Below are 57,671 nucleotides of genomic sequence, written 5' to 3' on the forward strand. Positions count from 1 at the left end.
CGTGCGGCATCGCCGTGGCGTCGGCCGGGGCCCCTTCGACAGGCTCAGGGAGCGCCGACCCGATCGCCGACGCCCATCGCCGTGCCCACGAGTGCGACCCGGTCTCGGCCTACGGCGGTGTGATCGCCGCCAACCGCATCGTCACGCTCGAGATGGCCGAGACGGTGTCGGGCATCTTCACCGAGGTGCTCATCGCCCCGGCATTCGAGGCCGAGGCGCTCGAGCTGCTCACGAAGAAGAAGAACATCCGACTGTTGACCCTGCCCGAGGGGTTCACGCCGACGGCCGTCGAGCTGCGGCAGGTCTCGGGCGGCATGCTCCTGCAGCAGGCCGACCGTCACTTCGCGCCGGCATCGGAGTGGACGCTCGCCGCGGGTGAGCCCGCCGATGCTGCGACGCTCGCCGACCTCGAGTTCGCGTGGAAGGCGTGCCGCGCCGTGAAGTCGAATGCGATCCTGCTCGCCTCCAACGGCGCTTCGGTCGGTGTCGGCATGGGCCAGGTGAACCGGGTCGACTCGTGCAAGCTCGCGGTCGAGCGTGCGGGGGAGCGGGCAGCGGGTTCGGTCGCGGCATCCGACGCCTTCTTCCCCTTCGCCGACGGGCTGCAGATCCTCCTCGACGCCGGGGTTCGTGCGGTCGTGCAGCCCGGCGGCTCGGTGCGCGACGAAGAGGTCGTCACCGCGGCCCGCGAGGCCGGCGTCACGATGTACTTCACGGGCGAGCGCCACTTCTTCCACTGACACGGGCAGCGCTCAGCACCCCTCTCCTTCATCGAGTCGCCCATTTCTCGCCAGAGTCGGGCAACTCGAGAGGTTCGGTCCAATCGAGTCGCCCATTTCTGTCCATATCCGGGTGACTCGGGCTCGCGCGGCGGCGGTACCCTTGAATCGAACCCGCGCTCATGAGGCGCGAGGCCAGGTTCCGCCCACGAAGCGGATGATTCAAGGAGAACGGTCGATGACGATCACCCACGCCCCGGCGAACCCCGCAGCCGGCGTCAACGCAGCACTGCCGACGGAGGCCCCCGAACACGAACGGGTGCTCATCACCCGCGGTTCCCGCTCGGGCCTCACCATCATCGTGGCCGTGCATTCCACCCGGCTCGGACAGGCACTCGGCGGCGCCCGCCTCTGGCACTACGGCCACTGGACCGACGCCCTCGCCGACGCGCTCCGCCTCTCGCAGGCGATGACCCTGAAGAACGCCGCAGCCGGTCTCGCGCGTGGCGGCGGCAAGTCCGTGATCGCGATCCCCGCCGGAACAACACTCGATGTGGCCGGGAAGCACGACGCGATGCTCGATCTCGGCGACGCCATCGAGTCCCTGGGCGGCGCGTACATGACCGCCGAAGACGTCGGCACGAGCGCCGAGCTGATGGCCGTCGTGCGCGAGCGCACTGAGCACGTCTGCGGCCTCCCGCCAGAGCAGGGCGGCGTCGGCGAGCCGGCGGATGCTACGGCAGCGGGCGTGCACGCCTCCATCCTCGCGACGCTCGACGAGGTGTTCGGTTCGGCCGATCCGGCCGGACGCCACTTCATGATCGCGGGCCTCGGGCAGGTCGGAGGTCGCTTGGCACGAAGCCTCGCCGCCGCCGGCGCTCGACTGACCGTGACGGATGTCGCGCAGGGCAAGCGCGCCCTCGCCGACGAGCTCGGCGCGACCTGGGTCGATCCGGCCGAGGCCCACCGCCTCGAGGCCGACGTCTTCGTGCCGTGCGGGCTCGGCGGGGTACTGACACCCGAGGTCGTGCACGGTCTGCGGGTGGGCGCCGTCGTCGGCGCCGCGAACAACCAGCTCGCCTCGCGCGACGTCGCGGAACTCCTGCAGGAGCGCGGCATCGTCTGGGCGCCCGATTTCGTGGTGAACGCGGGCGGGGTCATCTACCTCGACGTCGCGAGCGCCCCCGGCGCCGACCAGGTCGCCCTCGACGCCCGCATCGCGGGAATCGGCGACACCGTGGCATCCGTGCTGCGCAGTGCTCGCGATAGCGGGACGACGACGCTCGAGGCCGCCGAACAGCTCGCGCGCACGAGGCTCGACGCAGGCCGCTGAGGTGACCGCGCGGCATCGGCTGGAGGGGCGCGCCCGGCGTCCGCGCGGCCAGTAGGCTCGTGCCATGACGTCCCCCGCCATGCCTCCGACCGCCCCTGCCCGGTTCACCCCGGCGATCACCCCGGGACGCCGGGTGGCGGCGGTGCTCGCCTCGTCTGCGGCAGTCTCGTGCGCGGCGATGCTCGTCGCACTCCTGGCGTTCTTCATCGGCAGCGGCCAGTCGCCGCAGGTGCTCGGCCAGGTCTTCGGGCACTTCGCGCTCGCAGGGTTCGTCGCGTGGGTGCTGCTCTCGATCGCGAATGCGGTGGGGGCGACGCGGGCATGGTTCCTCACCCTCATCACCGGGTTCGCTTCAGGATGCCTCGCGGCCCTGCTCGCGACGACCGTGACGGCCAGTGCCGCCGGCAACCCGTTCTCGGGTGCGATCTTCATCTTCGTGGTCGGGTCGCTCGTGAGCCTCAACCTCATCTTCATCATCGCGGTCATCGTGGGCGAGATGGTGCTCGCTCCGCGGGTCTTCCGCGGCATCCTCGGCTATGCGCCCGCTGTCGCCGACCGGCGAATCGCGCTCGTGCGCATCCCCGCGTCGAACCTCGACGAAGCCGTGCTCACCCACCGTGACCGGCAGCCGATCGACCAGGCGCTCGCCGACCAGCAGTGGGACAACTACTGCGCCGCGCTCGTGGCCGAAGGCTGGGAGACGATCGAGGTCGACGCGGCGCCCGAGCTCGCCGATTCGGTGTTCGTCGAGGACATGGTCGTGATGTTCGGCGACCTCGCGGTGCTCGCGAGCCCCGGCGCCGAGTCGCGGCGCCCAGAGGTCGAAGCGGTCGAACGTGCCGTGCGCGCGGTGCCGGGTGTCACGGTGACCCGCATCGAACTGCCGGGCACGCTCGACGGCGGCGACGTGCTGAAGGTCGGCTCGACGGTCTACGTCGGTGCATCTGAGCGCACGAATGCCGAGGGCATCAGGCAGTTGCGCACCCTGCTCACCCCGCACCGCTACACGGTCGTCGCGGTGCCCATCACGAAGGCGCTGCACCTCAAGAGCGCCGCGACGGCGCTGCCCGACGGCACGATCATCGGCGAGCCGTCTCTGCTCGACGTCGCGACCCTCTTCCCGCGCTTCCTGCCGGTGTTCGAACCCGAGGGGGTCGCCGTCGTCGAACTGTCGCGCGAGTCGCTGCTCATGTCGTCGTCGGCGCCGCACACGGCGGCGATGATCGCCAGCCTCGGCTACCGGGTGGTGACCGTCGATATCGGCGAGTTCGAGAAGCTCGAGGGCTGCGTCACGTGCCTGTCGGTGCGGGTGCGCTGAGCGACACCGCCCGGCCGTCGTGGAGTTCGAGCACGTGGTCGGCGCGCCCGGCGAGTGCCGGATCGTGGGTGGTCACGACGGCGGCGACGCCGCGCGCATGCACGAGTTCGCCGATGAGATCCATGACGGTCGCCGCGGTGCCGCTGTCGAGTTGACCGGTCGGCTCGTCGGCGAGCAGCAGTTGCGGCCGTGCGGCGAGCGCCCTCGCGATGCCCACCCGCTGCTGCTGGCCGCCCGAGAGTTCGTAGGGCCGTTGCGCAGCGTGGCCGGTGAGGCCGACGAGTTCGAGCGACTCGGCGACGCGCGCGTCGCGCTCATCGGGCGCCATGCGCTGCAGGCGAAGCGGCACCTCGACGTTCTCAGCCGCTGAGAGCACGGGGATCAGGCCGAACGACTGGAAGATGTAGCCCAGTCGATCACGACGCACCGTCGCGAGTGCGTCCTCGCCGAGAGCCGAGAGTTCGTCGTCGCCGAGGAAGACCTGACCGGCCGTCGGCCGGTCGAGCCCGCCGAGCAGGTTCAGCAGCGTCGTCTTGCCTGCACCGGATGGCCCGGTGACCACGAGCAGCTCGCCCGGTTTCACCTCGAGCGAGACCTCGGCGACGGCGTGCACCGCGCCGGCCTTCGACTCGAAGACGCGACTGATCGATTCCGCGCGAAGCGTGGTCATGGCGATTCCTCCGGTTCGTCGGTGACGGCGTTGTCTGAGCCTGTCGAAGGGGCCTCGGCCGCCCGTTCAGCTGCGCGGCGTTCGCGCCGACTCGCCGGTGCTGCATCCGGTGCCGCGCCCGGCGCTGCATTCGGTGGCTCGGCCGGTCCGGATGCGCCGTCGCCGTCGCGGTCGGCATCCGTGGCCTTCGCGGGCGCGGCGTCGGTCGTCTCCGAGGAGGGCAGCGCCGAGGCATCCGCTCGCCCTTCATCGCCTGGCCACACGCCCACGTGGTCGGCTTCGAGTGCGAGACGCACGCGGTCGCGCAGCTCGAGGCTCTGCATGAAGTCGTGCGGCAACTGCAGGCGGCCGACCCGGTCGAGCACAGCGAACTCCTCGGCGATGTGCTCCTCCTCGCCGAATTCGTCGAGCCGCGTCGAACGCAGCACCTCGGTCGAGGTGCGCCCGTCGCGGATCTGCACGGTGCGCCGCACATGGTCGGAGACGGTCGGGTCGTGGGTGACGATGAGCGTGGTGACCCCGAGCTCTTCGTTGACGCCGCGCATCGCCTCGAGCACGGCGGCGGAGGTCGCCTCGTCGAGTTCGCCGGTCGGCTCGTCGGCGAGCAGCACGTGCGGTGAGTTCGCCAGCGCGACCGCGATCGCGACGCGCTGCTGCTGGCCGCCCGAGAGTTCGCCCGGACGCCGATCGCGCGCATCGCCGACGTCGAGCAACTCGAGGAGTTCGTCGACACGGCTCGCCCTGGCCGCACCGCGGAGGGTGCCGGCGACGTTCATCGCGAGGGCGACGTTCTCGGCGGCGGTGAGATAGGGCAGCAGGTTGCGGGAGGTCTGCTGCCAGACGAAGCCGACCGTGTGCCGCTGGTACGCGACGCGTTCGCGCCCGCCCATGGTGAGCAGGTCGTGTCCGGCCACGTGGGCGACACCCGCTGTGGCGGTGTCGAGGCCGGAGAGGATCGTCAGCAGCGTCGATTTGCCGGAGCCGGATGCGCCGACGACGGCGACCATCTCGCCGGGATCGACGCGGAGGTTCAGTCCCTGCAGCGCTTGCACCTCGACGCCGTCGGCGCTGAAGATGCGCACCAGGTCGGTGCACAGGATGTGCGGTTGCGCGCCCGGCGAGGCGTGCGGCCGCTGCGTCGTCTGCTGCCCCTGCGCTGGTTGCGCCTGCTGCGCCTGGATGTCGGTCGGGGTCACGGGGTCATCCTTCCTCTTCCTTGCGCATTGCGCGAGCGGCGTTGACACTGCCGTCGATGCGGGATGCCGCGGCAGCCGCGACGATGGTCACGAGCACGCTGCCCGCGAGCACCGCGGTGATGAGCCAGGGATCGAACGTCACGGCCGGTTGTACGTCGCCGTTGGTGAACGCGCGCAGGTCGATCGCCGAGAGCACCACGAACGGCAGCGCCGCGCCGAGGAACGCCCCGGCGACGAGGGCGACGATCGCGACCGGTCCGATCTCCCAGCCGACGAGCGAGCGCTCACCGCGGCGGCCGAGACCCAGGGTCGACAGGAGCGGCAGCAAGCGATCACGCGCCGGCCGGCCGACGACGAGCGTCAGCACGATCGCGAGCGCGGTGAGCAGGCTCGCGAGCACGATGGCGACGATGAGCGAGATCACGAGGCTCTGCGTGGTGGGCTTGGCGCGCAACTCCTCGAGGAGCGCGTCGGGAGTCGTCACCGTCGCCGACTCGCCGGCGATCTCCGCGAGTGCCGCGGTGATCTCGTCGGCGTCGGCGTCGACACCCGGCTCGAAACGAACGAGCACCGTGCGCGGCACGAGCGTGTCGGTGAAGGGCTTCGCGTTCGCGCGATCCATGAGCACCCAGTTCGAGCGAGGCGAGTACGCGGTTCTGCCGTCGACGACCCCGAGCGCGTCGAACTCGTGGCCGTCGAGCTCGGCCGCATCTGCGCCTGCGACGATGTCGGCGACGGTCTTCGAGAGCACGACGGGCACCGCGTCGTCGTCGCTCGACTCGAGTCCGGGGGGCAGGGGAGTCGACCCGTCGCGGCCGGCCTGCACGCGACGCATCTGCTCGGCGTCGATGACGATGAGCGTCGAGGTGCGGGAGCGTCCATCGGCGCTGACCCTGGTCGGACTCGTCGAGAACACCGGTGCGATCGCCTCGACACCCGGTACCGCTGCGAACTCGTCGAGCTGGGCGAGCGTGAACGGAGTGCCGCCCACCGAGGCGTCGGCGCCGACCTGCGCGGCGGCTGCGCGATCGACGCCGGCCTGCACGGTGCCGAGCAGCACCGAGGAGAACACCGCGACCGAGACGCCGACGACCACGGCCAGTACCGGGACCAGCCCTGCCGAGGGGTCGCGCAGTGCTCGCGCCGAGCCGAGGAACGGCACGAGATCTGCACGACGGGCCGTTCGGCGCACCAGGTCTGCAAGCGGGAGCGGGTAGAGCCGAAGCACGACGAGACACGCGAGCAGCGAGAGGAGCAGCGGGACCGCGGCGAGCAGTGGATCGACGCCGGTCGTCGCGGCGGAGGTGGAGAGGCCGCGGCGGAACAGCAGCACGACCGCGGTGATCGCGAGCACCGCGACGAGCACTTCAGCGATCCATCGGACGCGTCCGTCACTGGGGCGGCCGAGGTCCGACCTGGCGCGCCGCAGCGGGCTGAGTGCGGGCTCGGCGGCCACGAGCAGGGCGGCGGGAGTGAGGGCGAAGAGGGTTGCGATCGCCCACCCGCCGAATCCGGCGTCGGCTGCGACGAGCAGGATGCCGATGATCCCGCCGACGACGGCGGCCGGAACGCCGATGGCCAGGCCTTCGAGCGCGAGGATGCCACGGAGCTGGCCGGGCGATGCGCCTCGGGCGGCTGCCAGCTCGAGTCCGGTGCGCCGACGCTCGAACACCACTCGGGCACCGAGCACGAGCACCGCGACCATCACGCCGATCGGTCCGGACGCGATCGTTGCGAGCACCGCGTCGGTCGCGCTCGCCGCGATGGCCGCGTCACCGAGGGCGTCGGCCAGGCCGCTCGTGAAGGCGACGTCGCCGACCGTCGCGAACCAGAACTCCCATGAGCCGCCGCCGAGCACGAACGTCTGACTCGTGAATTCGCCGAGTTGCGTCATGAGCTCGGCCGAGTCGGCGGCGCGGATGCGCTCGGGCAGCGTCGGGAACCAGGCGTCCATCGCGGTCGGCAGCTGGGAATCCTGCAGCCCCGCCCACGAGACGGGGTCGGCGAAGCCGAGGCCCGTGATCTCGAGGTTTCCCCCTGGGGTGTAGGAGACCGCCGGTTCGAGTGCCACCGCCGGTCCGTGCGTCCAGAAGCCGTCGTCGGGATCGATCGCTGCGAAGGTGCCGACCAGTCGAACGTCTTGCGCTGTCGTGCCGAGCGGCATCGAGCGGTCTTCCCCCGTCGCCCACTCCATCTCTTCAGCGACGGCGTCGGCGAGCACGATCTCGAGCGGGGCGTCGCCCGGCACCGGGCCGGTCAGGGTCGCCGGCCACTCGCCCCCGGTGAGCGTGATGTGCTCGCGCAGTCTCGGGTCGAACCCCGTGAAGAGCTGGTACGACGTCGAGTCGGCCGAAGCTCCCGGCACGCTCGCCCTCGTGGGCCCGGCGTGGAGGACGGTCAATGGTTCGCCCACGACCCGTTTCAGCAACTCGGGCATGTCGGCACGGATGTCGAGCATGCGCTGCTCCTGTGCCCCCCAGACCGCGTCGACCTCGGGCGTCAGGGTCGTGTCGCCGTCGGAGGCGCCGAGCTCCGGCAGGTTGCGGCTGGAGGTGACGACGTCGAGTTCGCGGGCCGGGAACGTCTCGAGTTCTTCCTCGAGTGCCGCGGTGTGCATTGCCGAGATCGCACGCGGAACCCCCGTCGCGAGCAGCGCACCGGCGAGCACGAGCAGTCCGAGCATGATCGACGCCACGGGTCCCGCGAAGAACTGGCGCCGCAGCAGACCGGGAGTGGTGAGTCGTGAGTGATGCAGGCCGGTCATCCTTCCTCCTGCCTGAGCCCGGGGCGTGATGCGATTCGCCGAACGGATGCCGCGGCGCCGGCCGCGATCGCCGCAGCGAGCACGACGAACGCGGCGATTCCCACGACGAACGGCACCGGGTCGATGATGAATTCGACCGGGATCACCTCGGGCACTCCCGCCACTGCGGCCCGGGCGAGCTCGCGTGCCGTGAGCAACGCCGTGACGATACCGACGAGAACGCCGATCACGATCGCGGTGCCGAGCGTCACCGCCAACTCGGCGAATCGGGCGCGCGATTGCGTTCGCGCCGGCACACCGAGCACGCGGAGCACGACGATCTCGCCGAATCGGGTGCCCGAGAGTGTGGCGACGAGCGCGACGACCGCGATCAGTGCGAAGAGCAGGGCTCCGGCTGCTCCGGTCCACAGGGCTGCGATCGCGGGAGCGATGAACGGCGCGGAGGAGGCGGCCGACCGCGCGTCGGCGACGACGGCCGAGCCGCGGTCGCGACTCAACTCGCTCGCGACACGGTCGGGGTCGGATGCCGCGACCCACCGTTCTCCGAACGCGGGAATGCCCGCGCCCGTATCGAAGGCGTACCGTTCGAACGCACCGAGGTCGGCGAGCGCGCCGCCGCTGTCGGCGGTCGGCACCACGGGAAGGATGCCGGCCACGACCGCGTCGACCGCGACTCCGCCGGTGAGCACCCGCAACGCGAACTCGTCGCCGGTCTCGGCGGCGATGCGCTCGGCCAGTTCGGAGCCGAGCACGACGGGCAGCGGGTCGCTCCCTCCCGACGTGAGCGAGACTCGCCCGCTCGGCGTCTTCGATGAGAGTCGCAGCTCGCGTTCCGTGTCGAATTCGGCTGCGGCGACGCTTGCGCCGTCGAAGGAGATCGCGCCGAACGAGACGAGCACGTCGGCGCCGTCGGCGCCGTCGGCGCCGGCGAGCGACGCGCCGAGACCGATGAATCGGAGGCCTTCGGCATCCGGAAGCTCGAAGCTCACGTCGGCGCCGCCAGCGGCGATGTCGACGACCGTCGGAGTCGCGGGTGTCGCCGCGCCCGATTCCGTGAGGAGCCACGCCGTCACCGCGACCGTGCCGCTCGTGCCTCCGGGCGCATCGACGTCGACGGCGAGGTCGATCGTCGTGGCCCCGGGCGGCAGTGCCGCACCGGCTGCGGCAGCGGAGTCGGCGAGGGCGGCGGTCACGTCTGCCGAACCGGTGCCGGGGGCGACCGCATCGACCTCCGCACCGGGCAGCGCCACGAAGGTCGAGCGGTCGGAACCGACCCGCATCTCGCCGCGGAAGACCGGTGCCTCGGCGGTGACGCCCTCGGCGCCGGCGACCGTGTCGTCGAGGGCGAGCGCGTCGGGGCCCAGCACCACGTCGCGTCCGGCGAACGAGACACGCACCTCGCCGCCGGTGACGAGCGCCGAAGCGGTGCGGTCGATGTCGTGCCAGGCTCCCGAGAAGGCGGCCGTCAGGGTGAGCCCCGCGACGGCGAGCATCGTGACGAGCGACGCGGAGGCGTAGAGCGCCGCGCGCCGCGCGAGCTGGCGCATCGGCAGCGAGGGGACGAGGGTCGGCCGTGCTGCGGCGAGCCGCTCGAGCACGGCGCCGATCGGTCGGGAGAGCCCGAGCGCGACGAGTGCGAGCGCGACGAGCACGAGCACCGGCGCGAGCACGGCGATCGGGTCGACGTCGATCGTGCCCGACGCGCTCGCCACGAGCGGTGAGCCGTACAGACGGAACTGCCAGAGGGCGACGGCCGCGACCACGAGGAGCAGCACGACGCCGCCGGTGACGAGACCACGGGACATCCGGCCCACCTCATCGCCCGATCCGCGCACGACCGGGCGCCGTGCATCGAGCCACGCGCCCCCGGCGAGGATGAGCACGGCTCCGACGAGCGAGGCGGATGCCACGAGTGCTGCACTGCCCCAGTCGCGGGCCTCCCCGGGCCTGGTGATCGTGAGGAGCGACTCGGCGACGGCCGCACCCGCGAGCGCTGCCGGTACGCCGAGTGCGAGGACCTCGACCGCGGTGTCGCGCGTGAGCCGGCCGGTGGAGGCTCCTCGAGCGCGGAGCAGCATGGTCTCGCCGCGTCGGGCGGCGCCGAGGAGCGTTGCGAGCCGGGTGAGCGCTGCGAAGCCCGCGAAGCCGAGGAGGAGCAGGGGCAGTGGCGCGATCGCGCGCACCGCTCCGAGACCAGCGAGGAGCCTCGTCAGGGTCGCGTCGAGGCCGCCGAGCGAACTCAATCCGTCGGTGCCGATCCCCGGCTCCGCCCGGAGAGCGGGCTCGACGTCGGGCAGCTCCGCACGCAGGGCCTGCGCGGACTCGGGCGTGGCAGCGGCGGCGTCGGCGACGGCGGTCCAGCGCACGACGACCGCGGCGGGCACGTCGAGCGTCGCCTCCTCGGCGACGAGGAAGGGGCCTGCACCCTCGAGCGTGCCACCGGAGGCCACGACGGCCTCGCCGAACCATGCCGGATCGTTGGGATCGCTCGGCAGCCACGTGCCCACGACGAGGAGACGCGGGTTCGACGGGCCGTCGAGCTCGACGACGTCGCCCCGTGCGAGGCCCAGTGCCTCGGCCGCGGACGCATGGAGGGTAGCGGGCACGGCATCGTCGGCTGAGGCCGCGGCGAGCGACTCGGGGGCGTCGGGCCAGGCACCGTCGACGAGTTCGGAACGTGCCGCGGCGTCGGCGTCCGCGAGGAGCACGGCGCTGAAGGCCGTCTCGCCGCTCGTGGCATCCACCGGTGCGGTCTCGACGGTACGGCTCCACGATGCACCGCGCGGCGTGAGCGTGCGATCGAGCACGGATGCCGCGGCATCCGCTTGGGCCGCCGGGTCGTTCGCCACACGGATCTGCCAGCGCGCGGCTCCAGCCGTGCCCTGGGCGGCCTCGAGACCGCTGCGAAGGCCGCTCGAGGACGAACCCGCGAGCGAGTCGACGACACCCGTGCCGAGGGCGGACATCAGGAGGACGACGGCGGCGATCGACGTGAGCACACCGGCGCGGGCGTTCGCACGGGCGAACGCCATTCGTGCCGCACCCACGCGTTCTCCTCGTTGATCGGGTCGCGCGCGCAGCGGCGTACGGGGCAGGTCCGGGCGGCTCGCCCGGAGGAGACGACCGCCGTCGCCCGCGCGGCGACGAATTCGCACAGCCTAGCGTTGAGAGCGGTCTTGCGTGCCACCCCGAAAAACCCATAGTCTGTAGGGCTGGCCGCGGTGAGTGATCCGACCGGCCTCGAGATTCGCAGACGACTTGCAGGAGGACACCATGCAGACAGAAACCGACGCCCGCACGATTGCGGTCCACGGCTCTGTTCGGCCGGCGTACCTCGTCGTCGGGCTTGCCGGGTAGACCGCCCGTTCCTGCCGCGCAGGCCTCGCCTGCCCCGCGGATTCACGCGCTTTCGCGATCCGCGTCACTCTCTTCACCAAACCTTCGCCGTTCAGACTCGATCTGGAGTTCGGCGCCCCTTCTGATTGGAACCGGCTGTGTCCGAATCCCCCCAAACGCCTGAGCACGGCGCACCCGACTCGACGACAGGGCCTGAGCGGCTCGGTACTCTGCGCACGCTCTGGCGGCTGCGCGAGTACGCCGGGCCTGCCATGCCCGCGTTCGCCGGCAGCATGGCCGCTGCGATCGGGGCGCACCTCATCGCCCTGGCGATCCCGCAGGTACTCCAGCAGATCGTCGACGGGCCGCTCGCCCATGGCGAGGCCGATGCGGTCATCCCGCTCGCGGTGCTCGTGTTCGTCCTCGGCGCGGTCGAGGCGATCCTCTACGCGATCCGCCGTTGGCTCGTCGTCGGCCCCGGTACGCGGGTCGAGGCGCGCATGCGCAACGCGCTCTACGCGAAGCTGCAAGACCTGCCCGTGAGCTTCCACGACCGCTGGCCGAGCGGCCAGTTGCTCTCCCGCGCGGTGAGCGACCTCGGCCTCATCCGTCGCTGGCTCTCGTTCGGGCTCGTCCTGACCGGCGCGAACGTCGTGATCATCGTCGTGGGCGTCGGCATCCTGATGTCGATGAACTGGTTCCTCGGCCTCATCTTCCTCGTCTGCTCGCTGCCGCTCTGGTGGGCGGGCTGGCGCTTCGAGGGCCGGTACTCCGAGATGTCGCGGCTGAGCCAAGACCAGGCGGGCGACCTCGCGACCGCTGTCGAGGAGTCGGTGCACGGCATCCGGGTGCTGAAGGCGTTCGGCCGTGGCAAGCACGCCCTGTCCACGTTCCGCGCGCAGGCCGAGTCGTTGCGCAGCACCGAGATCGAGAAGGCGCGTCTCGACGCGAACATCTGGGTGTGGATCATGGTCGTTCCCGCCGTCGCGCTCTCGATCTGCCTCGTGGTCGGCGTGTGGCTGGCGTCGCAGGGCCAGCTCACGGTCGGCGAGCTCGTCGCGTTCTTCGCGACGGCCACGGTGCTCGCGTGGCCGATCGAGTCGATCGGCTTCATGCTCGCGTTCGCCCTCGACGCGCGCACCGCGACCGATCGGTACTTCGACATCCTCGACAGCGAGAACACGATCGTCGACCCGACCGAACCGCGCACGCTCGAACGCCCGCGCGGCGAGCTCGCCTTCACGGGCGTGCACTTCCGCTATCAGGATTCGCCCGAGCGGTTCGGCGACCTCCTCGACGGCGTCGACCTCGTGCTCGAGCCAGGGGAGTCCATGGCGCTCGTCGGCCTCACGGGGAGCGGCAAGACCACGATGACGGCGCTCACCACGCGCCTCTACGACGTCACTGCGGGTTCGGTGACGCTCGACGGCGTCGACGTGCGCGCGTTCAGCCGCGAAGAGCTGCGCACCCACATCGCCATGGCCTTCGAAGACGCAACGCTCTTCAGTGCCTCGGTGCGCGACAACGTACTGCTGGGGCGGCCCGAACTCGCCGCCGACGACCCCGGAACCCGGGCGGAGGCCGAGCGGGTGCTCGACGAGGCCCTTCGGATCGCGCAGGCCGGGTTCGTCTACGAGCTGCCCGAGGGCGTCGACACGAAGGTCGGCGAAGAGGGCATGAGCCTCTCCGGCGGACAACGGCAGCGACTCGCACTCGCACGCGCGGTCGCGGCAAAGCCCGCCGTGCTCGTGCTCGACGACCCGCTCTCGGCGCTCGACGTCGCGACCGAGGGCCGAGTGGAGGCGGAGCTGCGTTCGGTGCTCGCCTCGACGACGGCGCTCATCGTCGCGCACCGCCCGTCGACGGTCATGCTCGCCGATCGGGTCGCGCTGCTCGAACACGGGCGGATCACCGCGGTGGGCTCCCACTCCGAGCTCCTCCGGGAGAGCGAGCACTACCGATTCGTCATCTCGAGCCTCGAAGACGACGAGCGCAGGAACACCGGCGTCGATGCCGTCGACGTCGACACCACGATCCGAGAGGAGGCGGCATCATGAGCGTCACCGGTGTCCAGGGCGAGGAACGCCAGGACTACACGAAGGCGGAATCCACGCAGATCCGCGCTCGCTCGCGGCGACTCCTCGGTTCACTGCTCGCGCCGCAGAAGGCCAAGCTGTGGATCACGGCGGCGGCCATCGTCGTGTCGTCGGCCGCGCAGGTCGCCGGGCCCGCGCTCATCGCCTTCGGCATCGACCAGGGCATCCCCGCGCTGATCGAGCAGAACTGGTACCCCACCGCGTTCGCGGGCGTCGCGTACCTTCTGACCGGGCTCGTGGGCGCGTTCCTCATCTCGGTGTACATCCGCATGTCGGCTCGCATCAGCCAGGCCGTGCTCATCGACCTGCGCACGAGGGTGTTCCTGCACACGCAGAAGCTCTCGCTCGAGTTCCACGAGTCGTATACCTCCGGGCGCATCATCTCGCGGCAGACGAGCGACCTCGACGCCATCCGCGAACTCATGGACGAGGGCCTCACGCTTCTCGTGCGCGGGCTCATGTACATGGTGTTCACGGGCGTCATGCTCGTGATCGTCGACGCCCCGTCGGGGCTCGTGCTGCTCGTCTCGCTCATTCCGCTCGCCATCCTCACCCGGTGGTTCCAGGTGCGCTCGCAATCACTGTTCCGGCGTTCGCGCGTGGCATCGGCGAAGCTCATCGTGCAGTTCGTCGAGACCATGACCGGCATCCGAGCGGTGCAGGCGTTCCGCAAGCAGAAGCGCAACGAGGTGGACTTCGGCGAGCTCGTCGAGGACTACCGCGACGTCAATGCCAAGGTCTTGGGCCTCTTCGCGGTGTTCAACCCCGGGCTGGCCTTCATCGGCAACACCGCGGTGGCGGTCACCCTCGTGCTCGGCGGTTTCCGTGTGGTCGAGGGCGGCCTCGGCGTCGGTGTGCTGCTCGCGGCCGTGCTGTACACGAAGCGGTTCTTCGACCCGATGGAGGACATGGCGATGTTCTACAACGGCTACCAATCGGCCTCCTCGGCGCTCGAGAAGATCTCGGGCGTGCTCGAAGAGGAGCCGAGCGTGCCGGACCCGGTCAAGCCGACCGACCTGTGGAACGCAGAGGGGCACGTGCGCTTCGACGGCGTCGAGTTCGCCTACAGGAAGGATCGGGTGATCCTGCCGCGATTCGACCTCGACATTCCGGCCGGACAGACGATCGCGCTCGTCGGCTCCACCGGTGCCGGCAAGTCGACGCTCGCCAAGCTCATCGCGCGCTTCTACGACCCGAGCGACGGAGTCGTCTCGCTCGACGACATCTCACTCGCCGACCTGCACCCGAAAGATCTGCGGCGAGCGATCGTCATGGTCACGCAAGAGGCCTACCTCTTCTCGGGTTCGGTGGCCGACAACATCGCGCTCGGCAAGCCCGACGCGACGTTCGACGAGATCGTGCGGGCGGCCATGGCGGTCGGCGCGCACGAGTTCATCGAGGGCCTGCCGGGCGGCTACGACACCGACGTGAACAAGCGGGGCGGTCGGGTGAGCGCCGGACAGCGTCAGCTGATCTCGTTCGCGCGGGCGTTCCTCGCGAACCCCGCGGTGCTGATCCTCGACGAGGCGACCTCCTCACTCGACATCCCGAGCGAGCGACTCGTGCAAGACGGGCTGACCAAGCTCCTCGCCGACCGCACCGCGATCATCATCGCGCACCGCCTGTCGACGGTCTCGATCGCCGATCGGGTGCTCGTGATGGAGCATGGTCGCATCGTCGAAGACGGCACCCCGCCCGAGCTCATCGGCGGTTCCGGACGGTTCGCGGCGCTCCACGCGGCCTGGCGGGACTCCCTCGTCTAGGGCGACCACGCGAACACGCGAACACGCGAGCAGCGAGCGGATGCCCCGCGCCGAACATTCGGCGCAGGGCATCCGTGTCTCCGTGCCTCAGCCCGGAATGACGACGACCGGCGCCGCGGGATCGTTCGCGAACCCTGTTCCGGCCAGTGGGCTCACGAGCAGGTCGCCGTCGCCGAGCGGGGGGAGCAGGCAGCCGCGCACGACCCCGTCTCCGGGGTCGAGACCGGGACCCGTGAGGGTGACCTGTCGGCGCTCACGCAGCCGCCGCCGCCGGGCCGCGCGCTCCGTCGTGCCCCCGGTCACGGGCTCCGCGCCGAGTTCCGTCGCCGCGAACACCCGCTCCGCGGGGTCGCCGTCGGCTCCGCCCGGCTGCGCGCCGGACAACGACCCGTCGAGGTGGAGCCAGCGCCCGTCGGGGCGGTCGGCCGTGCCGATCACACGGGTCACGAGTGTCATCGCCGGTGCCGTCACGGAGCGGCCCGGGTCGAACGACACGCGGAGGTCTGCGGGAGCGTCCGCGAGCGCGTCGCGGATGGCACGCACGACGTCGGCCCCAGCCCCGGTGCGCTCGTCGTGGTCGACGGGAAGCTCCCCGGCCAGGTGCAGCACGCTCCGGCGCACGCCCTGCCTTCGCAGCCGGTGCTCGAGGCGGAGCGCGTCGTGGATCGTGCGTCTCCACGTCACGGCGGTCGCCCCGACCGCGAGGTCCACGGTGAACCCCGCGACGCGCAGCCCGGCGTGCCGACAGGCCTCGACGAGCTCCGGCGCCCGGTCGGCGGTGACGCCGAACTTCGCCGCCGGGCCGGCCGAGCCGGGCGGCGCGGCCGCCGCGAGGCGCACGAGCACCGAGACATCCTTCGGCAGGCCGGCGAACTTCGCGACCTCGGCCGCATTGTCGACGACGAAGGTGCGGATGCCTCGGAGGTAGGCGCTCGTGAGATCGGCGACCGTCTTCACGGGGTGGGTGTGCACGCTGCGATCCACCGAGATGGCATGGAGCTCGAGGAACGCGATCTGCGCTCGGGATGCGACGTCGATGCTCGCGCCGAACGCGTCGACGGCGCGTGCAGCCGCCGGGTGCGGCAGCGCTCCCGCCGCGACGTGGATGCCGACGGTCGGCAGCTGCCGGCGCAGCTCGAGGAGCCGCATGGTGAGCCGGTCGGTGTCGATCACGAGGAGCGGAGTGCCATGACGGCGCACGAGATCGTCCAGCCGGATGTGCTCGGCGTATTCGGCCAGATCGCGGCGCACGAGTTCGCGGTGCGCCACCCGCTCGGTCGCGGAACCGGTGCCCGACGATGCCGGTGCGCGCTCATCGAGCAGCCCATGCAAACGCTCGGTCCAGGACATGCCCCGAAGTCTGCCGTGCGCCGGCGGGCGCGGGATCAGGGCGACCACCGGCCGGCCGAGGGTGCAGGCACTGAGTGCGGCCGGCACGCGCTCGACGGACACGAACTCTCCAGCTTGGCAGCGATCCGGCGCGCCCGCACCGGTGTGCCCCCTGAAATGGGCCGCGCGGCCGAGTGCGTGTCGCGGTACCCTCACGGGAGACGGGGCCACCCGGTGGCGGTGACGCCTGCCCCGGAATGGAGGAGCGATGGAGACGACCGCACGTCCCCTGCGCGTGGCGATCGCCGATGACGCGCTCCTCCTGCGCGAGGGCATCGCAAAGGTGCTCGTCGACGGCGGCATCGAGGTCGTCGCCTCCGTCGGCACGGGTGCCGAACTGCTCGAAGTCGCTGCTCGCGGTGAGCTCGACGCGGCCGTGCTCGACATCCGCATGCCCCCGAGCCACCGCGACGAGGGCATCCTCGCCCTCGAAGAGATGCGCGCACAGGGTTCGACCATCGGCGTCCTGCTGCTCTCGATGTACGCGACGCCCGAGTACGCCCTGCGTGTCTTGGGCGCGGGCAGCGGCACGGGCTACCTGCTGAAGGAACGCGTCTCCGAGCCGCAGACGCTCGTGCGGGCGGTCGAGACGGTCGCCTCGGGCGGCTCCGTCGTGGACCCCGAGGTCGTCGAACAACTCGTGCAGCGCACCCGGGCCGACGACCCCCTCTCCCGACTCACCGAGCGCGAGCGATCCGTGCTCGAACTCATGGCGCAGGGGTACTCGAACGGCGGCATCGCGCAGTCGCTCTTCCTCGGCCTGAAGACCGTCGAGACGCACGTCCGCTCCATACTGCAGAAGCTCGATCTCGAGGAGTCGCCCGAGCACCACCGGCGGGTGCTCGCAGTGCTGACGCTCCTCGGCGCGAGGTGATGGCCCCCGGCCGTAAGGGCCGGATCATCAGACGCAGCATCGTCATCGCCGTGGTCGTGGCGGTGAGCCTCGCGATGGAGATCTCCGGATTCCTCGCCACCCCCGCGGCGGACCGTCGCGAGGCGTCATGGACGACCCTCCACGCGATCGTTCCGCTCGTGTTCGCGGCGTGCGCCGGCATCGCCTGGTCGATCGGCCCCTCGCGGGTGCCCGCGCGGCTGATGGTGGGCTTCTCCCTGGTGTGGATACCGCTGTCGTTCCTGCGCATCGTCGAGGGAATCGGATGGCTCTGGCCGCTGCTCTACGGCCTGCACCTCTGGTGGGCGGTGCTCACAGGCATCCTCGTCCTCGTGTATCCGCGCGGCTGGCTGGTCGACCGGGTCGATCGCTGGATCGCGGGAATCGCGCTTGTTGCATCGGTCGGCTACCTGCTCGGGGTGCTGCTGCTCGGTCAGCCATCGGCTGAGGTATGCGATTGTGTTCCCAATCCGTACCGCATCACGGATGCGCCCGCCCTGTTCGCGGTGATCGACATCGGCTACCGCATCGTGGGTGTGCTGCTCGCGCTCGTGATCGCCGGTCGGCTCCTCGTGCGTTGGGTCCGCGGCAGCGTTCCCGCCCGTACGGTGGCGTTCCTCATGCCGGTCGCCTTGTTCGCGTGGGTGATCACCCTCGCTGCCCAAGCCGTCAACTATGCGGCATCCGGCACCGCCGACCTCGTGCTCGACACCGTCTCACTCGTGGCGATCGCGTCGATCCCCGTCAGCTTCGTCGCCGGCATCGCCCACGCCCGGAACATGCGCGCCCGGGTCGCGGACCTGATGCGCATCACGCGCGAGGGCGCCGACCGCGGCTTGTGGGCGGAGTCGCTCGCGCGCACCCTGCGCGACGCTTCGGTGCGCGTCTACTGGTGGGACGAAGAGCGCGCCAGATATGCGGATGCCGCGGGGGAGCCGCTCGAGCACGGCCCCGACGACCGGCGTGCCGATCACGGCCTGCTGCCGGTCGCGTCGCCGACCGGGATCCCGATCGCGGTCATCCGCCACGACCGGGTGCTCACCGACAACATGCGCCTGCTCGACGGGGTCTCGAGCGCCCTGCGACTCTCGGTCGACAACGGCCGATTGCGTTCGGAGATCGAACGCACCCTCGAGCAGGTGCGGCAGTCGCGCAGTCGCATCGTCGAGGCCGGAGACGAGGCGAGGCGTCGCATCGAACGCGACCTGCACGACGGGGCGCAGCAGCAGCTCGTCTCGCTCGGCATGCGGTTGCGCCTCGTGGCGAACCAGGCGCGCGATCGCGGAGTCGAGCCGCTCGGAGTCGAGCTCGACGACACGATCGGCATGCTGAACCAGGGCCTCAGAGACCTGCGCGAGCTCGCGCACGGCATCCACCCGTCGCTGCTGTCGTCGGGCGGACTGGCGCTCGCGGTGCCGGAACTCGCCGGTCGCTGCCCGGTGCCGGTCGAGATCGACGTGCAGGCCGAGGGGCGTCTGCCCGAGGTCGTCGAGTCGACCGCGTACTTCGTCGTCTCCGAGGCGCTCGCGAACATCGCGAAGCACGCCCAGGCGACGCGGGCGTGGGTGCGTGCCGGCATCGACGGCGGCGAACTCGAGCTCGTCGTGCGCGACAACGGGGTGGGCGGGGCATCCGTCGACGCAGGCTCCGGCATGCTCGGCATCGCCGACCGGGTCGACGCCGTCGGCGGCCGGTTCGTCATCGTGAGCCCGGCGGGCGCAGGCACGACGATCACCGTGCGCATGCCGCTCGGGGTCAGCGTCGCGGGCTGACGAGTCGGCTCATGCCGCACCGCCGTTGATGTAGAGGACCTGCCCGTTGATCCACCGAGCCGGCCCCGCCAGGGTGGAGACGATCTCGGCGACGTCGTGCGGGGTGCCGAGCCGGCCCATCGGGTTGGATCCGGCGATCCGGTCGATGAGTTCCTTCGGCTTGCCTTCACGGAACAACGGGGTGTCGGTCGGACCGGGCGCGACCGCGTTGACGGTGATGTCTCGTCCGGCCAGCTCACGGGCGAGGATCAACGGCAGCGCCTCGACGGCGCCTTTGCTCATCGCATACACCCCGTAGGACGGCGCCTGCAGGCGCGTGATCGACGTGGAGAACAGCACGATGCTGCCACCGTCTCGCACGGTCCGTGCTGCCTCGCGTGCCACCAGGAACGTTCCGCGGATGTTCGCGTGCGACACCCGGTCGAATGTGTCGATGTCGGTGTCCACGAGGGGCGACAGCGGCATGATGCCTGCCGTGTGCACGACCGTGTCGACGCCGCCGAACGCGGACTCCGCCTCACCGAACAAGACGGCGACTGCCTGCTCATCGCCGACATCGGCATGCACCGCGAGCGCACTCGCGCCCGCTGCCGTGATCTCTCCTACCACCGCGTCGGCGCGATCCTGGTTGCCGTGGTACTGCACGACGACGTCGAAGCCGTCTGCAGCGAGCCGAAGTGCGGTGGCACGGCCGATACCGCCCGAACCGCCGGTGACGATCGCAACACGTGAACTCATGGGAACCTCTCGATGTCAGATGTGAACAATTCGTCCACAAATGAGATCGTAGGGCATAATGGACAATGTGTCCACTTCTGAATCGACCTCCGCAACCAAGGTGCGGCGCGGGCGCGGGCGACGCCCCGCCGCCGAAGTACGCGGTGATGTACTCACCGCCGCCGCCGATCTGCTCTTCGCCGGCGGAATGGCGGCAGTCACCTTCGACCGGGTCGCCGCCGTTGCGGGCTCGAGCAAGACGACCCTGTACAAGTGGTGGCCGACGCCGGGCGCCCTCGCCGCCGAGGCCTACTTCACCCGGGTCGAGCACGCGCTCGGCTTCCCCGACACCGGAGAGATCACGGGCGACCTCCGGGCGCAGCTTCGGGCCTTCGCCCGCCTCATGCAGCATGAAGACGCCGGGCGCGCGGTTCGCGAGCTCATCGGAGCCGCCCAGACCGACCCTGCGCTGCGGCAGGCCTTCGCGGCCACCTACTCCCGGCCACGACGCGCAGAAGCCGTCCGGGCGCTCGAGCGCGCGCAGGACCGCGGCCAGATCCGGTCGGACGCACCGCTCGACGTCCTCGTCGACCAGCTCTGGGGAGCCTGCTATCACCGCATCCTCGTGCTCGACGAGCACATCGACGACGCCCTCATCGACCGACTCATCGGCAACGCGCTCAACAGCGCGGTGACGACCGGAGGGTAGTCAGGCCCGCCACCGGCACGCGGCGAGGTCGATGCGGTAGCCGTCGTCGTCGGCGGTCGTGCGCAGCGGCGTGCCTTCGGCGTCGTAGTACGCGCGGGCCCGCTCGGCGTGACCCGCCGGCGGGCGGCCCCCGGCGCGCACGACCCGCCACCACGGGGCATCCGCACCGTACCTGGCCATCACCTGTCCGACGGCGCGAGCGCCGCGGGAGCCGAGCAGCGCGGCGATGTCGCCGTACGTCGCGACCTGCCCCGAGGGGATGTCGGCGACGACGATGAGCACGGCGGCGACGAACCCTTCGACGGGCTCACGGCCGCGCCCGGTCGGCTGTTGCGGCATCCGCTCGACCTGATCGGTGCTCGCGTCAGAGCGCGAGCGCACCGATGACGTCGCCATACGCGCTCTCGCCGACGTCGGTGAACCCGATGCGGTGGAAGAACGCCTCGGGGCCCTCTTCGCCGGGCTCCCACAGCACGGTGATGCGGTCGAAGCCGCGCCGCTTCGCCTCTTCGGCGAGCGCCGTCGCGAGGAAGCGCCCGACACCCTTGCCTTGCACTTCGGCGTCGACGTTGATGCGCCAGATGCACGCCCGGAACTCTTCGTGCTCGTTCTCGGGATCGAAGTTGCCGTGGATGAACCCGACGACTCGGTCGTCGAGGAGCGCGACGCGCTGCCAGGCGGTCGCGGGGTTCACGACCGAGGACTCGGCCGAGTAGGTGACCGGGGCGATGAACTGTTCCTGGCCGGGCTTCAGCGACAGCGAGTTCGCCGCAACGATGTTCGACGCCGACAGGTCTTCCAGTCTCAGCTCAGCCATGCAGCCAAGGCTAACCCGTGCGAGCTCCGCGTCGGTAGCCGAGACGACACAAAGACATCGGCCGATGCCGACGCCACCCGCGACACGGCCGGCATCTGAGCGGCCGAACCGGCATGGCGACGACGCGATCGAGCGGATGCCGCGGCATCCGTCGTCTCGATATCGAGCCGAAACTCTCTCGATGTGGAGATAATCCGGTGACGCGGTAGGCTGGCAGGCGGCGTGTCCGACCGCCCGAAAGCTTCCCGTTTCCCCCACCAGAATCAAGGAGACATCCACTTTGTCGAAGATCAAGGTTGCAGGCACCGTCGTCGAGCTCGACGGCGACGAGATGACGCGAATCATCTGGCAGGCCATCAAAGACACGCTGATCCATCCGTACCTCGATGTGAACCTCGAGTACTACGACCTCTCGATCCAGAAGCGTGACGAGACCGACGACCAGATCACGATCGATGCGGCGCACGCCATCCAGAAGCACGGCGTCGGCGTCAAGTGCGCGACGATCACGCCCGACGAGGCGCGCGTCGAGGAGTTCGGCCTGAAGAAGATGTGGAAGTCGCCGAACGGCACGATCCGCAACATCCTCGGCGGCGTCATCTTCCGCGAGCCGATCATCATCTCGAACATCCCGCGCCTCGTGCCCGGCTGGAACAAGCCGATCATCATCGGCCGTCACGCGTTCGGCGACCAGTACCGCGCCACCGACTTCCTCTTCAAGGGCGAGGGCACCCTCTCGGTCTCGTTCACCCCGAAAGACGGCGGCGAGCCGCAGCAGTTCGAGGTCTACCAGTCCCCGGGCGACGGCATCGCGCAGGTGCAGTACAACCTCGACGCCTCGATCCGCGACTTCGCCCGCGCCTCGCTGAACTACGGTCTGAACCGCAACTACCCCGTGTACCTCTCGACGAAGAACACGATCCTGAAGGCGTACGACGGCCGCTTCAAGGACATCTTCCAGGAGATCTTCGAGACCGAGTTCAAGGCGGCGTTCGACGCCGCCGGCCTCACCTACGAGCACCGCCTCATCGACGACATGGTCGCCTCGGCCATGAAGTGGGAGGGCGGCTACGTCTGGGCGTGCAAGAACTACGACGGCGACGTGCAGTCCGACACCGTCGCGCAGGGCTTCGGCTCGCTCGGTCTCATGACCTCGGTGCTCGCCACTCCCGACGGCAAGGTCGTCGAGGCCGAGGCCGCGCACGGCACCGTGACCCGGCACTACCGCCAGCACCAGGCCGGCAAGCCGACCTCGACGAACCCGATCGCCTCGATCTTCGCCTGGACGCGCGGCCTCGCGCACCGCGGCAAGCTCGACGACAACCAGGAGCTCATCGACTTCGCCGCGACCCTCGAAGACGTCGTCATCACGACCGTCGAGTCGGGCGCCATGACGAAAGACCTCGCGGCCCTCGTCGGCCCCGAGCAGGGCTACCAGACGACCGAGGAGTTCCTCGCGACACTGGCCGACAACCTGAAGGCGCGCATCGCCGCGTAGTCGAAACGCCTCGAGACGGGGGTCGGATGCCGCGGCATCCGACCCCCGTTCGCGTTTCCGCCTCGCCGTTCTCGCCCGTCTCTCGCAGCAATTCAGGTCGGCGAACGGCGTGTCGCGTGTTCGCGCCCGCAACACGCCGCGACACACCCGTGCGTTCCTGAATTCCGCACGTGCGACGGCCGCATTGTGCGCCACGACGGTCGCGCACGAGAGCTTTCTGGCCGGCGCATCCCGCGACGGGGGGAGGATGGGGGCATGGCACGCCTCCTGAAGCTCGCCCGCAGGTACTGGGTCGTCACCCTCACGCTCGGCGTGGGTCTGCTCGGCATCGTGCTCGCCCTCACCGGCGCGGGCGCAGCCGTGCAGTGGATCTTCAGCATCTACGCGCTCGGCGTCGCGGCCTGGCAAGCCGTCCGCATGGTGCGCGACATCCTGCGCGGGCACTGGGGCCTCGACATCCTCGCGGTGACCGCGATCGTCGCGACGGTGCTCGTCGGCGAGTACATCGCCGCCCTCGTGGTGGTGCTCATGCTCACCGGTGGCGCCGCCCTCGAGGACTACGCGAACCGTCGCGCCAAGCGCGAACTCGATGCGCTGCTGACCCGTTCGCCGCTGCACGCGCACCGCATCGAGGGGGAGTCGATCGTCGAGGTGCCTGCAGGCGACGTGCGCGTCGGGGATGTGCTGCTCGTGCGGCCGAGCGAGATCGTGCCGGTCGACGCGACCCTGGGCTCCCAAGAGGCGACGGTCGACGAGTCCTCCATCACGGGAGAGTCGGTGCCGGTCGAGAAGCACTCGGGCGACCTCGTGCTGAGTGGTTCGATCAACGGTCAGGCCGCGGTCGAAGTCGTCGCCGCGGCATCCGCAGCCGACAGCCAGTACCAGCAGATCGTGGCGCTGGTCACGGCGGCCGCCGAGTCGAAGGCGCCCGTCGTGCGCTTGGCCGACCGCTACGCGGTGCCGTTCACGGTGTTCTCGCTCGCGCTCGCCGCGGTTGCCTGGTGGTTGTCGGGCGACCCGGTGCGTTTCGCGGAGGTGCTCGTGCTCGCGACCCCGTGCCCGTTGCTCATCGCCGCGCCGGTCGCGTTCATCGGCGGCATGAGCCGCGCCGCGAAGAACGGCGTGATCGTGAAGGGCGGGGGAGTGCTCGAGCTGCTCGCTGCGGCGAAGACGGCCGTGTTCGACAAGACCGGCACGCTCACGTACGGCTCGCCGACGCTCGTCGCGATCCGGCCGGAGAACGGCTTCGGCGACGACGAGCTGCTCGGCGCGGTGGCTTCGGCCGAGCAGTATTCGTCGCACGTGCTCGCGACGTCGATGATCCAGGCGGCGAAGGATCGCGGACTCCCGCTCGTCGAGGCCGAGTGGGCGCGCGAGGCGGCGACGAACGGCGTGACGGCGAAGGTCGGCGGGCGCGAGGTCGTCGTCGGCAAATTTGCTTTCGTGCTCGAGCACGCGCCGGATGCGGAGCGTACCGAGATCGCGCCGGGAGAACTCGCGGTCTACGTCGCGATCGACGGTCGCTTCGCCGGGGCGCTGCTCGCGAGCGACCGGCTGCGCGAGAACGCGAAGGCCACGCTCGCACGCCTGGACGAACTCGGCGTGCACCGCGTCATGATGCTCACGGGGGACGCGAAGGCGACGGCCGATCACGTCGCCGCCGAACTGGGCATCACTCACGTGCGCGCGGAGTGCCTTCCGGCCGACAAGGTGCACGAGGTCGCGGCGGTCGCGGAGCGGCCGGTGATCATGGTCGGCGACGGCGTCAACGATGCGCCCGTACTCGCGGCCGCCGATGTCGGCATCGCGATGGGGGCGAAGGGCGCGACGGCGGCGAGCGAGTCCGCGTCTGCAGTGATCCTCGTCGACGATATCTCGCGCACGGCGAAGGCGGTCGAGATCGGCCGTGACACGGTGCGCATCGCACTGCAGAGCATCTGGCTCGGCATCCTCGTGAGCGTCGGGCTGATGTTCGTCGCCGCGTTCGGGGTGATCCCGGCCACCCTCGGTGCGGTGTTGCAGGAAGTGGTCGACCTCGTGACGATCCTCGCGGCGCTCCGCGCGATCGGCGGGCGGCTCGATGCGAGAGCGGATGCTTCCCGCAGCAGCCGCTCGCCGGTCACAACTCGATAACGTCGGGGAGAAGTGGCCGCAAGCTCTTGCGGCCAGGTTTGTTCGTAAGGTTTACTAACAAACGTGACTGCAATGGATGCGCAGCGAGGCCCGGTCACCACGGTGCCGACGCCCACCACCTCCCCGGTGGCGCCCGAGTCGCTCATCGCGCCGAACCCAGGCGTGCCGGTGCTCACCCGTTCGCGCGCACTCCGTCCCACAGGCAAGGTCCTGCCCGAGCACGCCCGCACCCACAATCGAGCACTCGTGCTGCAGACCCTCTACTCGGCCGGCGCGCAGAGCCGGGCGGATGTCGCGCGCGAGACCGGGCTCACCCGCGTCACGATCTCCGACCTCGTCGCCGCCCTCATCGCCGAGGGGCTCGTCGTCGAACTGGGCCAGCGTGAAGACGTACGACCGGGCAAACCGGCGACGCTCATCGACATCGACCGCGATGCGTTCCACATCATCGGCGTCGACCTCTCGGAGCACGAGTTGTTCCGCGGCGCCGTCGTCGGCCTCGACGGCCAGATCGTCGCCCGCGACGAGATCCCGCGTGGCGGTTCGACCGGCGAAGCGGCCGTGCTTCTCGTCGAGCGACTCGTCGCGAGCCTCGCCGAGCGCACTTCCACGCCGGTGCTCGGCGTCGGCGTCGGCTCACCCGGCGTCGTCGACCAGCACGGCGTGGTCAGGTCGGCGCCCAACCTCGGCTGGACCGACGTCGCGCTGCAAGATCGACTCACCGCCCTGTTCGCTCTGCCCGTGTACGTCGCCAACGACGCGAACGTCGGCGTCCTCGCCGAACACGGCTCCTCCCACCTCGACGACCTGCTGCTGATCAAGATCGGGCACGGCGTCGGCGCCGGCCTCATCATCGGCGGGCGGCCCGTCATCGGCGGCGGCTTCGCGGCCGGCGAGATCGGCCACGTCGTCGTCGGCACCGACGGCGGCCCGCACTGCGCATGCGGCAGAGACGGATGCCTCGAAGCCTGGCTCGCCGTGCCACGGCTGACCGCCCAGCTCGCCGAGCTCTCCGGCGACGAGGTCGCCGTGGCATCCGCACGCGATGGTATTCTTCGCGAGGCCGGCCGCCGACTCGGCATCGTGCTCGCACCGGTCGTCGGTGCGCTCAACCTGTCGGAGGTCGTGCTCAGCGGCCCCGCCCAACTGCTCGACGGCGCCTTCCACGAGGCGACCGTCGACACGCTCCGGAAGCGGACGATGGCGGAGTTCAACCGTGATCTGAGGCTCCGGATGTCCGAGCAGGCGGAGGACATCGTCCTTCGCGGCGCGGCCGTCATGGTCCTCTCCGGACAACTTGGAGTCTCGTGAGGGACTCCACGCACCAAGGGTGACAGCGAACCCCCGCTGCCTCCCCACCCCATGAAAGGAAACGACAAATGAGGAAACTCGGCATTGTGGCGCTCGGCGCTGCTGCTGCCCTGACCCTCGCCGGTTGTAGCGCCGGTGGCGGCAACGAGTCGGCCGACAGTGGCAAGATCACCGTCTGGGTCGTCGGCACCGACACTCCCGACACAGCCCGCGAATACCTCAAGGACACCTTCGAGGCGGAGAACGACGGTTGGACTCTCACGGTCGAGGAGAAGACCTGGGCCGACGTGAGTGACACCTACGCGGCGGCACTGCAGTCGAACGACTCGCCCGACGTCGTCGAGGTCGGCAACACCCAGACCGCGAGCTTCGCGGATCAGGGCCTGTTCCTGCCGCTCACCGACTTCCCGGCCGATGACTACCTGCCCGGTCTCGTCGAGTCCGCCACGTACGACGGCGAGCTCTACGCAGCGCCGTACTACGCGGGCGGTCGTATCGTGTTCTACAGCGAGCAGATCCTCGGCGCCACCCCGGTTCCGACGACACTCGACGAGTACGTCGCAACCGGCAAGGCGCTGAAGACCGACACCCGCTCGGGTATCTGGGCTCCGGGCCGCGACTGGTACAACGCCCTTCCCTACGTCTGGGCGCACGACGGCTTCATCGCCGAGCAGGACGGCGACGAGTGGAAGGCCGGCTTCTCGAGCGAAGGCGGCATCGAGGGCCTGACCCAGCTGCAGGACGTGTACGTGAACGCGTCCAACGCGGCGAAGGACGGCGACGAGACCGACCCGCAGGTGCCGTTCTGCGCCGGTGAGATCGCGCTGCTCTCCGCTCCCGCGTGGGTGCAGTGGTCGATCACGGCTCCGGCCGACGCCGAGGCGCCGGGTTGCGCCGACACCTACGGTTCCGACCTGCGTGCCTTCCCGCTGCCCGGGCTCGAGGCCGGCGAGACCGCGCCGATCTTCGCCGGCGGCTCCAACATCGCCGTCGCGACGAAGAGCGCCAACCCCGAGCAGGCTCGCGCCGCGCTCGACATCATGGCTGGCGAGGACTACCAGATCCTGCTCGCCGAAGGCGGCCTGACGCCGGGCTTCACGGCAGCTGCTGCATCGCTGCCCGACACGGAGATCGCCAAGGCCCAGGCCGACGCGCTCGCCAACTCGAGGGTGACCCCGACCACCCCGAAGTGGGCCGAGGTCGAAGCTGCGCAGATCATCCAGGAGGCGCTCGTGAAGATCGCCCAGGGCGGCGACGTGGCGGCCATCGCGGCCGACCTCGACGCGCAGATCGAGGAGATCCTCAACAGCTAGCCTGTTGAGCCCTGCGCGGGGGGCGGAGTTCCACACAGCTCCGCCCCCCGTTCCCACGACATCCTCCGGCACGTCGCCGCCGCCGCGCCCGAGACGTACCATCAGTCAAATCGCGATCCCCCGCGACACATCCGAGGAGCAGCCATGAGCGCAACCCTCACCGAGCCTGACGCAGCGCCGCGCACGCCGAAGTCCAGACCTCCCCACTCGCCGCGGAACTCCGCTGGCGATCGTCCCCGTAAGAAGCCGCTGCCCTGGGCACCGTGGCTGCTGCTCGGCCCCAGCATCCTCTTGCTCGGCGTCATGGTCCTCTACCCGACCATCGTCATGTTCGTGAACTCCTTCACCGACCTGCAGATCAAGAACAAGATGCTCGGCACCTCGCCGAACTTCGTCGGCTTCGACAACTACATCGAGGTCTTCACCGAGTCCGATTTCCCCGCGGTGCTCGCCCGCAGCCTCGGGCTCATGGTCGTCCTCACAGCGCTCATCGTCGTGCTCGGCATGATCATCGCCCTGCTCATGACGAAACTGTCGAAGGGATGGCGCCTCGCCGTGTCGATCGGCCTGATGCTCGCGTGGGCGATGCCCCCGCTCTCGGCGACCGTCGTGTTCGGCTGGATCTTCGACACCGACTACGGTCTCATGAACTGGGCGCTCAACACCATCACGGGCACGCAGGACTTCCGCGGCCACTCCTGGCTCATCGACCCGTGGTCGTTCATGATGGTGCTCGTCATCATCGTCGTCTGGCAGAGCGTGCCGTTCGCCGCGGTCACCTTCTACGCGGGTCTCGGTCAGGTGCCCGAGGAAGTACTCGAGGCCTCATCGCTCGACGGCGCGAGCGCCTGGCAGCGGTTCCGGCTCATCGTCATGCCGTACATGCGGGGCGTGCTGACCGCCGTGCTGGTGCTCGAGACCATCTGGAACCTCCGAATATTCACGCAGGTGTACGCGCTGCAGCAACAGGGAGGGCTCGCGAGCGAGACGAACATCCTGCCCACCTACCTGTTCAGGCAGGGCCTCGGTGAGTTCGGCGTGACCGCCGCGATCGGCGTGTTCATGGTCATCCTGCTCATGGCCATCTCCTACTTCAACGTCCGTTCCTCCCTGAAGGATGAGGCAGAGCTGTGACCGTCAGCCCAGGAATCCAGATCGCCGAGAACCCCGGCTCGGTCGCGACGTCCACGCGTGCCGCCTCCACGATCGGCGACGGCGGTCGTCTCGACCGACCCGCGCGCCGCGCCAAGGGGAGGGCCGGCCGGTTCGGGCTCAACGTGTTCGCGCTCGTCGTGATCGTCTGCTCGGTCTTCCCGGTCTACTGGATGGTGAACATGTCGTTCACCCCGCCGAACCAGATCATCAGCCGCAACCCGAGCTTCCTGCCGTTCGACTTCACGTTCAAGAACTACGTGACGGCGTGGACGCGCGAGGCGGCGCCCGGTCAGACCGACTTTCCGCACGCACTCGTCTCGAGCCTCACCGTGGGCCTCGCCGTCGTGGTGGTCGGCGCGCTCATCGCCTTCCTCGCCTCGATCGCGATCGCCCGCTTCGCCTTCCGCGGCCGCGTCGTCTTCATCGTGAGCGTGCTCGTCGTGCAGATGGTGCCCGGCGAGGCGATGATGTTCACGATCTACAACATGATCGACGACTGGCGCCTCATCAACACGCTCCTCGGGCTGTTCATCGTGCACCTCGCCGCGGTGGTGCCGTTCACGATCTGGACCCTGCGTGGCTTCGTCAGGGGTGTGCCGGCCGAGCTCGAGGAGGCGGCCCAGATCGATGGCTGCACGAAGGCGCAAGCGTTCTGGAAGGTCACCTTCCCGCTACTCGCACCGGGTCTCGTCGCCACCGGTATCTTCGCGTTCATCCAGAGCTGGAACGAGTTCCTGATGGCACTCCTCCTGCTCAAGGGCTACAACCTCACCCTCCCGCCCTGGCTGAACTCCTTCCAGTCGGCGACCGAAGCGACGAACTGGGGCGCCGTCATGGCAGGGTCCACGCTCATCGCCCTGCCCGTCGTCATCTTCTTCCTGTTCGTGCAGGGCCGAATGGTCGGCGGTCTCGTGAGCGGAGCAGTCAAGGGATGACCGGCATCGACTCGACCGGCGCGGGCACTGCCCTTCGCCGGGACGTCCTCACGACCCTGCTGCCCGGTTTCGACGGCGTGAGCGCGCCTGAGTGGGTGCTCGAGCTGCTGCGCGACGGGCTCGGCGGCGTCTGCCTGTTCGGGTCGAACGTCGAATCGCCCGAGCAACTGCGCAGCCTGAACGCGTCGCTGCGCCAGGCGAACCCCCTCGCTGTGATCGCGATCGACGAGGAGGGCGGCGACGTCACACGGCTCTTCCACGACCGAGGTGCGCCGTTCCCCGGCAACGCCGTGCTCGGCCGCATCGACGACCTCGAGCTCACCGCACGCGTCGCGCGGGCCGTCGGCGAGGCGCTCGCGGCGACCGGATGCACCGTGACGTTCGCGCCCGATGTCGACGTGAACGCCAACGCCGACAACCCCGTGATCGGGGTGCGGAGCTTCGGCGCCGACCCCGAGCTCGTAGCGCGGCACTCCTCCGCCTGGGTCACGGCGCTGCAGCAGACGGGCGTCGCTGCCAGCGCGAAGCACTTCCCGGGCCACGGCGACACTGCGACGGACTCGCACCTCGCCCTGCCCGTCGTCGACGTGCCGCTCGAGACGCTCCGCGAACGCGAGCTCGTGCCGTTCCGCGCGGCGATCGCGGCCGGTTCCCGCACGATCATGACCTCGCACATCCTCATTCCGCAGCTCGACGCGGAGAATCCGGCCACCCTCTCCCCGCAAATTCTGAACGGCCTGCTCCGCGGGGAGCTGGGGTTCGACGGCGTCATCGTCACCGACGCCCTCGACATGAAGGGGGCGAGCGGCGTGCACGGCATTCCCGAAGCTGCAGTGCGCGCCCTCGTCGCCGGTTGCGACCTGCTCTGCATCGGTTCCGGCAACACGGCCGCGCAGATGGCCGAGATCGTCGAGGCCGTCGAGGCAGCGGTCGAGGCCGGCCGGCTTCCGGCCGAACGCATCCGCGAATCGGCGGCACGAGTCCGCGCCCTCGCGGCCGAGGCCGTTCCGGTTCCCGGCGGGCCGGCCGCGGCGTCGTCGATCGAGCCGCCGCACGATGTGCACGAGATCGGACGCGTCATCGCCGCGTTCGAGGTGTCGGATGTCGCGCGCGCACGTCTCGCGCAGGCGCCGCGCATCGGCACGGTCGTGCGCATCGACACGGTCGCGAACATCGCCGTGGGCGTGGCCCCGTGGGGCCCGTTCGCCGCTGAGGACGCCAGCGCGCACACGTCGTGGCTCAGCGGCGCCGAGACCGTCGCCGTCTCGGAGCGGCAGCCGCTCGCCGGCGCGGCCGATCTGGCCGGAACGGTGCTCGTGGTGGGCAAGGATCTGCACCGACATCCATTCGCCCGAACCGCGATCGACGCGCTGCGAGCGGTGCGCGACGACGTCGTGACGATCGACATGGGTTGGCCTTCGAACGATCGGGCGTACGCCGACGTGTCGACCTTCGGCGCCTCGCGCCTCGTCGGTGAAGCGGTCATCGAGTTCGTCGACGACGCGCTCAGGGCCGCGGTGGCCGCGCCGTGAGGCTCGGCATCGACATCGGCGGCACCAAGACGGCCGCGGTGGCGATCGGTGCCGACGGAGAGCTGAGCGACCAGGTGCGGATGCCGACCGGCTTCGGCGCCGAGGCGGTCGTCGCGACCGCGATCCGTACGGTCGAACGCATGACGGAGCTCGCGGGCGTCGACGCCTCGGCATTCACGTCGATCGGCATCGGCATCCCCGGTGCCGTCGACAGTGAGACCGGCCGGGTGGAGCACGCCGTGAACCTGGGCCTCGAGGGGCTCGACCTCGGCCCGCGCCTGGCCGATCGGCTCGGGGTCGAGGTGCGCATCGAGAACGACGTGAAGGCGGCCGCGGTCGGAGCGCACCACCTGCTCGGCGTGGCCGATGGCATTCGGGCGACGTCGATGGCGTACCTGAACCTCGGTACGGGCCTCTCGGCCGGTGTGCTTCTCGACGGGCGCCTGCTGCGCGGCGGACACGGTGTCGCCGGCGAGATCGGGCACATCCCGGTCGACCCGGCCGGAGTCATGTGCGGGTGCGGGCAGTTCGGATGCCTCGAGACCATCGCTTCGGGTCTGGCGATCGCGCGCACGTGGCCGACCGTGTCGGAGCACCCGGCGCGCGAGCTCTTCGATGCGGCGGAGGCCGGCGACGAGCGGGCGCTCGCCGTGCAGGAGCAGTTCTTGACGGGTGTCGCGGCGGCGGTGCGTCTGCTCGCGCTGGCCGTCGACGTCGATGCGGTGGTCATCGGTGGGGGGCTCGCCGCGCTCGGTGAGCCGCTCGTAGCCGGCACACGCCGTATCCTGAATCGGTGGGCGGCCGAGTCGGCCTTCCTCGCATCGACCGACCTCGCGGCTCGCGTGCAGGTCATCCCACTCGGATTCCCAGCGGCCGCTGTCGGCGCCGCTCTCGTAGGAGAACACCAATGGCTGAAATCGTCATCGTAGAGAACGAGGATGCCGCAGGCGCCCTCGTCGCCGACACGATCGTCTCGCTCATCCGCTCGAAGCCCGATGTCGTGCTCGGTCTCGCGACCGGTTCCACGCCGCTCGCGAGCTACCGCGCACTCGCCCGCAGCATCGCCGACGACTCGATCGACGTGCGCGGTGTGCGCGGCTTCGCCCTCGACGAGTACGTGGGGCTGCCCGCGGGCCACCCCGAGAGCTATCGGGCTGTGATCACGCGCGAGGTGGTCGAACCGCTCGGGTTGACTCCCGAGCTCGTGCGGGTGCCGAACGGCGACCCGGCGACGATCGAGCACGCGGGCGCCGACTACGAGCGGGCGATCAAGGCGGCGGGCGGTGTCGACCTGCAGATCCTCGGCATCGGGCGCACCGGGCACATCGGCTTCAATGAGCCCGGCTCCTCGCTCGCGTCGCACACTCGCGTGAAGACGCTGACCGCGGCCACTCGTCTCGACAATGCCCGCTTCTTCGATTCTCCCGACGATGTGCCGATGCATTGCATCACGCAGGGCATCGGCACGATCCTCCGTGCTCGGCACCTCGTGCTGCTCGCGTTCGGTGAGGCGAAGGCGCACGCGGTCGCGGCGGCCGTCGAGGGCTCGGTGTCGGCCAGTCAGCCGGGTTCGGCGATCCAGTTGCACCCGCACACGACGGTCGTCGTCGACGAAGCCGCGGCTTCCGAGCTCGCGAACCTCGACTACTACCGGCACGCATGGGCGAACAAGCCCGCCTGGCAGGGCATCTGATCCGGCGGTTGATTCGCGCACGCGGCTGAGCGGATGCTGCGGCATCCGCTCGCTCGTCAGTGGGGGAGTGCCTCGGAGAGGGCGCTGAGGTAGGCCTCATCGTCGAAGTCGTCGACGATCATGCGCTGCACCATGTATCCCGGCCCGAGCGACTCGGGTCGGCCGTCGCCCATTCGACGAGCCGGGTGCGAACCGTCGCTCGCAGTCTCGTGAACACCCCTTGCACGAGCGATCGGATCTCGTCGTCGACGGCCGCCTCGGCCCAGATCTGCACGATGACGTCGCCGAACGGTTCGCGGCGCATGCCGTCGAGGAGCGTGGCCATGATCTGTCCGGGTGCGAGCGGCTCACCGTCGCCTCGCCGCTGTTCGAGCTCGTCGCGCCGAGCGTCGAGCACACGTCCGGCGACGGCGGCGAGGAGGTCTTTCTTGCCCGAGAAGTGACCGTAGATCGCGCCTGCCGAGAGGCCCGACTCGGCGATGATGTCGGCCATCGACGTGCGCTGGAACCCGGTCGCAGCGAACGCGCGCAGCGCTGAGTCGATGATCTCGTCTCGCCGGGCAGCCCGGTAGGCGTCGGTCACCTTGGGCATCGCGCCGCCTCTCCGTCGAAAACGAATGAACGTTCTTGACAAGCATAGGACGGGCGCTCAAAATGATAAAGAACGAACATTCGTTTTGCTTTGGAGGAACAATGGCCCACACGGACGCCGCCAACCCGCACACCGCCATCGGCCGCGTCGTCGGCATCGCGCTCGCCCTCGCGGCCGTTGTCGCCGTCGTGGTGCTCGCGTTCTCATGGCCGAGCGTGACAGCCGACGCGAAGGACCTGCCGATCGCGATCGCCGGCCCCGCCGAGGCGATCGAAGCGATCGAGGCGACGGTCGATGAACAGTCGCCCGGAGCGATCGCCTTCGACCACGTCGCCGACCGCGATGCAGCCGTCGACGCGATCGCATCGCGTGAGGCGTACGGGGCGATCGTGCTCGGGCAGGAGCCTGAGGTGCTCACCTCATCGGCGTCGAGCCTCATCGTCGCCCAGCTGCTCGCGGGCATCGCGAGCGGCCTCGAAGAGGGCGTGAACGCCCAGGCCGCAGCGGCAGCAGCCGCGGCGGGTGCACCCGCCGCGCCGCCGCACATCGACGTGACGGTGACCGACGTTGTGCCACTGGCCGACAGCGACGCGCGCGGCACCGGCCTCTCGGCTGCGCTCTTCCCGCTCGTGCTCGGCGGAATGCTCGGCGGCATCGCCATCTCGATCGCCGTCATCGGCGCGCTTCGAAGGGTGCTCGCCGTCGTGGTGTACTCCGCCGTGGGCGGGCTCGTGCTCACCGGCATCCTGCAGGGCTGGTTCGGCGCACTGCAGGGCGAGTATTGGCTGAACGCCGCCGCCATCGCACTTGCGCTCGGCGCGATCGCCGCGCCGATCACCGGGTTCGTGGCGCTCATCGGCCGAGCCGGCATCGCCGTCGGCCCCGTCATCATGCTGTTGTTCGCGAACCCGATCTCGGGTGCGGCTGTGCCGAAGGAGTTCTACCCGGCACCCTGGGGCGAGGTCGGGCAGTGGTTCCCGCCGGGAGCGGCCGCGACGCTCGTGCGCGAGCTGTCGTACTTCCCGGCTGCCGACACGAGCTTCCCGTGGCTCGTGCTCACTGCATGGGCCGTCGGGGGGTTGCTGCTGTCGGTCGTCGGCCACTTCCGCACGGCAGGCGGAGCCGAACCCGATGCCGAGGCATCCGTCGCCGTCTGATCGTCAGGCGGGCCTCGCATCGAGAGTCGAGGTGCGCGCATCGTCGGCTTCGAGCGGGCTCGGCACTGACCGACGCGGAGTCAGCGGGCGAGTTCCTTGCGCCCGTTCAGGATGCCGCTGACCGCGGCGACGACCGCGAGCACGATCGCGACCACAGGTTGTCCGAGGGTCCACCAGCCGAGTGCCGCAGCGGAGAAGACGGCGATCTCGACGAGCGCCTTGCCGAACGTGTCGACCCGCAGCACCGCCTTCGGTGAGACGAAGAGCGCCCACACCAGGATCGCGAGGAGCGGTGCACCGATTCCGATGAGCACGCCGGGCCACGGAAGCGGGAAGGCGGCGAAACCCCAGATGCCGAGGGAGACGAACGCGAAGAGTTCGAGGAGGAACCGGAGGATGTCGTTCGGCCCGATCTTCGGCTGCTGTTCGTGCTGTCGTGCGTCGCTCACAACGCTCAAGCCTACCCGCGAGATCAGCGGAAGATGATCGTGCGTGCGCCGTCGACGAGCACCCGACGCTCGGCGAACCACTTGACCGCCTGGCTGAGCGTGCGACTCTCTTCATCCTGACCGATCGCGACGAGTTCGCCCGGGCTGCGGGAGTGATCCACTCGCACGACGTTCTGCTCGATGATCGGACCCTCGTCGAGATCGCTCGTGACGAAGTGCGCCGTCGCACCGATGAGCTTCACGCCGCGCGCGTGCGCCTGACGATACGGATTCGCACCCTTGAAGCCCGGCAGGAACGAGTGATGGATGTTGATGCAGCGGCCCTCGAGCGCCGCGCAGAGCTCGGGGGAGAGGATCTGCATGTACCGCGCGAGCACGACGAGCTCGATGTCGTGCTCGTCGACCGCGGTGAGCACGCGCTGCTCGAATGCCGACTTCGACGCGGCATCCGTGATCGCACGCGACTCGAACGGCACCCCGTAGAAGTCGACCAGATCGCGGAGGGTGCCGTGGTTGGAGAGCACGAGCGGGATCTCGACCGGCAGCTGCCCTGCGCGCTGGCGGAACAGCAGGTCGTTGACGCAGTGCCCCGCCGTCGAGGCGAGCACGAGTGTGCGCAGGGGCCGAGCGACCTCGTCGAGGTGCCACCGCATGTTCCAGCGCTCGGTCACGGGCTCGAGCGCCTGCTCGAGCTCGGCACGGGCGGCGGATGACTCGACCTGCAGTCGCATGAAGAAACGGCCCGTGTCGAGGCTTGTGAACTGCTGGCTCTCGGTGATGTTTCCGTGCGCGGCGACGATCGCCCCGCTCACCGCATGCACGATGCCCGGGCCGTCGGTGCAGCTGAGCGTCACGACCCAGTGGTACAGGTGTTCGGTTGCGGCATCCGTGGTCATTCGGCCAGATTACCCGGCAACGGGCGGTGCCTCTGCGGACGTGAGCATCTCAGCGGCGGGTGGCTCGGACGAGCGCGAGACGCTGGTCGGGACGGCGGGTCCCAGTCGGCCCTTGGCTTCATAGCGAGCCGCGACGTCGTCGGAGAAGAGCGGCCACAACCACGACTCCTTGTTCGTATCGTGAGCGCGGCCAGCTGCATCGAGGGGGAACCTGCCGGCGAACTGCCCGCAGACCTCGATCACGACCGTTGCCCCGCCGACCCCTGAGAACTCGGTGCGTCCGGGGGACAGTGAAACGGAGGGAACCAGCAGGTTCACCGAAACGACCGCGGCCGAGGACATCTTGCCCGCAAGGTCGGTCTGCACGACTTCGAGCGTCGTCTGGCCGGCAGGGAGTCCGCGCGGGTGAGCACTCCATCGTCCGGCCGCGTCGGCAGTCACCGTCTCGGGCAGGGGGGCCACCGACGTCGAAGCGCTGAGGAGTGCAGGGGATGCATCGGCCGCATCCGCCGCGATGCTGACGACGATCGTGGCTCCGGGTTCGGCTGTGCCGCTCAGGTCTGGATCGACGAGGCCCCCTGCCGTGTCGGCTTCGAGGATCTCCGGGGGCTGCACGACAACGTCGACGGGCTCGGGGGTGGGCGTCGGCGAAGGAGCGGGCTGCGATGGGCCCGGTTCCACCGTCGGCGCATCGGATTCGATCGATTCGGCGTCGGCGTCGGCATTCGGCCCCTGCCCTGGCCCCGGCTCTGCCTCGACGAGCCTGGGCGGCACCGCCGGAGCTGCCGGCGGCAGAGCCGGTGACGACGCCCCTGCAGTCGGGTCGGCCGTCTTCGATTCGGAAGACGGCGCGGCGACGGGAGCGGGTTCGGACGGCTGCTCGGGAGGATTCACGAGCCCCGGGAGGAAGACCACCGCGGCGACCGCCGCTGCGGCGACGAGCACCGCGGCCGCGACGCCGCCCACGACGCCGGTGGCACCGAGGCCGCCGGCACTCGTGACCCCGCCGGCGCCTGCACTGTTCCCGCCGGCGGCACCCGCACCGCCCGCGCCGCCATGGCCGGTGAGCACGGCGGGCATGCCAGCCACTCCCATCGCGACCTCGGCGACCGGCGCTCCCTGGGAGAGCCAGCCCGAGTACGCGGTCGCCCCGCCGATGCCCGCGGTGAGCGGCAGCAGCACGAGCGCGAGGCGCGAGCCGACGTCGCGTGCCTCTGCCGCGACGATCGTGCAGCGGGCGCAGTCGTCGAGGTGCGCCTCGAGACGGTTCGTCTCACGAGTGCGGAGCTTTCCGCGGGTGTAGCTGCTGATGCGATCGATGCTCCACTGGCATTCCGGATCGTTGGAGGGGTTGCGCAGGTGCACTCGGATCCATGCCTGGCGCAGGCCCTCGCGCGCGCGGTAGGCCAGCGCCGCCGTGCTGTTGGCGCTCATGCCGAGCAGCGGGGCGATCTGCTGCGGGGTCATGTTCTCGACCTCGGAGTACCACAGCACCTCCTGCCACCGGGTCGGCAGTGCCCGGAACGCCTGGGCCGTCGCGCTCCGGTCGAGCGCCTCGAGCGTGGCGGACTCGCTCGTCGCCGGATCTTCGAAGGACTCGAGGGTCTCGAGCGTGGTCTCGTGCCGGGCGCGACCCCACCCCGCGGCCGTGTTGCGGATCGTCGTGAAGAGGTAGGGACGGAACGCACCCGTCGGCCCGCCGCCGGCGAGCATCGTGCTGTAGATCTTGGTGAACGACTCGGCGACGAGGTCGTCGGGGTCGAGCGAACTGTACGAGCGCGCGACGGTGCGCGCCGATGCGGAGTGCCGCTCCCACAGCTCGGCGTACGCCGAACGGTCGCCCTTGCGCGTTCGCTCGATGAGCGCGGCGTCGGCCGATCGGTCGGTGCGCAGCGGCGGCACGTCGCCTCCTTCGGGTGATGGGGAACCGCGGAGTTCGCGGGAGTCACCCACTGAAGAGACGCGTCGAAGCGCTTTTCATGACGCGCGTCACGGGGTGAGTACATTCCAGCAGAAATCCACGTGACGCGCGCACAGAAGATTTTCTTCGGAATGCGCGTCATAGATGCGTGTGCCCGCCGTCTCTCTGGGTGAAGGCGATTTCGCTTTGACCGACCGCCGTCTCAGGCGTCCCGAACCCTGAGACGGATGCCGGCATGGCCGGCGCCTGAGCGGTCAGCATCGGGGGAAACGATGCGCCGCTCGTACGGGCGGGGGTTTCGGAGGCGAAGGGGAACACGCCTCCGGATCCCGCCCGATCGGCGAGTTCCCCGTCGCGACGATCAGTGCAGCCGTGCGCCCGCGGCCCAGACGGCGTTCACGCGAAGTTCGTCGTCGAGGAGCACCGCATCGGCGGCGAACCCCTCATCGAGCCGGCCGAGGTCGTGAGCCCGGCCGATCGCTGCGGCCGGCGTGACGGTGAGCGCGCCGACCGCCTCGTCGAGCGGGATGCCGCACTCGAGCACCGCACGCCGGAGCGCGTCATCTTGCGTGAGCGTCGAACCGGCGATGGAGCCGCCCTCGCGGAGCCGCGCGACGCCGTCGGCGACGACGACCTCGAGCGATCCCAGCACGTAGACGCCGTCGGACGAGCCTGTCGCGGCCATCGCGTCGGTGACGAGCGCCACCCGCCCGGGCGCGCCGGCGAAGGCGAGCTTCACGACATCGGGGTGCACGTGCACGCCGTCGTTGATGACCTCGAGGGTGACGTGGTCGGCGTGCATCGCCGCGACGACAGGCCCGGGCGCACGGTGGTGGATGCCGCGCATGCCGTTGAAGGCATGGGTGAGGATCGAGGCCCCGGCGTCGAAGGCGGCGAGTGCCGTCGCGAAATCGGCGCCCGTGTGGCCGACCGCGACCTTGACGCCGGCCTCGGTGAAGCGGCGGATGGCGGCAAGTGCGCCGGCGTGCTCGGGAGCGATCGTGATCTGTCGCAATGCGCCTGCGGCCGCGTCGAGCAGTAGGTCGACGGATGCCGCGTCGGCCCCGCGCAGCAGCCCGGGATCATGCGCCCCGCGGAACTCCCGGTCGAGGAAGGGTCCTTCCAGATGTGCGCCCAGCACGCGCGGATCGCGCTCCGCGAATCGCGCGATCGTCGTCAGGTCGTCGGCGAGCCGCTCGACGGATGCCGTCACGAGTGAGAGCACGGTGCGGGTCGTGCCATGGGCGTTGTGCACGGCGAGTAGGGTCTCGATGGCCTCGTCGCCCTCATCGGCGGCCGCGCCGCCTGCCCCGTGGCAGTGGATATCGATGAATCCGGGGGTGAGGAACCGCCCCGCGGCATCCGTCACGTCGACCGAGTCGAGCCGAACCGCGTCACGCCAGCCATCGCCGATGCCGCGTGCGCTCACCCGGTCGCCGTCGAAGGCGACCCACGCGTCGGTGACGGTGTCGGCGCCGCTCACGAGACGCGCGGAATGGATGACGACGGCTGCAGTGCTCACTCAAGCAACGATAACGTCGTAGCCCGCGTCGGCGAGGCGTTCGCGCTGCTCGAAGGTGGCGCCCGAATCGGTGATGATCGTCGAGAAGAGCCGTCGCGGACCGATCGCGGCGAACGCCCGCTTGTCGATCTTCGACGAGTCGGCGACGATCACGGCCTGGGTGGCGCGCGCGGCCATGAGCGCGTTGACGGCCGCCTCGCGCTCATCGTGCGAGGTCGGGCCGACAACCGCGTCGATGCCGTTCACACCGACGAATGCGAGGTCGAGGGTGATGCTGCCGAGCACTGCGTCGGTGTAGGCGCCGACGAGTTCGTACGACCTCGCGTGCACGACGCCGCCGGCGACGACGGTCTTGATCTGCGGGCGCATCGCGAGCTGCATGGCGATGTTGATCGCATTGGTGACGACGGTCAGGCTGGGGTCGGGCGCCGGTTCCATGATGTCGGCGCGCGACATGAGCGCGTCGGCGATCGCGGTGGAGGTCGTGCCGCCGCAGAGGCCGATCACGGCCCCGCGCGGCACGAGCGCGCTCGCCGCGAGTGCGATCGCCGCCTTCGCGCCGGGGTTCTGCTGGTTCTTGTAGCGGATCGGCAGGTCGTAGGCCACCGAGTGGGCGACGGCGCCTCCGCGGGTGCGGGTGAGCAGTTGCTGCTGGGCGAGCGCATCGAGGTCTCGTCGCGCCGTCGCGGGCGACACCCGGAGGCGATCGACGATCTGGTCGACGTCGACCTGCCCGCCTTCGGCGAGGAGGTCGAGCACAGCGCTCAGCCGCTCGGCGCGGTTCATTCGTCGGGGTCCTTCCGCGCGAAGAGGTCGAGCACGGCACTGCCGTGCTCGGGGCGCTCGGCGCGGTTCATCCGTTGGGGTCCTTCCGCGCGAAGAGGTCGAGGAGACGTGCCGCTTCGATTTCGACGGCATCGCGGCCGGCGGCGAGGTATTTTCGCGAGTCTACGACGCCGGGGTGATCGTCGAGGAATCGGCGGATCGCGCCGGTGAACTGCGCGTTCAGGTGCGTGGACACGTTGATCTTCGTGAGTCCGGCACTGATGCCGGCCACGATCGTCTCGTCTGAGACTCCGGATGACCCGTGCAGCACGAGCGGCACCGGCACCGCCGCCCGGAGCCGGCTCACGAGTTCGAGGTCGAGTGCGGCGACCCGCTCGGTCATCGCGTGCGAGGAGCCGACCGCGACGGCGAGCGCCCCGACGCCGGTCTCGGCGACGAATCGCGCGGCCTCGTCGGGGTCGGTACGTACGCCCGGTGCATGTGCACCGTCTTTGCCGCCGATCTCGCCGAGCTCCGCCTCGACGAGTACGCCCGCGCTCGCCGCATGGTCGACGACCCGGCGGGTGGTGGCGACGTTGTCGGCGAAGTCGAGCTTCGCGCCGTCGTACATGACCGAGCCGAAGCCGTGGTCGATCGCGAGCAGCGCGAGCTCTGCGTCTTCGGCATGGTCGAGGTGCACCGCGACGGCAGCGCTCGACGCTTCGGCGACGGCGAGCGTCGCGCGAGCGATCGGCTCGAAGCCGCCGTGGTACCGGATCGCGTTCTCGGAGATCTGCAGGATCACGGGCAGCCCGGTCGCCTCTGCTGCGGCAGCGAGCGCTTCAGCGGTCTCGAGGTGCAGCACGTTGAACGCGCCGATGCCCCGACCGCCGTCGGCTGCGCGGGCGAGCAGGATGCGTGTGGGGGTGAGGGTCATGCGTGTTCCTTCGGGTCGATGCTCACGACGACCTCGTGCTCGAGGTCCGTGTGTTCGGGTGAGAGCTCGCCCGCGAGAGGCGCGAGCACCGCCGAGGCCGACCAGGCGACGGCCCGACGGGCGAGGCGCTCGCGGGCGGCAGCGGCCGTCGGCGTGTCGTCGGCGAGGTGGGGCGTCTCTGCCAGAGCGGCGGCGATCGCGGCGACTGCGGCATCGCCGGCCCCGGTGGCGTTGCCGTGCAGCGTGCGGGGCAGCCGGGCACGGATGCCGCCAGGGGCATCCGTCGTCACGACCATCAGGCCCTCCGAACCCAGTGAGGCGACGATGACTCCGGCGCCGAGTTCGAGCAGCGCGGTCGCGCCCGCCACGGGGTCGTCGAGACCGGTGGCGTCGCGAAGCTCCTCGGCGTTGGGCTTGAGCACCGTCGCGCCCGCACGGGCGGCGGCGAGCACTCCGGGCCCGCTCGTGTCGACGATGACGGGCACGCCTTCGGCTCTGAGCGCATTCACGAGTGCGCCGAGCTCGTCGGGCCCGAACCCGGGCGGCAGGCTCCCGCAGATGGCGACGATGCCGGCGTCGCGACCGAGCTCGAGCGCATTCGCCGTGAGCGCGCCGGCTTCGGCGGCGGAGAGCGCGGCGCCACGCTCGTTCAGCACGCTCGTCTCGCCGCTCGACTTGTCGACGAGGGCGATGCTGCGGCGGGTCGCGCCGGCGACGCGCACGAGGCGGTGGCGGATGCCGCTCGCCTCGAGCTCGGCGGTGAACTCCGCACCGACCGCGCCGCCGGAGGTCGTGAGCGCGAGCACGTCGTGACCTTCGGCGTGCAGGACGCGTGCGACGTTCAGCCCCTTGCCGCCGGCGCGTGCGGCCCCGGTGTCGACGCGATGCGTCTCGCCCGGTTGCAGGCGCTGGACGTGCCAGGTGAGATCGAGCGCCGGGTTCGGCGTGATGGTGACGATCACGGCGTGCCGTCGTCTCGGCGTGCGGCCGCGAGGTCGCGGGCGGCGAGGTCGCGGGCCGCGAGCGCGGTGCCGAGCAGGCCCGCGTCGTCGCCGAGTTCGGCGTGGAGGAGCGCCGGCCTGCGGTGGAAGCTGAGCAGCGCGTCGAGCCGCGTGCCGAGCGGCGCGAACAGGGCCGGACCCGCCTGCGCGAGGCCGCCGCCGATCACCACGGCTTCGGGGGCGAGGATCGCAACGAGACGGGCGAGGGCCTCGGCGAGTGCTTCGACGGCGTCGTCCCAGACGCGCTTGGCGAGCGGGTCGCCGGCGATCGCCGCGTCGAGCACCTCTCGAGCGCCGGTCACCCGAGTACCGGATGCCGCGGAGTAGCGCCGGACGATCGCGCCGGCCGACGCGATCGTCTCGAGGCATCCGATCGCCCCGCAGGCGCACCGCTCGCCGAGCGGATCGGCGAGCGAGTGGCCGATCTCACCCGCGTAGCCGCCGCCGGCGTAGGGACGGCCGCCGAGCACGAGCGCGCTCGCGATGCCGGTGCCGATGGCGAGCACGACGACATCGCCGTAGCCGCGAGCCGCGCCGAGGCGATGCTCGGCGTCGCCCGCCGCGCGCACGTCGTGGCCGAACGCCACAGGCAAGCCGAGCGCGTGCTCGGCGAGGTCACGGATGGGGGCGTCGCGCCAGCCGAGGTTCGACGCGAACATGCCGACACCCGTGACCTCGTCGACGAGACCGGGCACGCTGATGCCCGCGGCCACCGGAACGATGCCGGGGGCTGCGGCCAGGTGCTCACGGGCGAGCACGCCGATCGAGGCGACGATCGTACGGGCGGGGTCGGCGTCGGCCGGGTCGAACGGCGTCGGCGTGCGGCGGAGTCCGAGCACCCGGCCCGAGGCATCGACGAGCGCCGACTTGGTGTCGGTGCCTCCCACGTCGAACGCGAGCACGGCCGCGCCCGGGCCGAGCGGGAAGGCGTCGTGAGACGGGTGCTCGTTCATCACGCGTCGAGGATGACGGAACGGGTGAGGTTGCGAGGCGAGTCGGGGTCGAGGCCCTTCGCGCGGGCACGGGCGAGTGCGACGCGCTGTGCGCGCACGAGTTCGGCCATCGGGTCGAGGCGGCCCGCTTCGAAGTGCGCCCCGGTTGCGGCGACGTCGCCGACGAGTCCATCGGGCGCCTCGCCGAACTGCCAGGTCACCCGGCCCGGAGCTGCGATCGCGATCGGGCCGTGGCGGTACTCCATCGACGGGTACGACTCGGTCCACGACTGCGAGGCTTCCCGCATCTTGAGCGCCGCCTCGTGGGCGAGGCCGACCGACCAGCCGCGACCGAGGAAGGTGTACTGCTCGGCGTCGGTCAGCTCGGGGGCGAGGTCTTCGGCGACGGCGCGCTCGGCATCGGCGATCGCGCCCGTGAGGTCTTCGCCGAGCGAGGCGCGGAAGAGGGCGAGTGCGGTCGTCGCGAACCGGGTCTGCACGACCGAGCGCTCGTCGGCGAAGGGGAGGGTCACGGCTTCGTCGACGAGGTCGACGAGGGGTGACGCGGCATCGCCGATGACGCCGATGGTGCGCACGCGGCCGCGGAGCCCCTCGACGAGCTGGCGCACCTCGGTGGTCGTGCCCGATCGGGTGAGGGCGACGACCGCGTCGTAGCCGCGGTCGACGAAGGCTTCGGATGCCGCGAATGCGTCGGTCTCGCCGTGGCCGCCGGCTTCGCGCAACCACGCATAGGACTGCGCGATGAACCAGGACGTGCCGCAGCCCACGACCGCGATGCGGGCGCCGCGGGCCGGCAGGAGCGACTGCTCGGCGCGGAGTTCGGCTGCGCGCGCCCAGGTCTCGGGCTGCGAGGCCAGCTCGGCGGACATGTGTTCAGCGGCGGCGGGAACAGCTTCGCCGGTCGTGTGTGCGGTGGTCGGTTGGTCGGTCACGTGGGGCTCCAGACGGGTGTGCGACGGCCGCCGTGGCAACCCCGCGGCGGCATGACACTCAATGATCGCAGATGATTGCAACATGTGTCCAACGATCACTCGAGCGCTCGATTCGAGCGGCTCCGTGTGGGCATCGGAGTTTGTCAGGGATCTGAACAAAATCTCATAACGAATCTGTTGCGCGTCTTGACGGGCCCGAGGCATCCGACATAGATTTCGTGCGTCGAGTGAACGGACGTGATTGTTTGCTCGCCGAAACGTTCAGGAAATAGCACTCAGCCATGGTCGTCAAGTGCGGTTCCGGAACACACGCACTGTCGCGCGAGGCTCTCTCCACGGGCGCTGGTGCACCATCCACCACAGTGAGGAAGCATCCAATGAAGAAGTCTCTGCGCCTCGGCGCGGCCGTCGCGCTCGCCGCCACGGCATCGCTCACGCTCGCATCCTGCGGCTTCGGCGGCGGGTCGGGTGACGAAGCCGGCGGCACGACCACGATCGACCTGCTCGTGCCCAGCTACTCCGACAACACCCAGGGTCTCTGGGAAGACGTGATCAAGGGATTCCAAGCGGAGAACACCGACATCACCGTCAACCTCGAGGTGCAGTCGTGGGACAACCTCGAGACGGTCATCGCCACGAAGATCCAGGGCGGTGAGGCACCCGACATCTATAACGGCGGCCCCTTCGCCGGCTTCGCAGCCGACGAGCTGCTGTACCCGGCTGAAGACGTCGTCTCGCCCGACACGTTCAGCGATTTCCAGGACTCGTTCATCGCCAACGCCGAGGTCGACGGCACCGCGTACGCGCTGCCCCTCATCGCCTCGGCACGTGCTCTCTTCGTGAACAACGCCCTGCTCGAGCAGGCCGGCGTCACCGCGCCCCCCACCAACTGGGACGAACTGCTCGACGCTGCGACGAAGGTCTCGGCCCTCGGCGGCGGCATCGCCGGCTACGGCATGCCCCTCGGATCCGAAGAGGCGCAGGCCGAAGCAGCCGTGTGGCTCTGGGGCGGCGGCGGCACCTTCGGCGACGCGAGCGAGATCACCATCGACGACCCGGCGAACCTGCCCGGTGCCGATCAGATCAAGAAGATGATCGACGCGGGCGCCACCCAGGCCGACCCGGGCTCGACCGACCGTTCGCCGCTCATGGACATCTTCATCCAGGGCAAGATCGGCATGCAGGTCGGCCTCCCGCCGACCGTGGGCCAGATCGAGGAGAACAACCCCGAACTCGACTACTCGATCGTGCCCATCCCGACCCAAGACGGCAGCCCGATGACGGTCGGCGTCATGGACCAGCTCATGGCCTTCCAGAACGACGACGACAAGCAAGACGCGATCACGAAGTTCTTCGACTACTTCTACACCTCCGACGTGTACGTGCCGTGGGTGCAGGCCGAGGGCTTCCTTCCTGTCACGAAGTCGGGAGCCGAAGCGCTCGCCTCCGAAGAGGCGCTCGCGCCGTTCCTCGAGGTGCTGCCCGACGCGCAGTTCTACCCGACGACCAACCCCAAGTGGTCGGCCGCGGATGCCGCGTTCAAGGCGCTCTTCGGGCAGCTGCAGACGAAGCCCGCCCAAGAGGTATTGACGGAGATCCAGGCGCAGGTCGACGCGGGCTGATCCCGCCCGGGCCGACCAGCACGTCCGTTTCGCAACATCCGGAGGGATCGGTGACCGCCGAACCATGAGCACGACACCCGAGACGTCATCGATCCCCGCGGGGGCGGCCACCGGCCGCCCCCGCCCCGGCGGGCAGGCTGCGCCCAGTGGGCGGGCCGAACAGGTCAAGCCCCGCCGAGCCGGGCGGCAGTTCCTCGCCTCGCTCCCGTGGATCGGCCCTGCCCTCATCCTCATCTTCGGCGTCGTGCTGTTCCCGGCCGTCGTCATGTTCTTCAACTCGACCCGCGACATCTCGATCTCGGGGATCGACAAGGGCTCGGTCGGGTTCGACAACTACGTCGAGGTCTTCTCCTTCCCCTATTTCTGGCCGATCTTCGGCCGCACGATCGTCTGGGTCGTGGTGGTCGTCGCGGCCACCGTGCTCATCTCGCTCGTCCTCGCCCAGCTGCTGAACAAGGCGTTCCCGGGCCGGCGCATCGTGCGCCTGGCGGTGATCATCCCGTGGGCGGCATCCGTCGTCATGACGACGATGGTCGTCTACTACGGTCTGGAGCCGTACTTCGGCATCATCAACACCTTCCTCGTCGACGTGGGGCTCGTCGACACGCCCGAGGGCTACGGGTGGACCCGCAACCCCGAGACGGCCTTCGCCTGGTCGATCGTCGTCGCGGTGTTCGTGTCGCTGCCGTTCACGACGTACACGATCCTCGCCGGACTCCAGACGGTGCCAGGCGACGTGCTCGAGGCCGCGAAGATGGACGGAGCAGGGCCGGTTCGCACGTATTGGGGCGTCGTACTGCCGCAACTGCGCGGCGCCCTCTCGGTCGCGGTGCTCATCAACATCATCAACGTGTTCAACTCGCTGCCGATCCTGAAGGTGATGACCGGGTCGATCCCCGGCTACGACGCCGACACGATCATGACGATGATCTTCAAGTACATCCAGAACCAGCACAAGGTCGACGTCGCGAGCGCGCTCTCCGTCGTCGCCTTCATCATCGTCATCGTGATCGTCGCGATCTACGTGCGCGTGGTCAAGCCCATGAAAGAGGTCTGAGCATGGCCGTCACCGCACCCGCGTTCGAGACGATCGCTCCGCCCGTGGCATCCGCTCGGAAGCGCCGCTACACCGAAGACCAGGTGCCGCTCGGCAAGCTGATCTGGCGCATGCTGGCCGGGCTCATCGTGCTGCTCATCTTCGTGCTGCCGTACACGATCATGTTCTTCGGCTCGGTCAAGACGAAGGCGCAGATCCGCTCGGTCGAACCCACCTACTTCCCGACGGAGTGGCACTGGGAGAACTACATCAACATGTGGTCGACCCCCGAGACGCCGCTCGTGCAGAACCTCATCTCGACGATCATCATCGCGGGAGTCGCGACGCTGCTCGTGCTGCTCGTCGCGATGCCCGCGGCGTATTACACCGCGCGGTTCAAGTTCCCCGGCCGCATGGTGTTCCTCTTCCTCGTGATCGTCACGCAGATGCTGCAGCCCGCGGTGCTCACCTCAGGGCTCTTCCGCCAGTTCCTCGCGTTCGACCTGATCGACACTTGGGCGGCGATGATCTTCATCAATGCGGCGTTCAACCTCTCGTTCGCCGTGTGGATCATGCACTCGTTCTTCGCCGGCGTGCCCAAAGAGGTCGACGAGGCCGCTCAGATCGACGGCGCCGGGCGGCTGCGAGTGCTCTTCACGATCAGCCTCCCGCTCGTCTGGCCCGGCATCGTGACCGCGATCGTGTTCACCTTCGTCGCGTGCTGGAACGAGTTCGCGGCCTCGCTCGTGATCCTCTCGACGGCCGGCAATCAGCCGCTCTCGGTCGCCCTCACGAAGTTCGTCGGCCAGTACGAGACGTCATGGCAGTACGTGTTCGGGGTCTCGATCGTCGCGATCGTGCCCGTCGTGATCCTCTTCATGATCATCGAGAAGCGCCTCGTCGGCGGCCTCACCGCAGGCAGCGTCAAGTAGCGCCGAGCGGATGCCGCGGGGTCACCGAACCCTGCGGCATCCGGCCTCGCGGCATCCGCTCGCCTCTCGCTCGCCGCTCAGGCAATAGGCCGCTATTCAGGCGGAAATCGCTGATTTCTGCCTGAGCTGCCACCTATCGCCTGAATCGACGGTGCGACCCCGTCCGAACGAGTGAGTCGGAGTCGCCCGCGTCCCGGCTCACGCCGCCAGATGGAGTCCCGCTGCAACCGCGTGCCGGAGCTCCGACTCCACCATGTCCCACTCGAAGAGAATCTGCTTGTAGTCGTATCGGAACACCGTGTAGCCCATGAGCATCAGGCGACGGTCCTGGGCGATGTCGCGTCGGCGTCGCTCAGCTGACCGATGGAACTCGTATCCGTCGATCTGGTACACGAGTCGCTCGCCGATCAGCCCATCGACCGGGTGGCCGTCGATGACCACCTGCTGCTGCACCGCAATCCCGACCCGCTGCAGTCGGGTGCGAGGAATCGTCTCGATCCCCGAGTCCGACAGCAGCGAGGCACCACGTCGAGCACGCTTGGCGGCCGCGCTCCGGAGTGGCAGCTGATGGAGCATCTCCGGTGTGACGACGCCGCCGCGGATCGCAGACTCCCACGTCGCAAGCGCGTGGTCGAGTGGCCGGCAATCGGCGATGTGCACGAGAGCGCTGACCACCGGCTCGACGAGTTCGTAGCGGTGCGGCGCGACCGGACCGGAGTTCCAGTGCACGATCGCGCCACCCGCATCGAATCGCGACGCGCCGTGCGGGACTGCGAGGTGGGCGCGTCCGTCGTCGAGGGTCCAGAGTCCGTGATGGGTTGCCGCCGTGACGCAGGCGAGCTGACCACTCACCGCTGCCGCCCGCGCGAGGAGCGGGGGCGCATCCCCCGTGGCAAGCCATCGACGGACTCGGCGAATGCCACCTGCGGTGATCGCTGCCCGGATTGCATATCGGGTGAACCCGGCGCGAAGGGCATCGTCGACGTGACGGATGCCGCCACTACTCGTGACCCATTCTGTGATGTTCATTCCGACAGGATCGGTGGCCCGCGCGGGAGGTCATGCCGGCGTTCGATCGTTCGTGGAGAACGGGTCTCCGGGGGCTGTGGTGGAGGAGGGGTGGCCCGCAGCTCAGGCGATAGGCCGCTGCTCAGGTGGGAATCGTCGCTTTCGTCCTGAGCAGCGGCCTATCGCCTGAACTGCGTGAGACGAATGCGTGGCACCACCGGCGGGCCGATGTCGCGGATGAACGCGATGCTTCAGGGCGGATGCCGCGGCTCATGGTCTGGGCGCACCCGGCGCGTCACTCGACCCAGGGCACCCCGCCGACCCGGTGGTACGAGACGCCGAGTGCATCGAGGTGCGTGCCGAGCCACGCGAGTCTGGCGTGGAAGTCCGCCTCGTCGCGCGCGCCGCCGTCGGCGGGCGCCGGCGACCACGCGATCTCGGCGATTGCGGTGATGCGGGGGAACACCATGAACTCGAGCTCGGCGGTGGTCGCTGTCGTCTCGGTCCAGATCGGCGCCGCGATGCCGAGGATGTCGGACTCGTCGAGGCCCGGAATCGTCGACGTCGGCTCCCATGCGTACGCCTCTTCGAGCGTCGTCGGGCCGTCGGCCCACCGGGTGCCGAGCGAGCCGCCGAGCGGACCCTCGGGGTCGTCGGGGTACATCATGTCGAGGTAGGTGACGTCGGCCGGCATGAGGATGACCTCGCCGCCCTGCTCCACGAACGAGGTCGTGAGCTCTGCGGTGTTCTCGCGCGGCTCGGTGAAGTCCCAGTACTGGCCCACCGTGCCCGGCGGCAACTCGGTCGACGCGCCCATCTCGTGGTATGCGATCACCGTCTTGCCGGTGGCGGCGCCCGCCGCGGTGATCCGCGCGACGAGATCGAGGTAGTCCTCGGGCGACGTCGCGTGCGGTTCGTCACCGCCGACGTGCAGCCATGGCCCGGGTGTCATCTCGGCGACCTCGCGGGTGACGTCGGCGAGGAACCGGTCGGTCGCCTCTGCGCGCTCGGGCGAGGCGCAGAGTGACGAGAACCCGACCTCGATGCCCTCGTAGGGCTTCGGCGCGACTCCGTCGCAGTTGAGCTCCGGGTAGGCGCTGAGCGCGGCGTTCGTGTGCCCGGGCAGGTCGATCTCTGGCACGATCGTCACGAAGCGCTCGGCCGCGTAGTCGACGATGCGTGCGTAGTCGGCCTTCGTGTAGAAGCCGCTGCTGTCGCCCCCGACCGAGGTCGACGCGCCGATGCCCGTGAGCTCGGGCCATGAATCGATCTGGATGCGCCAGCCCTGGTCGTCGGTGAGATGCAGGTGCAGCACATTGAGCTTCAGCAGCGCGATGCGATCGATGTGGTCGAGCACGTCTTCGACGGGGAAGAAGTGGCGCACGACATCGAGCACGGAGCTGCGGTAGGCGAAGCGAGGGGCATCGGTGACGGATGCCGCGGGCACGATCCATCCGCCAGAGGGCGCACGCGAGGCATCCGCTCGCTCGATCTCGGCCGGCAGCAACTGTCGCAGCGTCTGCGTGCCCCAGAAGAGTCCGGCCGGGCCGGGCGCCGCGATGCGGACGCCATCGGCGCCGCTCGTGAGCGAGTACGACTCGGCGTCAGCGTCGGCGTCAGCGTCGATCACGAGGGCGATGTCGGCGCCGTCCTGAGCCTGTCGAAGGGATGCCGCGGCGTCGCCCTCGACGACCGGCAGGTCGAATCCCGTGGCGATGCGCGCTCGCGCGGCGAACGTCTCGGCGACGGCTGCGGCATCGCCGGTCGCGACGAAGCGGGACTCCTCGGTCAGTGTGAAGGGCGAGCCGCCGGTGAGTTCGAGTTCGGCCGGGGCCGGAATGACGCCGGACACGGTGCCTCCGTCGTGCTGCGGGTCGGTGGTGCAGCCGCCGAGGGCGAGTGCGATGCTGACGACGCCGGCAACGACGAGGTGAGCGCGGCCCGATTTCATCGGTCGGCCGGCGATGGCGTGGCCGATGCGGCGGCTGCCACGCTCGCCGCGGTCGATTCGGGTGGAGCTGCTGCGTCGGTGCATGCGTCCTCACTCGTCTGGAGGTAAAGAGCCCTAACTCCCACATAGTGGCACGATTCGTCGGCGGGCGGCGATACGCTCGGGCCCGGAACGGAGACGAATGACGACCACTCTGCCAGCGCTCCCGGTCGCGGTCGACCAGGTCGACTTCCGCGCGCTCGAAGCCCCCATCGACCCTGCTGCACTGCAGGCGTTCCAGCAGGCCGCGAAGGCGCCCGGATCGCCGTATGCGACGGCGGGCCCGTCGGCGGTCGTCGCCGTCTTCGCCGTGATCATGGTCGTCGTCGTCTTCACGATCCTCGGCATCGTCTTCGGCGGCCTGTACTTCTCCACCGCGAGCTCGGGTGATGACCTCCCGATCGTGCTGTTGATCGCGCCGGTGTTCGTGATCGTCGCCCTCGCCGTCGGCATCAACGCCGTCGTGCGACGGGTGCGGCGAGGCAGCAAGTGGCATCGCTGGTTCCGGCTCGAGGGCTTCGCCGCGGCGAACGGTTTCGGCTACGCGATTCGCACCGCGAATCCGAACTATCCCGGCGTCGTGTTCGGGCGGGGTCGCAACCGGGCGACCTACGACCGGCTGCAGTCCGCTCGCGGTCGCTTCGTCGATCTCGGATCGTACGAGTACACGACGGGGAGCGAGAAGAACGAGCGCACCTCGCGGTGGGGGTACATCGCCGTGGCCCTCGACCGCCCGGTGCCGCACATGCTGCTCGACGCCCGTGCAAACAACGGCGTGTTCGGCAGCGGCCTGCCGGCGGCGTTCGAGCGCAGCCAGGTGCTGAGCCTCGAGGGCGACTTCGACCACCACTTCACCCTCTACGCCCCGCATGAGTACGAACGGGACGCGCTCTACATCTTCACGCCCGATCTCATGGCCGTGCTGATCGACGAGGCCGGCAAGTGGGATGTGGAGCTCATCGACCGCTGGCTGCTCTGCTACTCCCCGAACCCCATCGACCCGCTCGACTCCGCGGCATGGGGTCGCGCGCTCCGGGTCGCCGACGCCGTCGGTACGAAGGTGCTCTCACGGACGCAGCGATATGCGGACGAGCGCGCGGTCGCCGCCGCGCCAGAGGCATCCGCTGCTCCCGCGCCGCAGGCGGCGCAGCTGTTCGCGACGCCCGCCGCGCCCGTCATCGCCCCCGGCGGACGGCGTTTGCGGGGCGGCATCCGCTGGGCGAGCGTCGCCGGCGTCATCGGCGTGATCGCGTGGTGGCTCGTGTCGACGTGGATCATGTCGCGCTGAATACGTCGGCACGGGGCATCCGTTGCTAAGCTTCGAGGGTCGCGACTGGCGTTGAGATGGACACCATCGGGGAGCGACTGGCACGGACCGACCGAACGCCTGGGCCGGTACGCATACCTCGGCGCTGGCGCGCGCGAGGCAGCACCCAAATAGGTCCGTTTGTCATGAAGGAGCCAGTCTTGGCCGAGTCTGTTTTCAACGCCCCCCTGTCCGAAGTCGACCCCGAGATCGCCGAGGTTCTCGAGCTCGAGCTCGGTCGCCAGCGCGACTATCTCGAGATGATCGCGAGCGAGAACTTCGTTCCCGTCTCCGTGCTGCAGTCCCAGGGCAGCGTCCTCACGAACAAGTACGCCGAGGGGTATCCCGGTCGCCGCTACTACGGCGGCTGCGAGTACGTCGACATCGCCGAGTCGCTCGCGATCGAACGCGCGAAGTCGCTCTTCGGCGCCGAGTACGCGAACGTGCAGCCGCACTCCGGCGCGACCGCCAACGCGGCCGTGCTCTCTGCGATCGCCACTCCAGGAGACACCATCCTCGGCCTCGAGCTCTCGCACGGCGGCCACCTCACGCACGGCATGAAGCTCAACTTCTCGGGCAAGCTGTACAACGCCGTGTCCTACGGCGTCGACCCCGAGACCTTCCTCGTCGACATGAACGTCGTGCGCGACAAGGCCCTCGAGCACAAGCCGCAGGTCATCATCGCCGGCTGGTCCGCCTACCCCCGTCACCTCGACTTCGCCGCGTTCCGCGCGATCGCCGACGAGGTCGGCGCGAAGCTCTGGGTCGACATGGCGCACTTCGCCGGTCTCGTCGCGGCGGGCCTGCACCCGTCGCCCGTGCCCCACGCCGACGTGGTCTCCTCCACGGTGCACAAGACGATCGGCGGCCCGCGTTCGGGCTTCATCGTCGCGCGCGACATGGAGCTCGCGAAGAAGCTGAACTCGAACGTGTTCCCCGGCCAGCAGGGCGGCCCGCTCATGCACGTCATCGCGGCGAAGGCCACGGCGTTCAAGATCGCGGCATCCGAAGAGTTCAAAGACCGCCAGGAGCGCACCATCCGCGGTGCGCAGATCCTCGCAGCGCGCCTGACCGCCGACGACTCGCGGGCAGCCGGCATCGACGTGCTCACGGGCGGCACCGACGTGCACCTCGTGCTCGCCGACCTCCGCAACTCGAAGATCGACGGCCAGCAGGCCGAAGACCTCCTGCACGAGGCGCTCATCACCGTCAACCGCAACGCGGTGCCCTTCGACCCGAGGCCGCCGATGGTCACCTCGGGCCTGCGCATCGGCACGCCCGCGCTCGCGACCCGCGGCTTCGGCGACACCGAGTTCACCGAGGTCGCCGACCTCATCGCGCTCGCACTGCAGGGCGAAGCGGATGTCGCGACGCTCCGCTCCCGTGTCGAAGCCCTCACGGCGGCGTTCCCGCTGTACCCGGGCCTCGCCCAGTAGGGGGATCCCATGACCGCCATCACGCTCGACGGCGTCGCCACCGCGACGGCCGTCAAGTCCGAACTCGCTTCCCGCATCCAATTGCTGAAAGCGCACGGGGTCGTGCCGGGACTCGGCACTCTCCTCGTCGGTGACGACCCCGCATCGCGGTCGTACGTCGCGGGCAAGCACCGCGACTGCGCCGAGGTGGGTATCGAATCCATCAGGGTCGACCTGCCGGCCTCGGCCACCACGGCTGACGTGCGCGCCGCGATTCGCGACCTCAACGCGGCATCCGAGGTCACCGGCTACATCGTGCAACTGCCGCTGCCCGCCGGGCACGACGAGAACGCGATGCTCGAGCTCATCGATCCCGAGAAAGACGCCGACGGGCTGCACCCCACGAACCTCGGCCGGCTCGTGCTCGGCATCGAGGGGGAGCTGCACTCGCCGCTGCCGTGCACGCCCGCGGGCATCGTCGAAATGCTGCGGCGCTACGACGTGCCGATCCGAGGGCAGCATGTCACGGTCATCGGCCGTGGCCTCACGGTCGGGCGCCCGCTCGGACTGCTCTTCACCCGCAAGGGGCTCGACGCGACCGTCACGCTCACGCACTCGCGTACGCAAGACCTGGCGGCCGAGGTGCGCCGCGCCGACATCGTCGTCGCGGCGGTCGGGGTGCCGCATCTCGTGAAGGCCGACTGGGTGAAGCCCGGCGCGGCCGTGCTCGACGTCGGCATCACGCGGGTGCAAGACGACGACACCGGCAAGGGCAAGCTCACGGGCGACGTCGACCCCGCCGTGGCGGAGGTCGCCGGTCATCTCTCGCCGAACCCCGGCGGTGTCGGGCCGATGACCCGCGCGATGCTCCTCGCGAACGTCGTGAAGGCCGCGGAGCAGCGCCTGCACCGGTAGTCGACCTCCCGGTCGCCCGGTGTTCACCACGTGTGCACCGGGCGGCCGCATTGCGCGCGTAGCTTCGCGCCCATGGCACGAGTCACCCTCGCCGAAACGCCGGTCGACGGCCCCGTCGCCGATCCGGTCGCCCTGAAGCACCGGTTCGCCGAGCGAACGGATGCCGCGATCGCCCTCGCGACGGCGATCATCCCCGCCCGGGGCGGGTCGATCGGGCTGCCCGGCAAGAACATCGCACGAGTGGGCGGCGTACCGCTCGTCTCGCGCGCGGTGCGCGCGGCGCTCGCCGCCGAACGGATCGGACGTGTCGTCGTCACCACCGACGACGAGGCGATCGCCGACGCCGCGCGCGTCGAGGGCGCCGAGATCATCGTGCGGCCCGCCGAGCTGGCCGGCAGCACGGCGACGAGCGAGTCCGCACTGCTGCACGCGCTCGGAGAGCTCGATGCCGCGGCGGACCTCGCCGACACCGACTCGATCACGGTGTTCATCCAGGCCACGTCGCCCTTCATCGACCCCGCCGACCTCGATGCAGCGATCGAGACGGTCGCCGGGGGTGAGCGCGATGTCGTGTTCTCGGCGACGCCGACGCACGTCTTCCTCTGGCGCGAGGAGGCCGGCGGCACGGCTGTCGGCGTCAACCACGATGCAGCCCGTCGCGAGCGACGACAGGACCGTGAGCCGGAGTACGCGGAGACCGGAGCGTTCTACGTGATGCGCACCGAAGGTTTCATCGAAGGTGGGCACCGCTTCTTCGGACGGGTGGGAATCCAGCGCGTCAGCGGCGACCATGCCATCGAGATCGACGATGCCGACGACCTGGCTCGTGCGAATGCGCTGGCGCGGGCGATCGACCGCGCGCCGCGGCATCCGTCGCCCGTCGTCGACGTCGATGCGGTCGTCACCGACTTCGACGGAGTGCACACCGACGACACTGTCATGGTCGACCAGCTCGGACGGGAATCGGTGCGGGTCAGCCGCAGCGACGGTCACGGCGTCGCGCGCCTCAGGGCCGCCGGCATCCCCGTGCTCATCCTCTCCGCCGAGGAGAACCCCGTGGTCGGGCGTCGCGCCGAGAAACTCGGGGTCGAGTGCGCGCAGGGCATCACCGAGAAGGGTTCGGTGCTTCGCGAGTGGGCGGAGCACCGCGGCATCCGCCTCGATCGCATCGCCTACCTCGGCAACGACCACGGCGACCTGCCCGCGCTCGCCGAGGTCGGCTGGCCGATCGCCGTCGCCGATGCCGCACCTGCCGTGCTCGACGCCGCCCGGCACGTGCTCGGGCAGCGCGGCGGCCACGGCGCCGTGCGAGAGCTCGCCGACCTCGTGCTCGCCGCGAGAGCGGGAGCGAGCGCCGACGGCGAACCGCCACAGATCCTCACCGAGACCACCTTCGACACCTCAGGAGTGCACGCATGACGTCAGTTCGTATCGGCCGATCGATGGTCGGCGCCGAGTACCCCGTCTACGTGATCGGCGAGATCGGCCTGAACCACAACGGTGATGTCGAGATCGCGAAGCGGCTCATCGACGTCGCCGTCGAGTCGGGCGCGCAGGCCGTGAAATTCCAGAAGCGCACGCCCGAGATCGCAACCCCCGAGCACATGCGCGACGTGCCGCGTGAGACGCCGTGGGGCACGATGAGCTACCTCGACTACCGTCGCCGCGTCGAGTTCGGCGAGGCCGAGTACCTCGAGATCGCCTCCTACGCCCTGCGGGCCGGCATCGACTGGTTCGCCTCACCGTGGGATGTGCCGTCGGTCGAGTTCCTCGAGGGGCTCGACGTGGTGGCGCACAAGGTCGCCTCGGCCTCCGTCACCGACCTTGCACTGCTCGAGGCGATCGCGCTGACCGGCAAGCCGGTGATCCTCTCGACGGGCATGTCGACGATCGAGGAGATCGACCGCGCCGTCGAGACGCTCGGCACCGACCGGCTCGTCATGATGCACGCGACCTCGAGCTACCCCATGCCGCCCGAAGAGGCGAACCTGCGCACGATCGAGACATTGCGCGGGCGGTACGCGGACGTGCCGATCGGGTACTCGGGGCACGAGCGCGGCCTGCAGATCTCGCTCGCCGCGGTCACGCTCGGTGCGGTCGCCGTCGAACGTCACATCACGCTCGACCGCGCCATGTGGGGCTCCGACCAGGCGGCGTCGCTCGAGCCGACGGGCTTCGAGCACCTCGTGCGCGACATCCGAGTGATCGCCGAGGCGATGGGCGACGGCGTCAAGCGCGTCTTCCCCGGCGAAGAGGCGCCGCGCGCGAAGCTCCGGCGCGTGCCCGCCCTGTGAGCGGCGGCCCTGTGGGCGGCGGCCCTGTGAGCCCCGGCGCGGGCCGACGCCTGCTCGTCGTCGCCGACTCGGATTCGTACGTCAAGTGGGGCGCCGCGTTCGCGTCGAGGCTGCCCGCGACGTGGCAGGCCGAAATCGTCGTGCTGCAGACGCCCGTGAAGCCGAGCGCCCGCCAGTTGCGCGCCGCGCTCGCCGGCTCGACGTTCACGCCGGAGGGAGTGGAAACCCTTCGCCTCGATGAGCTGGAGTCGCGCCTCGCAGTTGCTCGCCCCGAGGTCGTACTGCTCGCGCTGCGCGGACCGCTGGTGCGGGTCGTCGCCCCGCTCGTGGGGAGGGGCCCCGATCGACCGGTGCTCGTGAGCGGCTTCCCCGGACTGACGATCCCCGCCGAGCCGAAGGCGATCGTGTATCGCGAGCAGGTCGATCTCATCGTGCTGCACAGCCGCCGTGAGGTGCGCGAGTTCCGTGCGAACGCCGAGAGCCTCGGCGTCGTGGTCGAGTTCGGCCTGGCGACGCTCCCATTCCTCCCCGATGAGGCGCTGGCGGATGTCGCGGCCGACGAATCCCGAACCGACCTCGTCTTCGCGGCGCAGGCGAAGGTGCCCGCCGAGCGCGAGGATCGGGTGCGGTTGCTCGGCTGGCTCGCCGATGCCGCGCGGCGACGCCCCTCGCGTCGGGTTGTGGTGAAGGTGCGGGCGCGTCGAGGTGAGGCGCAGACGCACGCCGAAGCGTTCGACTACGCCGATCTGCTCGCCGACACCGAGGTGCGACGCGAACTCGGCGGCACGCTGCCGCCGAACCTCGTCGTGGAGGACGGGCCGATGTCGGCGCAGCTGACGCGTGCCGCGGGTCTCGTAACGGTGAGTTCGACGGCAGTGCTCGAGGCCGTCGCGGCGGGCCTGCCCGCGCTGCTCGTCGGCGAGTTCGGGGTGGAGCCGAAGCTCATCAACACGGTGTTCGAGGGCAG

Annotated in this window: 47 protein-coding genes and 1 riboswitch (2 of these 48 running past the window's edge); of the genes, 27 read left to right on the forward strand and 20 right to left on the reverse strand. The window is 70.0% G+C overall.

Annotated elements, in window-relative coordinates; translation table 11 throughout:
* The 3 genes from purH to ddaH form a co-directional block, all read left to right on the forward strand.
* Positions 1-740 carry the final stretch of a bifunctional phosphoribosylaminoimidazolecarboxamide formyltransferase/IMP cyclohydrolase gene (purH, locus tag AC1C2R_RS13540; protein WP_495380254.1) on the forward strand. It extends 892 nt beyond the left edge of the window, so the window shows 740 of its 1,632 coding nt (coding positions 893-1,632); its start codon lies off the left edge, out of view; its stop codon occupies positions 738-740.
* A gap of 217 nt (positions 741-957) precedes the next feature.
* Positions 958-2,052, forward strand: a complete 1,095-nt coding sequence (locus tag AC1C2R_RS13545) for a Glu/Leu/Phe/Val dehydrogenase family protein (protein ID WP_495380255.1) — start codon at positions 958-960, stop codon at positions 2,050-2,052.
* 64 nt (positions 2,053-2,116) lie between these two features.
* On the forward strand, positions 2,117-3,370 hold the full coding sequence (gene ddaH / locus AC1C2R_RS13550; protein WP_495380256.1) for a dimethylargininase: 1,254 nt from the start codon (positions 2,117-2,119) through the stop codon (positions 3,368-3,370).
* On the opposite strand, the gene AC1C2R_RS13555 is transcribed toward ddaH, so the two are convergent.
* From AC1C2R_RS13555 to AC1C2R_RS13570, 4 genes are read right to left on the reverse strand one after another with little or no spacing between them, the layout of a single operon-like run.
* A complete protein-coding gene (locus tag AC1C2R_RS13555; protein WP_495353012.1) occupies positions 3,342-4,040 on the reverse strand; it encodes an ABC transporter ATP-binding protein in 699 nt (232 codons plus the stop codon). The genes ddaH and AC1C2R_RS13555 overlap by 29 nt on opposite strands.
* Positions 4,037-5,236: an ABC transporter ATP-binding protein gene (locus AC1C2R_RS13560; protein ID WP_495380257.1), complete on the reverse strand. Its 1,200-nt coding sequence runs from the start codon at positions 5,234-5,236 to the stop codon at positions 4,037-4,039. The genes AC1C2R_RS13555 and AC1C2R_RS13560 overlap by 4 nt, the downstream gene beginning before the upstream one ends.
* Before the next feature lie 4 nt (positions 5,237-5,240).
* Complete coding sequence (locus AC1C2R_RS13565; protein WP_495380258.1) at positions 5,241-8,000, reverse strand: FtsX-like permease family protein; 2,760 nt, start codon at positions 7,998-8,000, stop codon at positions 5,241-5,243.
* Positions 7,997-11,047 (reverse strand): hypothetical protein, encoded by a 3,051-nt coding sequence (locus tag AC1C2R_RS13570; RefSeq protein WP_495380259.1) that lies wholly within the window; start codon positions 11,045-11,047, stop codon positions 7,997-7,999. The genes AC1C2R_RS13565 and AC1C2R_RS13570 overlap by 4 nt, the downstream gene beginning before the upstream one ends.
* 447 nt (positions 11,048-11,494) lie before the next feature.
* Here AC1C2R_RS13570 and AC1C2R_RS13575 point away from each other — a divergent pair, with 447 nt between their 5' ends.
* Positions 11,495-13,393, forward strand: a complete 1,899-nt coding sequence (locus tag AC1C2R_RS13575; RefSeq protein ID WP_495380260.1) for an ABC transporter ATP-binding protein — start codon at positions 11,495-11,497, stop codon at positions 13,391-13,393.
* Positions 13,390-15,195, forward strand: a complete 1,806-nt coding sequence (locus tag AC1C2R_RS13580; protein ID WP_495380261.1) for an ABC transporter ATP-binding protein — start codon at positions 13,390-13,392, stop codon at positions 15,193-15,195. The genes AC1C2R_RS13575 and AC1C2R_RS13580 overlap by 4 nt, the downstream gene beginning before the upstream one ends.
* A gap of 87 nt (positions 15,196-15,282) precedes the next feature.
* Here the strand turns inward: AC1C2R_RS13580 and AC1C2R_RS13585 are convergent, their stop codons facing one another.
* On the reverse strand, positions 15,283-16,545 hold the full coding sequence (locus AC1C2R_RS13585; protein WP_495380262.1) for a type III PLP-dependent enzyme domain-containing protein: 1,263 nt from the start codon (positions 16,543-16,545) through the stop codon (positions 15,283-15,285).
* A 247-nt stretch (positions 16,546-16,792) separates the two neighbouring features.
* Between AC1C2R_RS13585 and AC1C2R_RS13590 the strand changes: the two genes are divergently transcribed.
* On the forward strand, positions 16,793-17,458 hold the full coding sequence (locus tag AC1C2R_RS13590; RefSeq protein ID WP_495353019.1) for a LuxR C-terminal-related transcriptional regulator: 666 nt from the start codon (positions 16,793-16,795) through the stop codon (positions 17,456-17,458).
* A complete protein-coding gene (locus tag AC1C2R_RS13595; RefSeq protein ID WP_495380263.1) occupies positions 17,458-19,248 on the forward strand; it encodes a sensor histidine kinase in 1,791 nt (596 codons plus the stop codon). Before AC1C2R_RS13590 ends, AC1C2R_RS13595 begins: the two co-directional genes overlap by 1 nt.
* 9 nt (positions 19,249-19,257) lie before the next feature.
* On the opposite strand, the gene AC1C2R_RS13600 is transcribed toward AC1C2R_RS13595, so the two are convergent.
* Positions 19,258-19,986 (reverse strand): SDR family oxidoreductase, encoded by a 729-nt coding sequence (locus AC1C2R_RS13600; protein WP_495380264.1) that lies wholly within the window; start codon positions 19,984-19,986, stop codon positions 19,258-19,260.
* 58 nt (positions 19,987-20,044) lie between these two features.
* On the opposite strand from AC1C2R_RS13600, the gene AC1C2R_RS13605 reads away from it, so the two are divergent.
* Positions 20,045-20,674: a TetR/AcrR family transcriptional regulator gene (locus AC1C2R_RS13605; RefSeq protein WP_495353022.1), complete on the forward strand. Its 630-nt coding sequence runs from the start codon at positions 20,045-20,047 to the stop codon at positions 20,672-20,674.
* Here the strand turns inward: AC1C2R_RS13605 and AC1C2R_RS13610 are convergent, their stop codons facing one another.
* Together AC1C2R_RS13610 and AC1C2R_RS13615 are read right to left on the reverse strand one after the other, a co-directional pair.
* On the reverse strand, positions 20,675-21,013 hold the full coding sequence (locus AC1C2R_RS13610; protein ID WP_495380265.1) for an MGMT family protein: 339 nt from the start codon (positions 21,011-21,013) through the stop codon (positions 20,675-20,677).
* Between the two features lie 25 nt (positions 21,014-21,038).
* Positions 21,039-21,491 (reverse strand): GNAT family N-acetyltransferase, encoded by a 453-nt coding sequence (locus AC1C2R_RS13615; RefSeq protein ID WP_495380266.1) that lies wholly within the window; start codon positions 21,489-21,491, stop codon positions 21,039-21,041.
* 280 nt (positions 21,492-21,771) lie between these two features.
* Here AC1C2R_RS13615 and AC1C2R_RS13620 point away from each other — a divergent pair, with 280 nt between their 5' ends.
* The 9 genes from AC1C2R_RS13620 to nagB all read left to right on the forward strand — a co-directional run bounded on the left by AC1C2R_RS13620 (position 21,772) and on the right by nagB (position 33,061).
* The gene (locus tag AC1C2R_RS13620) at positions 21,772-22,989 is read left to right on the forward strand and encodes an NADP-dependent isocitrate dehydrogenase (RefSeq protein WP_495353025.1); all 1,218 of its coding nucleotides are present in this window, start codon (positions 21,772-21,774) and stop codon (positions 22,987-22,989) included.
* A 255-nt stretch (positions 22,990-23,244) separates the two neighbouring features.
* Positions 23,245-25,122: a heavy metal translocating P-type ATPase gene (locus AC1C2R_RS13625; protein WP_495380267.1), complete on the forward strand. Its 1,878-nt coding sequence runs from the start codon at positions 23,245-23,247 to the stop codon at positions 25,120-25,122.
* Positions 25,123-25,194: 72 nt separating this feature from the next.
* Positions 25,195-26,433 carry an ROK family transcriptional regulator gene (locus AC1C2R_RS13630; protein ID WP_495380407.1) on the forward strand — a complete coding sequence of 413 codons (1,239 nt, stop codon included), beginning with the start codon at positions 25,195-25,197 and terminating at the stop codon, positions 26,431-26,433.
* Between the two features lie 68 nt (positions 26,434-26,501).
* Positions 26,502-27,746: an extracellular solute-binding protein gene (locus AC1C2R_RS13635; protein ID WP_495353028.1), complete on the forward strand. Its 1,245-nt coding sequence runs from the start codon at positions 26,502-26,504 to the stop codon at positions 27,744-27,746.
* Between the two features lie 144 nt (positions 27,747-27,890).
* A complete protein-coding gene (locus AC1C2R_RS13640; protein ID WP_495380268.1) occupies positions 27,891-28,880 on the forward strand; it encodes a carbohydrate ABC transporter permease in 990 nt (329 codons plus the stop codon).
* A gap of 71 nt (positions 28,881-28,951) precedes the next feature.
* On the forward strand, positions 28,952-29,836 hold the full coding sequence (locus AC1C2R_RS13645; RefSeq protein WP_495353252.1) for a carbohydrate ABC transporter permease: 885 nt from the start codon (positions 28,952-28,954) through the stop codon (positions 29,834-29,836).
* A complete protein-coding gene (locus AC1C2R_RS13650; protein WP_495380269.1) occupies positions 29,833-31,368 on the forward strand; it encodes a glycoside hydrolase family 3 protein in 1,536 nt (511 codons plus the stop codon). Before AC1C2R_RS13645 ends, AC1C2R_RS13650 begins: the two co-directional genes overlap by 4 nt.
* Entirely contained in the window at positions 31,365-32,297 is a 933-nt protein-coding gene (locus tag AC1C2R_RS13655) for an ROK family protein (protein WP_495353031.1), read from the forward strand. The genes AC1C2R_RS13650 and AC1C2R_RS13655 overlap by 4 nt, the downstream gene beginning before the upstream one ends.
* Positions 32,276-33,061, forward strand: coding sequence for a glucosamine-6-phosphate deaminase (gene nagB / locus AC1C2R_RS13660; RefSeq protein ID WP_495353032.1), 786 nt, complete (start codon positions 32,276-32,278; stop codon positions 33,059-33,061). The genes AC1C2R_RS13655 and nagB overlap by 22 nt, the downstream gene beginning before the upstream one ends.
* A gap of 118 nt (positions 33,062-33,179) precedes the next feature.
* Here the strand turns inward: nagB and AC1C2R_RS13665 are convergent, their stop codons facing one another.
* Entirely contained in the window at positions 33,180-33,653 is a 474-nt protein-coding gene (locus tag AC1C2R_RS13665) for a TetR/AcrR family transcriptional regulator (RefSeq protein ID WP_495380270.1), read from the reverse strand.
* A gap of 101 nt (positions 33,654-33,754) precedes the next feature.
* On the opposite strand from AC1C2R_RS13665, the gene AC1C2R_RS13670 reads away from it, so the two are divergent.
* On the forward strand, positions 33,755-34,810 hold the full coding sequence (locus AC1C2R_RS13670; protein WP_495353034.1) for a hypothetical protein: 1,056 nt from the start codon (positions 33,755-33,757) through the stop codon (positions 34,808-34,810).
* 80 nt (positions 34,811-34,890) lie between these two features.
* Here AC1C2R_RS13670 and AC1C2R_RS13675 read toward each other — a convergent pair whose 3' ends face one another.
* From AC1C2R_RS13675 to AC1C2R_RS13715, 9 genes are all read right to left on the reverse strand, one after another.
* Positions 34,891-35,259, reverse strand: coding sequence for a YrdB family protein (locus AC1C2R_RS13675; RefSeq protein ID WP_495353035.1), 369 nt, complete (start codon positions 35,257-35,259; stop codon positions 34,891-34,893).
* Positions 35,260-35,282: 23 nt separating this feature from the next.
* Complete coding sequence (gene purU / locus AC1C2R_RS13680; protein WP_495380271.1) at positions 35,283-36,155, reverse strand: formyltetrahydrofolate deformylase; 873 nt, start codon at positions 36,153-36,155, stop codon at positions 35,283-35,285.
* A gap of 9 nt (positions 36,156-36,164) precedes the next feature.
* The gene (locus AC1C2R_RS13685) at positions 36,165-38,057 is read right to left on the reverse strand and encodes a sigma-70 family RNA polymerase sigma factor (RefSeq protein WP_495380272.1); all 1,893 of its coding nucleotides are present in this window, start codon (positions 38,055-38,057) and stop codon (positions 36,165-36,167) included.
* 380 nt (positions 38,058-38,437) lie between these two features.
* Positions 38,438-39,598 (reverse strand): N-acetylglucosamine-6-phosphate deacetylase, encoded by a 1,161-nt coding sequence (nagA, locus tag AC1C2R_RS13690; protein WP_495380273.1) that lies wholly within the window; start codon positions 39,596-39,598, stop codon positions 38,438-38,440.
* On the reverse strand, positions 39,599-40,384 hold the full coding sequence (locus AC1C2R_RS13695) for a DeoR/GlpR family DNA-binding transcription regulator (protein WP_495380274.1): 786 nt from the start codon (positions 40,382-40,384) through the stop codon (positions 39,599-39,601).
* 67 nt (positions 40,385-40,451) lie between these two features.
* Complete coding sequence (locus tag AC1C2R_RS13700; protein WP_495380275.1) at positions 40,452-41,300, reverse strand: class II fructose-bisphosphate aldolase; 849 nt, start codon at positions 41,298-41,300, stop codon at positions 40,452-40,454.
* Positions 41,297-42,262: a 1-phosphofructokinase family hexose kinase gene (locus tag AC1C2R_RS13705; RefSeq protein ID WP_495353041.1), complete on the reverse strand. Its 966-nt coding sequence runs from the start codon at positions 42,260-42,262 to the stop codon at positions 41,297-41,299. The genes AC1C2R_RS13700 and AC1C2R_RS13705 overlap by 4 nt, the downstream gene beginning before the upstream one ends.
* Entirely contained in the window at positions 42,259-43,254 is a 996-nt protein-coding gene (locus AC1C2R_RS13710; RefSeq protein WP_495380276.1) for an ROK family protein, read from the reverse strand. Before AC1C2R_RS13710 ends, AC1C2R_RS13705 begins: the two co-directional genes overlap by 4 nt.
* Positions 43,254-44,123: an SIS domain-containing protein gene (locus AC1C2R_RS13715; protein WP_495380408.1), complete on the reverse strand. Its 870-nt coding sequence runs from the start codon at positions 44,121-44,123 to the stop codon at positions 43,254-43,256. Before AC1C2R_RS13715 ends, AC1C2R_RS13710 begins: the two co-directional genes overlap by 1 nt.
* Before the next feature lie 440 nt (positions 44,124-44,563).
* On the opposite strand from AC1C2R_RS13715, the gene AC1C2R_RS13720 reads away from it, so the two are divergent.
* From AC1C2R_RS13720 to AC1C2R_RS13730, 3 genes are all read left to right on the forward strand, one after another.
* On the forward strand, positions 44,564-45,808 hold the full coding sequence (locus AC1C2R_RS13720; protein ID WP_495380277.1) for an extracellular solute-binding protein: 1,245 nt from the start codon (positions 44,564-44,566) through the stop codon (positions 45,806-45,808).
* A gap of 64 nt (positions 45,809-45,872) precedes the next feature.
* Positions 45,873-46,865: a carbohydrate ABC transporter permease gene (locus AC1C2R_RS13725; RefSeq protein WP_495380278.1), complete on the forward strand. Its 993-nt coding sequence runs from the start codon at positions 45,873-45,875 to the stop codon at positions 46,863-46,865.
* 2 nt (positions 46,866-46,867) lie between these two features.
* Positions 46,868-47,776, forward strand: a complete 909-nt coding sequence (locus AC1C2R_RS13730; protein ID WP_495380279.1) for a carbohydrate ABC transporter permease — start codon at positions 46,868-46,870, stop codon at positions 47,774-47,776.
* A 198-nt stretch (positions 47,777-47,974) separates the two neighbouring features.
* On the opposite strand, the gene AC1C2R_RS13735 is transcribed toward AC1C2R_RS13730, so the two are convergent.
* Together AC1C2R_RS13735 and AC1C2R_RS13740 are read right to left on the reverse strand one after the other, a co-directional pair.
* On the reverse strand, positions 47,975-48,805 hold the full coding sequence (locus AC1C2R_RS13735) for an endonuclease domain-containing protein (protein ID WP_495380280.1): 831 nt from the start codon (positions 48,803-48,805) through the stop codon (positions 47,975-47,977).
* A gap of 274 nt (positions 48,806-49,079) precedes the next feature.
* Positions 49,080-50,819: a beta-N-acetylhexosaminidase gene (locus AC1C2R_RS13740; protein ID WP_495380281.1), complete on the reverse strand. Its 1,740-nt coding sequence runs from the start codon at positions 50,817-50,819 to the stop codon at positions 49,080-49,082.
* 97 nt (positions 50,820-50,916) lie between these two features.
* Between AC1C2R_RS13740 and AC1C2R_RS13745 the strand changes: the two genes are divergently transcribed.
* The 6 genes from AC1C2R_RS13745 to AC1C2R_RS13770 form a co-directional block, all read left to right on the forward strand.
* Positions 50,917-52,062, forward strand: coding sequence for a hypothetical protein (locus AC1C2R_RS13745; RefSeq protein WP_495380282.1), 1,146 nt, complete (start codon positions 50,917-50,919; stop codon positions 52,060-52,062).
* 31 nt (positions 52,063-52,093) lie between these two features.
* Positions 52,094-52,174, forward strand: a riboswitch (ZMP/ZTP riboswitch).
* A gap of 67 nt (positions 52,175-52,241) precedes the next feature.
* Positions 52,242-53,516, forward strand: a complete 1,275-nt coding sequence (gene glyA, locus AC1C2R_RS13750) for a serine hydroxymethyltransferase (RefSeq protein WP_495353048.1) — start codon at positions 52,242-52,244, stop codon at positions 53,514-53,516.
* Positions 53,517-53,525: 9 nt separating this feature from the next.
* Entirely contained in the window at positions 53,526-54,410 is an 885-nt protein-coding gene (locus AC1C2R_RS13755; protein WP_495380283.1) for a bifunctional methylenetetrahydrofolate dehydrogenase/methenyltetrahydrofolate cyclohydrolase, read from the forward strand.
* A gap of 72 nt (positions 54,411-54,482) precedes the next feature.
* Positions 54,483-55,829, forward strand: coding sequence for a cytidylyltransferase domain-containing protein (locus AC1C2R_RS13760; RefSeq protein WP_495380284.1), 1,347 nt, complete (start codon positions 54,483-54,485; stop codon positions 55,827-55,829).
* On the forward strand, positions 55,826-56,704 hold the full coding sequence (locus AC1C2R_RS13765) for an N-acetylneuraminate synthase family protein (protein ID WP_495353051.1): 879 nt from the start codon (positions 55,826-55,828) through the stop codon (positions 56,702-56,704). Before AC1C2R_RS13760 ends, AC1C2R_RS13765 begins: the two co-directional genes overlap by 4 nt.
* Before the next feature lie 26 nt (positions 56,705-56,730).
* On the forward strand, positions 56,731-57,671 hold the 5' portion of the coding sequence (locus AC1C2R_RS13770) for a DUF6716 putative glycosyltransferase (protein WP_495380285.1). The gene runs 358 nt beyond the window's last position; the window shows 941 of its 1,299 coding nt (coding positions 1-941); it begins with the start codon at positions 56,731-56,733; its stop codon lies off the right edge, out of view.

This window comes from Agromyces sp. Y182 (genome assembly GCF_059445385.1).

Bases quoted from the DNA above. Each gene is read 5' to 3' on its own strand.
- AC1C2R_RS13545 (WP_495380255.1), top strand. From the start codon at position 958: ATGACGATCACCCACGCCCCGGCGAACCCCGCAGCCGGCGTCAACGCA.
- ddaH (WP_495380256.1), top strand. From the start codon at position 2,117: ATGACGTCCCCCGCCATGCCTCCGACCGCCCCTGCCCGGTTCACCCCG.
- AC1C2R_RS13555 (WP_495353012.1), bottom strand. From the start codon at position 4,040: ATGACCACGCTTCGCGCGGAATCGATCAGTCGCGTCTTCGAGTCGAAG.
- AC1C2R_RS13565 (WP_495380258.1), bottom strand. From the start codon at position 8,000: ATGACCGGCCTGCATCACTCACGACTCACCACTCCCGGTCTGCTGCGG.
- AC1C2R_RS13580 (WP_495380261.1), top strand. From the start codon at position 13,390: ATGAGCGTCACCGGTGTCCAGGGCGAGGAACGCCAGGACTACACGAAG.
- AC1C2R_RS13585 (WP_495380262.1), bottom strand. From the start codon at position 16,545: ATGTCCTGGACCGAGCGTTTGCATGGGCTGCTCGATGAGCGCGCACCG.
- AC1C2R_RS13590 (WP_495353019.1), top strand. From the start codon at position 16,793: ATGGAGACGACCGCACGTCCCCTGCGCGTGGCGATCGCCGATGACGCG.
- AC1C2R_RS13595 (WP_495380263.1), top strand. From the start codon at position 17,458: ATGGCCCCCGGCCGTAAGGGCCGGATCATCAGACGCAGCATCGTCATC.
- AC1C2R_RS13600 (WP_495380264.1), bottom strand. From the start codon at position 19,986: ATGAGTTCACGTGTTGCGATCGTCACCGGCGGTTCGGGCGGTATCGGC.
- AC1C2R_RS13605 (WP_495353022.1), top strand. From the start codon at position 20,045: ATGGACAATGTGTCCACTTCTGAATCGACCTCCGCAACCAAGGTGCGG.
- AC1C2R_RS13610 (WP_495380265.1), bottom strand. From the start codon at position 21,013: ATGCCGCAACAGCCGACCGGGCGCGGCCGTGAGCCCGTCGAAGGGTTC.
- AC1C2R_RS13615 (WP_495380266.1), bottom strand. From the start codon at position 21,491: ATGGCTGAGCTGAGACTGGAAGACCTGTCGGCGTCGAACATCGTTGCG.
- AC1C2R_RS13625 (WP_495380267.1), top strand. From the start codon at position 23,245: ATGGCACGCCTCCTGAAGCTCGCCCGCAGGTACTGGGTCGTCACCCTC.
- AC1C2R_RS13630 (WP_495380407.1), top strand. From the start codon at position 25,195: ATGGATGCGCAGCGAGGCCCGGTCACCACGGTGCCGACGCCCACCACC.
- AC1C2R_RS13635 (WP_495353028.1), top strand. From the start codon at position 26,502: ATGAGGAAACTCGGCATTGTGGCGCTCGGCGCTGCTGCTGCCCTGACC.
- AC1C2R_RS13640 (WP_495380268.1), top strand. From the start codon at position 27,891: ATGAGCGCAACCCTCACCGAGCCTGACGCAGCGCCGCGCACGCCGAAG.
- AC1C2R_RS13650 (WP_495380269.1), top strand. From the start codon at position 29,833: ATGACCGGCATCGACTCGACCGGCGCGGGCACTGCCCTTCGCCGGGAC.
- nagB (WP_495353032.1), top strand. From the start codon at position 32,276: ATGGCTGAAATCGTCATCGTAGAGAACGAGGATGCCGCAGGCGCCCTC.
- AC1C2R_RS13665 (WP_495380270.1), bottom strand. From the start codon at position 33,653: ATGCCCAAGGTGACCGACGCCTACCGGGCTGCCCGGCGAGACGAGATC.
- AC1C2R_RS13670 (WP_495353034.1), top strand. From the start codon at position 33,755: ATGGCCCACACGGACGCCGCCAACCCGCACACCGCCATCGGCCGCGTC.
- purU (WP_495380271.1), bottom strand. From the start codon at position 36,155: ATGACCACGGATGCCGCAACCGAACACCTGTACCACTGGGTCGTGACG.
- AC1C2R_RS13695 (WP_495380274.1), bottom strand. From the start codon at position 40,384: ATGAACCGCGCCGAGCGGCTGAGCGCTGTGCTCGACCTCCTCGCCGAA.
- AC1C2R_RS13700 (WP_495380275.1), bottom strand. From the start codon at position 41,300: ATGACCCTCACCCCCACACGCATCCTGCTCGCCCGCGCAGCCGACGGC.
- AC1C2R_RS13710 (WP_495380276.1), bottom strand. From the start codon at position 43,254: ATGAACGAGCACCCGTCTCACGACGCCTTCCCGCTCGGCCCGGGCGCG.
- AC1C2R_RS13715 (WP_495380408.1), bottom strand. From the start codon at position 44,123: ATGTCCGCCGAGCTGGCCTCGCAGCCCGAGACCTGGGCGCGCGCAGCC.
- AC1C2R_RS13720 (WP_495380277.1), top strand. From the start codon at position 44,564: ATGAAGAAGTCTCTGCGCCTCGGCGCGGCCGTCGCGCTCGCCGCCACG.
- AC1C2R_RS13725 (WP_495380278.1), top strand. From the start codon at position 45,873: ATGAGCACGACACCCGAGACGTCATCGATCCCCGCGGGGGCGGCCACC.
- AC1C2R_RS13730 (WP_495380279.1), top strand. From the start codon at position 46,868: ATGGCCGTCACCGCACCCGCGTTCGAGACGATCGCTCCGCCCGTGGCA.
- AC1C2R_RS13735 (WP_495380280.1), bottom strand. From the start codon at position 48,805: ATGAACATCACAGAATGGGTCACGAGTAGTGGCGGCATCCGTCACGTC.
- AC1C2R_RS13740 (WP_495380281.1), bottom strand. From the start codon at position 50,819: ATGCACCGACGCAGCAGCTCCACCCGAATCGACCGCGGCGAGCGTGGC.
- AC1C2R_RS13745 (WP_495380282.1), top strand. From the start codon at position 50,917: ATGACGACCACTCTGCCAGCGCTCCCGGTCGCGGTCGACCAGGTCGAC.
- AC1C2R_RS13755 (WP_495380283.1), top strand. From the start codon at position 53,526: ATGACCGCCATCACGCTCGACGGCGTCGCCACCGCGACGGCCGTCAAG.
- AC1C2R_RS13760 (WP_495380284.1), top strand. From the start codon at position 54,483: ATGGCACGAGTCACCCTCGCCGAAACGCCGGTCGACGGCCCCGTCGCC.
- AC1C2R_RS13765 (WP_495353051.1), top strand. From the start codon at position 55,826: ATGACGTCAGTTCGTATCGGCCGATCGATGGTCGGCGCCGAGTACCCC.